The 57,506-nt window shown below is 43.1% G+C and carries 54 protein-coding genes and 2 tRNA genes (2 of these 56 only partly in view); 25 read left to right on the top strand and 31 right to left on the bottom strand.

Features of this window, described 5'->3' with window-relative positions; all coding sequences use genetic code 11:
- Positions 1-665 carry the beginning of a type I DNA topoisomerase gene (gene topA / locus ACFPIK_RS01640; RefSeq protein WP_377911540.1) on the bottom strand. 1,663 nt of this gene lie to the left of the window's left edge, so the window shows 665 of its 2,328 coding nt (coding positions 1-665); it begins with the start codon at positions 663-665; the stop codon falls past the left edge of the window.
- Between the two features lie 152 nt (positions 666-817).
- Here topA and ACFPIK_RS01645 point away from each other — a divergent pair, with 152 nt between their 5' ends.
- On the top strand, positions 818-1,285 hold the full coding sequence (locus tag ACFPIK_RS01645) for a SixA phosphatase family protein (RefSeq protein WP_377911542.1): 468 nt from the start codon (positions 818-820) through the stop codon (positions 1,283-1,285).
- Here ACFPIK_RS01645 and ACFPIK_RS01650 read toward each other — a convergent pair whose 3' ends face one another.
- Together ACFPIK_RS01650 and ACFPIK_RS01655 are read right to left on the bottom strand one after the other, a co-directional pair.
- Positions 1,286-2,164 carry a carbohydrate kinase family protein gene (locus ACFPIK_RS01650; protein ID WP_377911544.1) on the bottom strand — a complete coding sequence of 293 codons (879 nt, stop codon included), beginning with the start codon at positions 2,162-2,164 and terminating at the stop codon, positions 1,286-1,288.
- A complete protein-coding gene (locus ACFPIK_RS01655; RefSeq protein WP_377911546.1) occupies positions 2,157-3,500 on the bottom strand; it encodes a sugar porter family MFS transporter in 1,344 nt (447 codons plus the stop codon). The genes ACFPIK_RS01650 and ACFPIK_RS01655 overlap by 8 nt, the downstream gene beginning before the upstream one ends.
- Positions 3,501-3,755: 255 nt before the next feature.
- On the opposite strand from ACFPIK_RS01655, the gene ACFPIK_RS01660 reads away from it, so the two are divergent.
- The 5 genes from ACFPIK_RS01660 to ACFPIK_RS01680 all read left to right on the top strand — a co-directional run bounded on the left by ACFPIK_RS01660 (position 3,756) and on the right by ACFPIK_RS01680 (position 11,972).
- Complete coding sequence (locus tag ACFPIK_RS01660) at positions 3,756-7,133, top strand: methylmalonyl-CoA mutase family protein (protein WP_377911548.1); 3,378 nt, start codon at positions 3,756-3,758, stop codon at positions 7,131-7,133.
- Between the two features lie 290 nt (positions 7,134-7,423).
- Entirely contained in the window at positions 7,424-7,843 is a 420-nt protein-coding gene (locus ACFPIK_RS01665; protein ID WP_377911550.1) for an OsmC family protein, read from the top strand.
- Positions 7,840-8,079 carry a hypothetical protein gene (locus ACFPIK_RS01670; protein ID WP_377911552.1) on the top strand — a complete coding sequence of 80 codons (240 nt, stop codon included), beginning with the start codon at positions 7,840-7,842 and terminating at the stop codon, positions 8,077-8,079. Before ACFPIK_RS01665 ends, ACFPIK_RS01670 begins: the two co-directional genes overlap by 4 nt.
- A gap of 24 nt (positions 8,080-8,103) precedes the next feature.
- Positions 8,104-9,114, top strand: coding sequence for a hypothetical protein (locus ACFPIK_RS01675; protein ID WP_377911554.1), 1,011 nt, complete (start codon positions 8,104-8,106; stop codon positions 9,112-9,114).
- Positions 9,114-11,972, top strand: a complete 2,859-nt coding sequence (locus tag ACFPIK_RS01680; protein ID WP_377911556.1) for an ATP-binding protein — start codon at positions 9,114-9,116, stop codon at positions 11,970-11,972. The genes ACFPIK_RS01675 and ACFPIK_RS01680 overlap by 1 nt, the downstream gene beginning before the upstream one ends.
- 66 nt (positions 11,973-12,038) lie before the next feature.
- Here ACFPIK_RS01680 and ACFPIK_RS01685 read toward each other — a convergent pair whose 3' ends face one another.
- The 7 genes from ACFPIK_RS01685 to ACFPIK_RS01715 form a co-directional block, all read right to left on the bottom strand.
- Positions 12,039-13,346, bottom strand: a complete 1,308-nt coding sequence (locus ACFPIK_RS01685; RefSeq protein WP_377911558.1) for a dihydrolipoamide acetyltransferase family protein — start codon at positions 13,344-13,346, stop codon at positions 12,039-12,041.
- Between the two features lie 87 nt (positions 13,347-13,433).
- Positions 13,434-14,690, bottom strand: coding sequence for a competence/damage-inducible protein A (locus ACFPIK_RS01690; RefSeq protein WP_377911560.1), 1,257 nt, complete (start codon positions 14,688-14,690; stop codon positions 13,434-13,436).
- Between the two features lie 15 nt (positions 14,691-14,705).
- Positions 14,706-15,491: an SDR family oxidoreductase gene (locus ACFPIK_RS01695; RefSeq protein ID WP_377911562.1), complete on the bottom strand. Its 786-nt coding sequence runs from the start codon at positions 15,489-15,491 to the stop codon at positions 14,706-14,708.
- 3 nt (positions 15,492-15,494) lie between these two features.
- Positions 15,495-15,989, bottom strand: coding sequence for a dihydrofolate reductase (locus tag ACFPIK_RS01700; protein ID WP_377911564.1), 495 nt, complete (start codon positions 15,987-15,989; stop codon positions 15,495-15,497).
- 118 nt (positions 15,990-16,107) lie between these two features.
- Positions 16,108-17,052 (bottom strand): methionyl-tRNA formyltransferase, encoded by a 945-nt coding sequence (fmt, locus tag ACFPIK_RS01705; protein ID WP_377911566.1) that lies wholly within the window; start codon positions 17,050-17,052, stop codon positions 16,108-16,110.
- A gap of 254 nt (positions 17,053-17,306) precedes the next feature.
- Entirely contained in the window at positions 17,307-18,050 is a 744-nt protein-coding gene (locus tag ACFPIK_RS01710) for a Fic/DOC family protein (RefSeq protein ID WP_377911568.1), read from the bottom strand.
- A 50-nt stretch (positions 18,051-18,100) separates the two neighbouring features.
- Complete coding sequence (locus tag ACFPIK_RS01715) at positions 18,101-19,279, bottom strand: exo-beta-N-acetylmuramidase NamZ family protein (protein ID WP_377911570.1); 1,179 nt, start codon at positions 19,277-19,279, stop codon at positions 18,101-18,103.
- 44 nt (positions 19,280-19,323) lie between these two features.
- Here ACFPIK_RS01715 and ACFPIK_RS01720 point away from each other — a divergent pair, with 44 nt between their 5' ends.
- A complete protein-coding gene (locus ACFPIK_RS01720) occupies positions 19,324-20,541 on the top strand; it encodes an ABC transporter permease (protein WP_377911572.1) in 1,218 nt (405 codons plus the stop codon).
- Here the strand turns inward: ACFPIK_RS01720 and ACFPIK_RS01725 are convergent.
- Positions 20,519-21,271, bottom strand: a complete 753-nt coding sequence (locus ACFPIK_RS01725; protein WP_377911574.1) for a polyprenol monophosphomannose synthase — start codon at positions 21,269-21,271, stop codon at positions 20,519-20,521. The genes ACFPIK_RS01720 and ACFPIK_RS01725 overlap by 23 nt on opposite strands.
- A 100-nt stretch (positions 21,272-21,371) precedes the next feature.
- Here ACFPIK_RS01725 and ACFPIK_RS01730 point away from each other — a divergent pair, with 100 nt between their 5' ends.
- Positions 21,372-22,253 (top strand): ATP-grasp domain-containing protein, encoded by an 882-nt coding sequence (locus ACFPIK_RS01730; RefSeq protein WP_377911576.1) that lies wholly within the window; start codon positions 21,372-21,374, stop codon positions 22,251-22,253.
- 231 nt (positions 22,254-22,484) lie between these two features.
- Here ACFPIK_RS01730 and ACFPIK_RS01735 read toward each other — a convergent pair whose 3' ends face one another.
- The 7 genes from ACFPIK_RS01735 to ACFPIK_RS01765 form a co-directional block, all read right to left on the bottom strand.
- The gene (locus tag ACFPIK_RS01735) at positions 22,485-23,285 is read right to left on the bottom strand and encodes a tetratricopeptide repeat protein (protein WP_377911578.1); all 801 of its coding nucleotides are present in this window, start codon (positions 23,283-23,285) and stop codon (positions 22,485-22,487) included.
- A gap of 114 nt (positions 23,286-23,399) precedes the next feature.
- Complete coding sequence (gene hisB, locus ACFPIK_RS01740; protein WP_377911580.1) at positions 23,400-24,497, bottom strand: bifunctional histidinol-phosphatase/imidazoleglycerol-phosphate dehydratase HisB; 1,098 nt, start codon at positions 24,495-24,497, stop codon at positions 23,400-23,402.
- A 104-nt stretch (positions 24,498-24,601) separates the two neighbouring features.
- Positions 24,602-25,654, bottom strand: coding sequence for a histidinol-phosphate transaminase (hisC, locus tag ACFPIK_RS01745; RefSeq protein WP_377911582.1), 1,053 nt, complete (start codon positions 25,652-25,654; stop codon positions 24,602-24,604).
- Positions 25,651-26,946 carry a histidinol dehydrogenase gene (gene hisD / locus ACFPIK_RS01750; RefSeq protein ID WP_377911584.1) on the bottom strand — a complete coding sequence of 432 codons (1,296 nt, stop codon included), beginning with the start codon at positions 26,944-26,946 and terminating at the stop codon, positions 25,651-25,653. The genes hisC and hisD overlap by 4 nt, the downstream gene beginning before the upstream one ends.
- A gap of 193 nt (positions 26,947-27,139) precedes the next feature.
- Complete coding sequence (gene hisG, locus ACFPIK_RS01755) at positions 27,140-28,000, bottom strand: ATP phosphoribosyltransferase (protein ID WP_377911586.1); 861 nt, start codon at positions 27,998-28,000, stop codon at positions 27,140-27,142.
- A gap of 348 nt (positions 28,001-28,348) precedes the next feature.
- Complete coding sequence (locus tag ACFPIK_RS01760; protein WP_377911588.1) at positions 28,349-29,479, bottom strand: 1-acyl-sn-glycerol-3-phosphate acyltransferase; 1,131 nt, start codon at positions 29,477-29,479, stop codon at positions 28,349-28,351.
- Between the two features lie 81 nt (positions 29,480-29,560).
- On the bottom strand, positions 29,561-30,415 hold the full coding sequence (locus tag ACFPIK_RS01765) for an alpha/beta hydrolase (RefSeq protein WP_377911590.1): 855 nt from the start codon (positions 30,413-30,415) through the stop codon (positions 29,561-29,563).
- A 249-nt stretch (positions 30,416-30,664) separates the two neighbouring features.
- Here ACFPIK_RS01765 and ACFPIK_RS01770 point away from each other — a divergent pair, with 249 nt between their 5' ends.
- The 7 genes from ACFPIK_RS01770 to ACFPIK_RS01800 all read left to right on the top strand — a co-directional run bounded on the left by ACFPIK_RS01770 (position 30,665) and on the right by ACFPIK_RS01800 (position 37,761).
- Positions 30,665-31,765, top strand: a complete 1,101-nt coding sequence (locus tag ACFPIK_RS01770) for an AI-2E family transporter (protein WP_377911592.1) — start codon at positions 30,665-30,667, stop codon at positions 31,763-31,765.
- A 970-nt stretch (positions 31,766-32,735) separates the two neighbouring features.
- Positions 32,736-32,809: transfer RNA gene (locus ACFPIK_RS01775), tRNA-Pro, on the top strand.
- A 35-nt stretch (positions 32,810-32,844) separates the two neighbouring features.
- A tRNA-Leu gene (locus ACFPIK_RS01780) sits at positions 32,845-32,928 on the top strand.
- Positions 32,929-33,159: 231 nt separating this feature from the next.
- Entirely contained in the window at positions 33,160-33,567 is a 408-nt protein-coding gene (locus tag ACFPIK_RS01785) for a GNAT family N-acetyltransferase (protein WP_377911594.1), read from the top strand.
- A 46-nt stretch (positions 33,568-33,613) separates the two neighbouring features.
- Positions 33,614-34,891, top strand: coding sequence for a metal-dependent hydrolase family protein (locus ACFPIK_RS01790; protein ID WP_377911596.1), 1,278 nt, complete (start codon positions 33,614-33,616; stop codon positions 34,889-34,891).
- A 242-nt stretch (positions 34,892-35,133) separates the two neighbouring features.
- Complete coding sequence (locus tag ACFPIK_RS01795) at positions 35,134-36,642, top strand: S10 family peptidase (protein ID WP_377911598.1); 1,509 nt, start codon at positions 35,134-35,136, stop codon at positions 36,640-36,642.
- Positions 36,643-36,645: 3 nt separating this feature from the next.
- The gene (locus ACFPIK_RS01800) at positions 36,646-37,761 is read left to right on the top strand and encodes a serine hydrolase domain-containing protein (protein WP_377911600.1); all 1,116 of its coding nucleotides are present in this window, start codon (positions 36,646-36,648) and stop codon (positions 37,759-37,761) included.
- Between the two features lie 2 nt (positions 37,762-37,763).
- Here the strand turns inward: ACFPIK_RS01800 and ACFPIK_RS01805 are convergent, their stop codons facing one another.
- From ACFPIK_RS01805 to ACFPIK_RS01815, 3 genes are all read right to left on the bottom strand, one after another.
- On the bottom strand, positions 37,764-38,147 hold the full coding sequence (locus ACFPIK_RS01805; RefSeq protein ID WP_377911602.1) for a response regulator: 384 nt from the start codon (positions 38,145-38,147) through the stop codon (positions 37,764-37,766).
- A gap of 175 nt (positions 38,148-38,322) precedes the next feature.
- A complete protein-coding gene (groL, locus tag ACFPIK_RS01810) occupies positions 38,323-39,951 on the bottom strand; it encodes a chaperonin GroEL (protein ID WP_377911604.1) in 1,629 nt (542 codons plus the stop codon).
- Positions 39,952-39,986: 35 nt separating this feature from the next.
- On the bottom strand, positions 39,987-40,265 hold the full coding sequence (locus ACFPIK_RS01815; protein ID WP_111391152.1) for a co-chaperone GroES: 279 nt from the start codon (positions 40,263-40,265) through the stop codon (positions 39,987-39,989).
- 223 nt (positions 40,266-40,488) lie between these two features.
- Between ACFPIK_RS01815 and ACFPIK_RS01820 the strand changes: the two genes are divergently transcribed.
- Both ACFPIK_RS01820 and ACFPIK_RS01825 read left to right on the top strand, forming a co-directional pair.
- The gene (locus ACFPIK_RS01820) at positions 40,489-41,199 is read left to right on the top strand and encodes a hypothetical protein (RefSeq protein ID WP_377911606.1); all 711 of its coding nucleotides are present in this window, start codon (positions 40,489-40,491) and stop codon (positions 41,197-41,199) included.
- Positions 41,200-41,397: 198 nt separating this feature from the next.
- The gene (locus ACFPIK_RS01825) at positions 41,398-41,784 is read left to right on the top strand and encodes a hypothetical protein (protein ID WP_377911608.1); all 387 of its coding nucleotides are present in this window, start codon (positions 41,398-41,400) and stop codon (positions 41,782-41,784) included.
- Positions 41,785-41,867: 83 nt separating this feature from the next.
- Here the strand turns inward: ACFPIK_RS01825 and secG are convergent, their stop codons facing one another.
- From secG to ACFPIK_RS01865, 8 genes are all read right to left on the bottom strand, one after another.
- Positions 41,868-42,221: a preprotein translocase subunit SecG gene (gene secG / locus ACFPIK_RS01830; RefSeq protein WP_377911610.1), complete on the bottom strand. Its 354-nt coding sequence runs from the start codon at positions 42,219-42,221 to the stop codon at positions 41,868-41,870.
- A 10-nt stretch (positions 42,222-42,231) separates the two neighbouring features.
- Entirely contained in the window at positions 42,232-42,969 is a 738-nt protein-coding gene (locus ACFPIK_RS01835; RefSeq protein ID WP_377911612.1) for a hypothetical protein, read from the bottom strand.
- Between the two features lie 31 nt (positions 42,970-43,000).
- A complete protein-coding gene (locus ACFPIK_RS01840; RefSeq protein ID WP_377911614.1) occupies positions 43,001-43,537 on the bottom strand; it encodes an LptE family protein in 537 nt (178 codons plus the stop codon).
- Positions 43,524-44,807 carry a sigma-54 interaction domain-containing protein gene (locus ACFPIK_RS01845; protein WP_377911616.1) on the bottom strand — a complete coding sequence of 428 codons (1,284 nt, stop codon included), beginning with the start codon at positions 44,805-44,807 and terminating at the stop codon, positions 43,524-43,526. The genes ACFPIK_RS01840 and ACFPIK_RS01845 overlap by 14 nt, the downstream gene beginning before the upstream one ends.
- Before the next feature lie 82 nt (positions 44,808-44,889).
- Positions 44,890-46,365, bottom strand: coding sequence for a tRNA (N6-isopentenyl adenosine(37)-C2)-methylthiotransferase MiaB (gene miaB, locus ACFPIK_RS01850; RefSeq protein ID WP_377911618.1), 1,476 nt, complete (start codon positions 46,363-46,365; stop codon positions 44,890-44,892).
- Positions 46,366-46,480: 115 nt separating this feature from the next.
- Positions 46,481-47,575, bottom strand: coding sequence for a DNA polymerase IV (gene dinB / locus ACFPIK_RS01855; RefSeq protein ID WP_377911620.1), 1,095 nt, complete (start codon positions 47,573-47,575; stop codon positions 46,481-46,483).
- 19 nt (positions 47,576-47,594) lie between these two features.
- Positions 47,595-48,839, bottom strand: a complete 1,245-nt coding sequence (locus ACFPIK_RS01860) for an anthranilate synthase component I family protein (protein WP_377911622.1) — start codon at positions 48,837-48,839, stop codon at positions 47,595-47,597.
- A 61-nt stretch (positions 48,840-48,900) separates the two neighbouring features.
- On the bottom strand, positions 48,901-49,623 hold the full coding sequence (locus tag ACFPIK_RS01865) for a YceI family protein (protein WP_377911624.1): 723 nt from the start codon (positions 49,621-49,623) through the stop codon (positions 48,901-48,903).
- Between the two features lie 113 nt (positions 49,624-49,736).
- Between ACFPIK_RS01865 and ACFPIK_RS01870 the strand changes: the two genes are divergently transcribed.
- From ACFPIK_RS01870 to ACFPIK_RS01900, 7 genes are all read left to right on the top strand, one after another.
- Positions 49,737-50,252, top strand: coding sequence for a gamma carbonic anhydrase family protein (locus tag ACFPIK_RS01870; RefSeq protein WP_377911626.1), 516 nt, complete (start codon positions 49,737-49,739; stop codon positions 50,250-50,252).
- A gap of 82 nt (positions 50,253-50,334) precedes the next feature.
- A complete protein-coding gene (locus ACFPIK_RS01875; RefSeq protein WP_377911628.1) occupies positions 50,335-50,856 on the top strand; it encodes a hypothetical protein in 522 nt (173 codons plus the stop codon).
- A gap of 98 nt (positions 50,857-50,954) precedes the next feature.
- Positions 50,955-51,665: an esterase family protein gene (locus ACFPIK_RS01880; protein ID WP_377911630.1), complete on the top strand. Its 711-nt coding sequence runs from the start codon at positions 50,955-50,957 to the stop codon at positions 51,663-51,665.
- 48 nt (positions 51,666-51,713) lie between these two features.
- Positions 51,714-52,670: an ATP-grasp domain-containing protein gene (locus tag ACFPIK_RS01885; protein ID WP_377911632.1), complete on the top strand. Its 957-nt coding sequence runs from the start codon at positions 51,714-51,716 to the stop codon at positions 52,668-52,670.
- Positions 52,671-52,681: 11 nt separating this feature from the next.
- On the top strand, positions 52,682-53,800 hold the full coding sequence (locus ACFPIK_RS01890) for a carboxylate-amine ligase (protein WP_377911634.1): 1,119 nt from the start codon (positions 52,682-52,684) through the stop codon (positions 53,798-53,800).
- A gap of 42 nt (positions 53,801-53,842) precedes the next feature.
- Positions 53,843-54,673: a type 1 glutamine amidotransferase gene (locus ACFPIK_RS01895; protein ID WP_377911636.1), complete on the top strand. Its 831-nt coding sequence runs from the start codon at positions 53,843-53,845 to the stop codon at positions 54,671-54,673.
- Positions 54,674-54,725: 52 nt separating this feature from the next.
- Positions 54,726-55,916, top strand: a complete 1,191-nt coding sequence (locus ACFPIK_RS01900; RefSeq protein WP_377911638.1) for a hypothetical protein — start codon at positions 54,726-54,728, stop codon at positions 55,914-55,916.
- A 22-nt stretch (positions 55,917-55,938) separates the two neighbouring features.
- Here ACFPIK_RS01900 and pyrE read toward each other — a convergent pair whose 3' ends face one another.
- On the bottom strand, positions 55,939-56,586 hold the full coding sequence (gene pyrE / locus ACFPIK_RS01905; protein ID WP_377911640.1) for an orotate phosphoribosyltransferase: 648 nt from the start codon (positions 56,584-56,586) through the stop codon (positions 55,939-55,941).
- Positions 56,587-56,681: 95 nt separating this feature from the next.
- Here pyrE and ACFPIK_RS01910 point away from each other — a divergent pair, with 95 nt between their 5' ends.
- Positions 56,682-57,368, top strand: coding sequence for an NUDIX hydrolase (locus tag ACFPIK_RS01910; RefSeq protein WP_377911642.1), 687 nt, complete (start codon positions 56,682-56,684; stop codon positions 57,366-57,368).
- Here ACFPIK_RS01910 and coaD read toward each other — a convergent pair.
- Positions 57,356-57,506, bottom strand: the 3' portion of a protein-coding gene (gene coaD / locus ACFPIK_RS01915) for a pantetheine-phosphate adenylyltransferase (protein WP_377911644.1). 305 nt of this gene lie beyond the right edge of the window; the window shows 151 of its 456 coding nt (coding positions 306-456); its start codon lies off the right edge, out of view; its stop codon occupies positions 57,356-57,358. The two genes, ACFPIK_RS01910 and coaD, sit on opposite strands and share 13 nt — an antisense overlap.

Raw genomic sequence — 57,506 nt, forward strand, 5'->3', positions numbered from 1 at the left:
AGGAACTCCTCTGCTTCTGCCTTGGTCTCAAATTTTTTAGGAAGTTCTGCCTGAAAGGATTTTCCTTCCACTTCGAATATCGCTGTGATGCGGAAGGAAGATTTGGCTTTATGCCCTTCGATCTCACGCTCACGCTCTACAATCAAACGGACTGCTACGGACTGAACACGTCCTGCAGAGAGTCCTGTTTTGATTTTTTTCCAAAGAATCGGGGAAAGCTCAAAACCCACCAATCGATCCAGGATCCGTCGGGCTTGCTGTGCATTGACCAGATCGTAGTCGATTCCACGAGGATTTTCGATGGCTTTGGTGATTGCATTTTTGGTGATTTCCCGGAAGACGATTCGCTTAGTGTGCTGATCATCTAGCTTCAGGACCTCTTTTAAGTGCCAGGAAATGGCTTCTCCTTCGCGGTCATCGTCACTTGCGAGGTAGACCATTTCGGCATCCTTTGCGAGTGACTTTAGATTTTTGATCACTTCCTTTTTATCAGGAGTGACCTCGTAGGTAGGTTTGAAGCGGTTTTTGATATCTATCGCTTTATCGCCTTTGGGTAGGTCCCGCACGTGACCGTAGCTGGATACTACTTTGTAATCCTTGCCGAGGTAACCTTCGATAGTTTTGGCCTTGGCAGGGGATTCGACGATGACAAGATTTTTAGACATAAAAGAGAATTTGCATGCCGAGACGGCTTTCTTGAAAGGCTAAAAATAGACGGCATTGTTTTCTCCTCCAAATATTATAAAATTACGAAGTGAGGTTTTGGTTTGGTTTTTGGGGAATTGCAAGGCTAATTTTTAGTTAAATCGATTGCGTAATGAAACAATTAATTCTTTTAAGACATGGAGAAGCTGGCTTTTCCGATGGGGTGGATTTCCAACGCCAATTGACTGCAAGAGGCAAAACGCAGTTAAATAACCTAGGTCAACATCTTAGCCTCAAGGCATTGGAAGTGGACCGAATGTATTGCTCTTCGGCTACCCGTACACGGGAAACGGCAGAAATTATAAAAAGTCATCTACCGATAAAGGAGGAAATTTACGAGAAGGAAATCTACTCTGCCAATCTTGAAATTCTCCTGAAAATACTGGAAGAAACGCCCAAAGAAGTGGAGACTTGCCTTCTCATCGGACATAATCCAACCATCAGTCTGTTGGTTTCTCACCTTACTTCGGGAGATTACGTGGGGCTTCAGCCGGGTACGATGGCCATCTTGGAGGTAGAAATTACGGATTGGTACATGATCGGAATGCATACCGCCTCTTTGCGGGAGATCCTTTCCTGATCACTCAATTTCTCTCAGGACGTCAGCCTCGGTATATCTTGGTGTGCCTCCTTTTTGCGTAGCTACATAGCCTCCCAGTTTGCAGGCAAAGTCAAGAATTTCTTCAGGAGCCTTTTCTTCGAGGTAGGTTTTTACAAATCCGCTTAAAAAAGCGTCGCCTGCACCGATGGAATCCTGGAATTTCACCTTGTATCCCGGATGCTCAATCAACTTGCCTTTTTGGTAAAGGACCGCACCCTTGGCCCCGCGGGTGATGCAGATGATTTCCATCGGAAAATGCTGATCGAGGTAAGTGCAAAGCCCTTCAATAGTTGGTTCTGTTTTGAAATAATCCGCAAAAACTTCCAGCTCGTCCTCATTGATCTTGAGAATATCGGCAAAGCCCAGTAGGGTTTCGATCACCTCGAAATCATAAAAAGGAGGCCGCAAATTGGCATCGAATATTCGGAGTGTTGGATGATGAAGGAGTTGCAAAAGAGTTTTTAAGCTCTCTTGATTTCTTACCCCTAAGGTACCAAACACAAAAGCATCCGCTTCTTCCACCGCTTTATCCAGTTCGGTGGACCATTCGATATAGTCCCAAGCTACCGGTGACACGATGGTGTATTTGATGTTTTCAGGATCTGCCGTGTCCACCAACACCTTTGAAGTTTCTTTGTCTTTTTTGACCTGAATCAGACCCAAGGGGAGGTTAAAAGATTTGAGGAAATCGAGAAGATTTTGTCCATCCTGATCTGCCCCGACAGCCGAAATTAGCCTGGATTGCAGGCCTAGCTGATGGAGGTTGAGAGCGACATTCATAGGGGCACCGCCTGCCACCGGACCGGTGGGAAGGCAATCCCAAAGCATTTCACCGAAAATAACGACGTGATCACGCATGGTTTTTTTGTAAGTCTTTTTGAATTTCTTCCAGAGTTCTTCCTTTGGTTTCCGGCATTTTAAAGAATACCCAGAGCAATTGGACTACCATCATCAGGCAGAAAAACGAGAAAATATAACCGGGGCCGAAGCTATTGGCAAAGAAAGGAAATACGTTGGCGATGACGGCAGCAAGGATCCAATGGGTAAATGAACCCAAGGATTGGCCGGAAGCACGGAGTTCGTTGGGGAACATTTCGGAAATAAATACCCAAATCACGGATCCCTGACCCACAGCGTGAGAAGCGATAAAGCCGAATACGAAAATGGGAAGCCAAAATGCTGGAATACCCGGTCCGAGGAAATTGTAAGCCATCAAGCTCAGTGAGATGATGTAGCCAACCGAACCGATATACATCAGTTTTTTTCTTCCCAGTCTGTCAATCAGGTACAATCCGAAGAATGTTGCTACCAAGTTGATCAATCCGATGCCAATTGTAGAGATCAAGGCGCTTTCGGTGGAAATACCTGCCATTTCAAAGATCCTTGGAGCGAAATAGATGATCGCATTGATGCCTGAAACTTGGTTGAAAAAGGCAATCAGAATAGCCAGCATGGTGCTGGAAAAAAATCTTGAACTGAAAAGTCCTCCAAAACCAGCGTTTTGCTTCTTGTTTTTTTTCTCTTCGATTGCCAGTTGAATTGCTGCATCTACGCCCTCGGGGTCAGTTTTGGTTAGGATTTCCCGTGCTTTGGTCAAGTCGTTGAATTTGGCAATCAACCAACGTGGACTTTCCGGAATGCTGAAGATCATCACGCTGTAGATCAGTGCAGGAATGGCTTCTACGCCTAGCATCCATCTCCAATCCTCAGGTAATCCCGCTGTGCCGATCAGGTAATTGGATACATAAGCCATCACTATTCCGAACACAATATTAAATTGGTAAAGGGCTACCAAAAGGCCTCGGTTTTTAGCTGGGGCGATTTCCGAGATATACATCGGTGCTACTACAGAGGAAGCGCCGACACCTAAGCCACCCAAAAATCGGAAGAAGGTAAACGAGGTCACGTCCCAAGCAATGCCGGAACCTAAAGCTGAGATGAAGTAGAATAAACCGATCCAGAGTAAGCTTTTCTTCCTTCCCCAACGGTCTGCAGGAATTCCCCCAAAAAGTGCTCCGATCACCGTACCATAGAGCGCCGATGCAATAGCTAATCCATGCGTCCAATCGCTGAGTTGCCAAACTTCCTGAATGGCCCGCTCCGCGCCTGAAATCACAGCGGTATCAAAACCAAACAAAAAGCCGCCCAAAGCGGCCGTCAGAGATACAAAAAAGGCGTAGTTTTTTGAAGACATGGTTGATGGTGGGTCTAATGCCTTACTAAACTAAGGAGAAGGTTTTTATTTCAAAACACAAAAGGATCCTAGCCAGGAGTATCAACCAATATCAATCGATTTCCGACCCAAATTTTTGCATCAAAACCAAATAAAATTCTGTATTTATCTGTTCGGAAAATCCCTCTCAGGTGAAAATCCTTATATTCGCAAGCCTGAAAAGCAAACCCTTTTTCAGTCAAAGGAGTACCCTATTCTGTATAGAAACCCAAAGTCATGACTTTACCAACTGAGATTTACAAACCCAAAAACCACATCCGGATCGTTACCGCCGCCTCGCTTTTTGACGGACACGATGCAGCGATCAATATTATGCGCCGAATCATCCAGTCCACAGGCTGTGAAGTGATTCATCTCGGACATAATCGTTCGGTACAGGAAATTGTTGACTGCGCCATCCAGGAAGACGTACAAGCTATCGCCATCACTTCCTACCAAGGCGGACATGTGGAATTTTTTAAGTACATGTTTGATCTGCTCAAAGAAAAAGGAGCGGGACATATCAAGATCTTTGGCGGAGGAGGGGGAACGATCCTTCCGGAAGAGATCAAAGAATTGCATGGGTACGGGATTACCCGAATCTACTCTCCGGATGACGGTCGTGCCATGGGCTTACAGGGTATGATCAATGACTTGGTTTCTGCCTGTGATTTTCCGGTGGGTGATCAGGTCACGGCTGATTTTGTGTTCGATAAAAATGAAAAAGGCAGTGTGGCAAGAGCAATTTCTGCTTTTGAAAACTTCCCCGAGCAGTCTGCTATACTTTTGGATAAAGTCAGAAAAGCCAGCCAAAGCAGCAAAACACCGGTTTTGGGAATTACCGGAACGGGTGGTGCCGGAAAATCTTCCTTGGTGGATGAATTGGTGAGAAGATTTATCATTGATTTCGAGGATAAAAATCTGGCTATCATCTCCGTGGATCCTTCGAAGAGAAAGACAGGTGGAGCGCTTTTGGGTGACCGGATCCGGATGAACTCCATCAATCACCCTCGTGTGTTCATGCGCTCTTTGGCCACTCGCCAGTCCAATTTGGCTCTTTCCAAATACGTGCAGGATGCCGTGGATACCGTGAAATCAGCAGGGTTTGACTTGGTGATTTTGGAAACATCTGGTATCGGTCAGTCAGACACGGAGATTATCGAGCACTCAGACATTGCGCTTTACGTGATGACTCCTGAGTACGGGGCGGCTTCTCAGCTGGAAAAAATCGACATGCTGGACTTTGCAGACGTGATCGCGCTCAACAAGTTTGACAAGCGTGGCGCACTCGATGCCATCCGGGATGTGAAAAAGCAATACAAGCGAAATCACAACCTATGGGACATTGCCGATGAAGATATTCCGGTATTTGGTACCATCGCTTCTCAGTTTAATGATCCGGGAATGAATCAGCTCTACCGGGCAGTAATAGGCAAGGTGAATGAGAAATTCTCCGGATTGGAGAGTTCCTTTGAACTCACAGCGGGTACTTCTGAGAAAATCTACATCATCCCGCCTGCCCGTACCCGCTACCTCAGTGAGATCACCGAGATCAACCGAAACTATGATAAATGGGTAGAGGACCAAAAGGAAATCGCTCAACAGCTTTATTCGATAAAGAAGTCTATGGAGGCGATTCAATCCACCAACTTGGCCGACAAGGATCGTCTGATCAAGGAACTTCAGGAAGTTTATGCACAAGTAGAACTCAATCTCGACCCGAAAAACAAAAAGTGGCTGGAAGAATGGCCGGCTGAAGCAGCTCGCTATTCCGATGATTTTTATGTGTTCAAAGTCCGTGACAAGGAACTCAAAGTAAAAACCTACAGCACTTCTCTGGCCAATTCCCGAATTCCAAAAGTTGCCCTACCGAAGTATGAGGCTTGGGGAGAATTATTGAAGTGGGGATTAAGAGAAAATGTACCGGGACAGTTTCCCTACACTTCCGGTGTATTTCCATTCAAGCGGGAAGGGGAAGATCCGACCCGGATGTTTGCAGGGGAAGGTGGACCTGAGCGTACCAACAAGCGCTTCCACTACGTGTCCAAAGCCATGCCTGCGAAGCGACTGTCTACAGCTTTTGACTCGGTGACATTATATGGAGAAGACCCTGATTACCGTCCGGATATCTATGGTAAAATCGGTAACTCCGGCGTGAATGTCTGTTGCTTAGACGATGCCAAGAAGCTGTACTCAGGGTTCAACCTGGTCGATCCGATGACCTCTGTGTCCATGACCATCAATGGTCCTGCAGCTACGATGACGGCATTTTTCATGAATGCAGCCATCGATCAGCAGTGTGAGGTATACATCAAAGCCAATGGATTGGAAGGGGAAGTCGAGGCTAAGATTGAAGCCATCTATAAAGAAAAAGGACTTCCAAGACCTCGTTACAATGCTCCGATACCCGAAGGAAACGATGGCTTGGGCTTGATGCTTCTCGGTGTGACCGGAGATCAGGTCCTTCCAAAAGACGTGTATGAAAAGATCAAAGCCGACACGATCTCCAAAGTGAGGGGAACGGTACAGGCAGACATTCTGAAGGAAGATCAGGCACAGAACACCTGCATTTTCTCCACTGAGTTTTCCCTTCGATTGATGGGGGATGTGCAGCAGTATTTTATCGAAAACAAAGTCAGAAACTTCTACTCCGTTTCTATTTCCGGTTACCATATCGCAGAGGCGGGAGCCAACCCGATCACGCAGTTGGCCCTGACGCTTTCCAACGGATTCACCTACGTGGAATACTATGTGTCCCGAGGCATGAATATTAATGACTTTGCACCCAACCTTTCTTTCTTCTTTTCCAACGGGATCGATCCGGAGTATTCGGTCATCGGTCGCGTGGCTCGGAGAGTTTGGGCTAAAGCGATGAAGCTGAAATATGGAGGGAATGAGCGTTCGCAAATGCTCAAATATCATATCCAGACTTCAGGCAGATCCCTGCACGCACAGGAAATCGACTTCAATGATATCCGTACCACGCTTCAGGCCCTGTACGCGATCTATGACAACTGTAATTCGCTACACACCAACGCCTATGACGAAGCGATCACTACGCCTACGGAAGCATCAGTTCGTCGGGCAATGGCGATCCAGTTGATTATTAACAAGGAATTGGGCTTGGCGAAAAATGAGAATCCGCTTCAAGGATCCTTTATTATCGAGGAGTTGACCGACTTGGTGGAAGAGGCGGTTTATGTTGAGTTTGACCGAATCACTGAGCGGGGCGGTGTGCTAGGGGCCATGGAGACCATGTATCAGCGCGGCAAAATTCAGGAGGAAAGCCTTCATTACGAGATGCTCAAGCATACCGGAGAATATCCGATCATCGGGGTGAATACCTTTCTATCTAGCGAAGGTTCGCCAACGGTCACTCCTGGAGAAGTCATCCGTGCTACCATTGAGGAAAAAGAAGCTCAAATCACGACCTTGAGGAACCTACATGCCGCTTATGCAGGTTTGGAAAAGGATCAACTGATGTCACTCCAGAAGGCTGCGATCCATAATGAAAATGTCTTTGAAAAGCTGATGGAAGCCGCGAAGTACTGTTCACTGGGTCAGATTACCCATGCCTTGTATGAGGTAGGAGGGCAGTATCGAAGGAATATGTAATAAGATAGAAGGCTGAAGTCAGAAATCTGAAGAAGAGACAAGAGTCAAAAAGTTGGACTTGAGACGCATGACGTTAGACAAAAGAAACTAGGCACTTGGTGCTCGAAATAATAATGAGTCAGGTATGGGTGCTGCTTCTGGAGAAGCAGAATTTTATCCTTTTAAATATTAAAAAAGTGAACTTAGGGTTTTGAGTTTTTGTCAAATCCGAAATCTGAAATCTGAAATCCGAAATCAAAATTCCGACATCAAAAATGTCGTAAATCGTCATTCGTAAATCGTAAATCCACATGGCTAACAAACGCAACGTCACCGTCCGCATGAAGGCGGATTTGGAATATGAATCCCGCAATCCTCAGGGCAACTTGGTCAATATCGACATGTATGACCCCGAGCATAAGCATGCCCAATCACCTATGGACTTGTTGCTTTCGGCCTTGGGTGGATGTGCATCAGTAGATGCCGTGCTGATGATGAAGAAAAAGCGCAGAGAGATCGTGGATTTCTTTGTGGAGGTAGAGGGTATTCGAAATGATGGAGTGCCTGCATTCTACACCGATATCGAACTCAAGTTTGTCTTGGTTTCTCCCAATGCTACCGAGGATGAATTTGCCAAAGTGGTCGCTTTGTCTGTGGAAAAATATTGCTCTGTGGCTTCTTCACTTAAGTCTAACATCACATTCAAGTCCGAAGTAAGAAAACCTGAATGAGAGTCGTGAAAGAACTGGTCCGGGAAGAAATACGGGTGAGTATTTTTTCCTGGAACAACAAGTACATCCTCAAGTTTGAGTTGGGTCCGATGGAGCAGACCTTCAAGCTGAGCGAGATGGATGTGTTGGAGGAATCTGAGTTGGATGCGTTTATGGAAGGTGATTTTTTTGAGGGGGTAAAAGTTCGTTTTGAAGAAATGGGAAATTCTTTTCGAAGGCAGTTGGAAAATTCCTAACTTCAGATTCAACCACCCTTTTACATGAGTCTTTTTAGAGTTGCCCTTTTTTCTTTCCTTTTCTCTTTTTTTTATTCCTGTGGGAAAAAGAGCGAACCCTTGTCAGAGGGTGGACTCGAGAGGATTCAAGCCTTGATGGCTGATATGGAAAAAGAAGCGCAAGAAATGGCCGCCGAATTAGATAGAGTGGCTCACTTGTATGAATATTTAGTTCAGAAAAGGGACTCGGTTCTTGAAGAGTCAACAGTTCTCAAGTATACCTTTGAGGGACCTTTTTCCACGAATCGCCCCGATCAAGATTCTTCGCTGAGTTCTGTAATCATCCTAAATACCACCTCCGACCGCAAAAAGGCAGAAGAGGAGGTTCGTCTGACAAATAGCCTAGACAGTTTATTTGCTTCATTCATTCGAAAGAATAAAATGGCTGTGCAGATCTATTCCAATTCAGCCATGCAGGTAAGTCGTGTTTACCCATCTTATGATGCAAAAAATATAGTGGACCCGAATATTGATGTGACCACTTTCAATTTTTATTACGAGGCCGATTCTGTTCATAATCCCTCTCGGGGATTAGTTTGGATTCCGGATGCGTATGTTGATCCCGCAGGTAAGGGATGGATTTTGTCATTAGTTCATCCGATATACGAAGGAGATAAACTTTTCTCAGTGCTTGGGGTGGATTTTACGGTTTCGGCTTTGATCCAAAACTACCTGGAATCAGTGGAGGGTAATTTCATTTTGGTCAATGGTAAGGGAGATATAGTCGCCGCTAAAGGAGAAGCTACTGAGTTTTTGGGAATGCCACCTTTAAAAAACCATGTTTATCGAGAATCCATCCAGTCGGATAATTTTAGAATTTCCGATTTTAACCTGTTTCATAGCAAGAGTGCAGAAGTGAGGAAAATGGCACAAGCCCTTCTATTTGAAAAGAAAAACAGGTATGAGTTTGTGGACGAAGCCAATCTAAGGTTAGCGCTAGGTCTTTCATTCAATAAGATTGATTGGTATTTGATCGAATTATTCTCTGAGTATTGATGGAAAAGAAGATTTTTGAAAGATCCAATTACAAGCTTACCGCCGTGGTTGGCGGGATTTTGATTTTGCTTGTAGTATCGATCGGTATCAGTTTTTTCAATGCGCTGTATGAATCGCAGCTCAGCACCAGAAAAGAATTTTTGAATAAGCAGACCGAGTTGGCTGCAAGAGGGATTGAATTTGAACTGATCCGTTTTCAGGAAGAAACCCGAACTTTTTTGAATTACCTGGAAAACACAGATTGGGATCAAAATAAAGTACGCCAGGATCTCCCCCTTGCCGCTCGGAGGACCTTTATTGCCTTTCCAAGTATAATCGATACGATTTGGGTTGATTTGGGAGATTCGGTGATGAGATATACCATTACTTCCAGAAATGATTTCATTCAGTCCACTGTCCAAGGTATACCCGATTCCAAGGCAGGTAAATATCAGGTCATTGAAGGTAATTCAGGCTTAAAGACCGTGTATTCGTATGATCTTCTGGGATTTGCAAGGGAATTTGTGTCTAATTTTTACCAAACACCCGGAGGAAGTAAATACCTGCTTTTCAATAATCAACTGTTTGATATCGGAGCTGCATCCAGCGTTACAGAGCGAAAAATTCAAGATTCAGATCTTCAGCGAATTCGTGAGGATATTTCCTTAGGCCTAAAGGGATTTTATCAAATTACCTGGAATGAAGGCGGTGAAGCAGACATTGACGGGGTCTTGGCTCAGTACCCTTTCCGATTTGGATACGGGGATATTCCTGCGTCTTTGGCTTTTTCCGCTCCGGTTCAGAGCCTCACCTCAGGTCTTTACAGCACTTACTTTTACCTGTTTATTGGAATAGTTTTTTTGCTGATTGGATCGATTTTGTTTTTCGTCATATCCATCAAGAACAGCCTTGAAATCACAAAAAATAAGGAAGCCAGTTTAATCGAGATTTCAGAGCTATTTGAACAGCAAAATCTTCTTTTGAAAGAGCTTCGGGGTTTTGTCTTCTTTCACAATTACAAAGGAGAAATCAGCCGAATCAGTGAAGAGGTAGAAGAAGTGCTTGGCCATCCAAAGAAGAGTTTTGTGACAGCATTTCAAGATGGTTCCCAGCATCCGGCAGCACTCCAAGTCAAAGAGGAAATCCTCAAAGCGATCGCAGAAAAAAAAGAATATGTCAATATTGAGACCGATGTCATTCGGGCAGATAACAAAAAAATCAGGCTCAGAATCTTTGAAAAATTGATGTATGATGAGCTGGGACGCTTCAATGGGGGGATGGGGATCTGCACCGACATCACTGAGCAATACCAATCCGAGAAAGAGATCATTGAAAGTGAAAACCGACTCAGGGCTTTGATCAATAACCTTCCTGATGTGATTTTTATTTATGACAATGAGGGAAAAGTGTTGGATTTTCATATTCAGGGAAGAGAAAATCTACTTGAACCGGCCTCTCACACGTTGGGTAAGAAGTTGGAAGAATTTGTTCCTCAGGATCAGTTGAATGAAATCTTGTCAGCATTTCGACAAGCCAGAAAAACCGGAAAAATCCAGACGATTAATTCGGTTTGGAAAGATGAAAAGGAGGGAGTGCGTCACTATGAAATGAGATTTTTCCCTTTGGACCAGTCTCAGATGATTTCGATAGCCAAAGACATCACCAGTCAGAAAATCTGGGAAAATGGCTTGATGGAAGCGATGAATGCAGCAGATATGGCCAGCAAAGCCAAATCTGAATTTTTGGCCAACATGAGTCACGAGATCAGGACTCCGATGAATGGTCTATTGGGAATCATTGACCTTCTGGAGAGTACTAACCTGAATAAAATTCAAAAACAGTATGTGGATATCATCAAGAATTCCGGCAATTCACTGTTGACAATTATTCGGGATATTTTGGATTACTCCAAAATCGAATCAGGAAAAATTGAGATTCATACTACTGCGTTTAATCCCTTGGATGAACTGAAGGCTCAGGTGGAAATTCTGATCGGAATTGCCAAAAAGAAGTCAATTAGTCTCGACTTAAAGATTGACCCCAAAGCAGACCTTATTCTTGAAGGAGATAGAGGGAAAATTAATCAAGTGTTGCTCAATTTGATCGGAAATGCACTCAAGTTTACTCCTGAAAAAGGGAAAGTGAGTGTTCACATGGATTTGGAGGAATTCAGCGAAGAATTAGTCTATTTACACTATGTGGTGGAAGATACCGGAATCGGAATTTCCGAAGAACATTTGAAGCACTTGACTGAGCCTTTTTATCAAGTAGAAAGTTCAAACACCAGAGCTTATCAAGGCACGGGATTGGGTCTGGCAATAGCCAAAAAAGTAGCCGAATTGCTTGGGGGTGAGTTGGTCATCCGAAGTCAGTTGGGAAAAGGTTCTGTTTTCGGATTTTCTGTATTGCTCAAAAGATCGACCGATGCATTCCTTAAGTCGAGTTCGAGAGACCTCACCTGGAGAGATATCAGGGAAATGGGAGCTGTTTTTCCTTTGAGGATTCTACTTGCGGAGGATAACGAACTCAATCTTCAATTGATGAAATTGATGTTTCAGCAGTTAGGATTCGCCTTTGAGGTAGCCAAGAATGGTCAGGAAGCATTGGACATGGTCAAATCACATGAGTTTGATGTGGTCCTGATGGATGTGCAGATGCCGATCATGAATGGACTAGAAGCGACTGTGGCTATTCGTGAACTTCCGGATCGAAAGGACCTGATCATAATAGGTCTTTCTGCCAATGTGTTTGAAGAGGATCAGCAGAAAGCTTTGGATATGGGTATGGATGATTATTTGACCAAACCCATTCGATTGGCAGTCTTGGCAGATAAGTTGGAATTTTACTTCAGGAAAGTAAGAGGTAAAAGTGTTTCCTGATCGGTAACCAAAGAAAATGCCCCCACGAGATCATATTCTCTGTGGGGGCATTACTTTATAGGGGGATTACAGTGTTGTATTCAGATCAAAAGCCTCTAAGTAATCGGCTACTCTTCTGACAAACATCCCTCCCAAGGAACCATCTACTACTCGGTGGTCATAGGAGTGGGAAAGGAACATCTTGTGTCGAATAGCAATCACATCACCGGTCGGTGTCTCTACCACAGCTGGCTTTTTGACTATCGCTCCAATCGCCAAAATAGCAACTTGTGGTTGAGGAATGATAGGGGTGCCCATCACATTACCAAAAGAGCCCACATTGGATACCGTATAAGTGCCTCCGGCCAAGTCGTCTGCAGTTAATTTATTGTTTCTGGCTCTGTTTGCCAGATCATTCACTTTTTTGGAAATACCCACCAAGTTGAGTTGGTCTGCATTTTTGATGATCGGTACGATCAAGTTTCCTGATGGAAGGGCTACTGCCATACCCACATTGATGTCTTTTTTCTTGATGATTCGATCTCCATCCACTGAAATATTGATCATTGGGAAGTCTCTAATCGCTCTGGCTACAGCGTCAATAAAGAAGGGAGTATAGGTAATGCCCTCACCATATTTTGCGCGATAGGCTTCTTTGTTTTTATCCCGCCAAAGCACAATGTTGGTCATATCGGCCTCAACAAATGAGGTCACGTGTGCGGAAATTCTTCTGGACTCGATCATTCGCTGCGCGATCATTTTGCGCATACGATCCATTTCAATGATTTCATCCGATGCCGATATACTCGCTTGGACTTTCGGTTCTGAGATGGACGGAACTTTTGAAGTAACCTGTGATTGAACCACAGGAGAAGAGGAACGAACCTTCAGGTATTCTAGCATGTCTTGCTTAGTCACTCGGCCTTCCTTGCCGGTTCCTGGGATTCTTGAGAGTTCAGGAAACGCAATTCCTTCTTCTTTGGCTATGCTTTTAACCAAAGGAGAGTAAAACCGTCCATCTTCTGCAGGAGTTTCGTCCGAGATTTCAGGCTGGGAGAGAATTGTAGCGGTATTTGCAGGAGTTACTGAAATTAGTTCCTCTTTGACTGGCGTGTTCTCTTTAATGCTTTCAGTGGAAGCTGGTTTCGAATCTCCGGCAGTTTCAATAATTGCAATTGGAGCTCCGACTGCTACTACATCGCCTTCTTTGGCCAAAATTTTCTTCAAAATACCTCCATGCGTGGCAGGTACTTCAGTGTCTACTTTGTCGGTAGCCACTTCCAGTACGGACTCATCTTGCTCGATCGTGTCTCCTTCTTTCTTCAGCCAGGTAAGGATGGTGCCTTCTATGATACTTTCGCCCATTTTGGGCATCAGCATTTCTACACTTGCCATATCGGTTGAGGTAATTTAATTGGGTTTATATTCAACTTTTAAAATTAAATTTTATTGAATACCTACCCAAACCATCTGGGTAAAATTTTATTTGTTATTTTGATTAAAGCAATTCCTTAGCAAATTCAAAACAGAAACCCCTGTCAGTTGAATATTCAGCATCCGATCTTGGGTTAATTGGAGCTTTCTCGCTTCCAAAAAACCTTCACCTGCACAGGCTATCCAAACTGTGCCTACGGGTTTTTCTTCCGAACCACCATCCGGACCAGCGATTCCGGTGCTTGCCAAACCAAAGTCTGAGCCAAACAGCCTTCGTACACCCAATGCCATTTCCTTCGCCGTTTCCTCACTTACTGCACCCACAGATTGGAGTGTTTCAGCTTTTACACCAAGGATATTTTCCTTGAATTGATTGTGATAAGGAACCACTGAACCTTGGAAGTAGGCAGAGCTGCCTGGAACTGTCGTGACCAAGTGGGAGACGTATCCTCCCGAGCAACTTTCGGCTAAAGCTAGACTTTTCCCCGCGTTCTTCAAAAGTTTGCCTATTGCACTTTCCAGCGTTTCCTCATCATATCCGTAGACAAACTTGTCGATCAAGGGGAGAACCGATGTAATTTGGTTTTCGACTTCATCTGCTAATTTTTGCTGGTCAGTACCAAATGCCGTCAATCTTAGCTTGACATGTCCCAGAGAAGGGAGATAGGCTAAGCGGATATGCTCCGGCAGGTTGTTTTCCCAATCCTTGATCAGATCAGCCAACCAACTTTCGCCGATTCCGGCTGTTTTGATCATTTTGTGATAAATAATAGGGAGCTCAAAAACCTGAGGCAGCTTGGGGAGCACAAAGTCCCGCATGAGCTTTTTCATCTCATGAGGGACTCCCGGCATAGACATCCAGTAAGTTCCATTTTTTTCAAACCACATTCCGGGAGCAGTGCCTACCTCATTGGGCACATAGGTGCAGCAGGCCGGCAGGTGGCCTTGAAGAATGTTCAATTGGGTCATTTCTCTTCCTCTCCTTTTGAAAAAGGAGGTTACTGCTTCCACTGCTTCCGGAACCTCGACGATTTCGCAGCCAAAATATTCTGCCAAAAGCGGTTTGGTAAGGTCATCTTGGGTAGGACCTAGGCCACCCGTGATGAGGATGATATCGGCTCGCTGTTCGGCTTCGGCAAATGCCGAGAGTATGTCATTCCGATTATCACCCACGGTAGTTTTTCGGACTACTTTTACTCCGATCAGATCGAGTTCTTGACTGATCCAATGGGAGTTGGTATCCATAATTTGACCATAGAGTAGCTCGTCTCCAATGGCTATGATTTCAGCTTTGACTAATTGCATATTGGGTTGTGGTAGTTATCTGACTTTCGCTTTTCGGAGGATTTTGGAAAAGATTCCGGGGAAAAATCGCTTGAGGTACACGGCTAGGGTTTCTTTTCCTCCGATATAGACCTCTTCTTTTTTTGAAAGGATGGCATCAAACATCTCTGACGTGCATGCATCAGGACTCATGCCTTTATCTTGAGCTTCATCCATTTCGCCCAAAGGGCTGCCGTCGGCGGTGAGGGCGTTGATGGATACTTGTGTGCGGATAAATCCCGGACAGATCAGGGTTACTGCTATCCCGTCTTGGTAGTGTTCGGCCCTGAGGGTGTCGAAAAAACCGTGAAGCGCATGCTTGGAGGCAGCATAAGAGGATCTATAGGGCGAGGCAAATTTACCTACCAGAGAGGTGACTACAGCAAACTGACCGCTTTTTCTTTGAATAAAATGGGGAAGAATTGCTTTGGTCAAAGCTACCGTGCCAAAATAATTGACCTCCATCAGCTTCCGATCCACTTCCAGCCGGGTGTCCTTGATCAAGGATCGCTGGCTGATTCCTCCATTGTGAAGAACGATGTCTATTTTTCCGAAAAAGGCTATCGCTTCAGCTGCTTTTTTGTCAAAATCTGAGCCATCGGACAAGTCTAGAGGAAGTAGTCTGATGGCATCAGGATGTGCGCACTCATTTTTTACCCGATCGAGTTCATTCAATTTTCTTGAGGAAAGTATCAGTGAATAGCCTTCTTTGGAAAATTTTTTAGCTGCTGCCTCGCCGATTCCTGATGATGCTCCGGTGATCCAGATGACAGATTTGGACATGTTCTAGTTTTTTTCGTAGGTCACAAAGGCGTAAGGAAATTCATTTTTTTCGTCTGCAGGAAATTCCTCCCGAGCTGTTTCCTTCCATTGGGTGAGGTCGATTTCAGGGAAAAAGGTGTCTCCTTCGGGTGCTGCGTCGACTTCGGTGATTTCCAGTTGATCGCAAAAAGGAAGTGACTCCCTGTAGATTTGCCCTCCACCAATGATAAAAAGTTTTTCTACCTCGATTTTGTTACAAAAAATAATGGCTTCTTCCAGTGAAGAAAAGGCATAATGTCCTTCCGGAGCCTGAAAATCAGGGTTTCTGGAGATGATCAGGTGGGTTCGGTTGGGCAAAGGTTTTCCAAGTGAATCGTAGGTTTTCCTGCCCATCAGGATGTAGTTTCCGGTGGTCAGATTTTTAAATCTTTTCAAGTCAGCAGACAATTTCCAGATAAGCTGGTTGTCTTTTCCGATCACTTGATTTTTTGCTTTTGCTACGATTAGGATGATTTTCAAAAGGATCCAAAGTTTGGGTTGAATTTACTTGCTTTATGGGTTCAATTTGTGAAAAAGGGCAGAAAAACTGCCCTCTTTGATTTAGGTATGAACTCCCTTTTTAAGCTATTTTTTGGTTTCAAAGTTTAAGCCCTCTGAGTAATTCATCGATTTTCATTCGTTTTTTTCCTTCGAGTTGAAGTTCCAGAATTTCCAGACTTCCGGAACCGCATTGGAATCTCAGGTAGTTTTTCCCGTCGCTTTCCCATTTTCCGGGTTCCTTTCCCTTGAGCGAAAGCTGTCTTGGTTTGGTCAGGAAGATTTTGCAGGTTTTTCCTTGAAATTCCGTCCAAGCCGCCGGATAAGGAGAAAGTCCTCTGACCAGATTATGGATGGATTCGGCTGACTGATTCCAGTCTATTTTGCAAGTTTCCTTGAAGATTTTTGGCGCGTGGTGAAGGGCTTTGGATTCGTCTTGGGGAAGTGGGTGAACGTCATTGTTGGAAATGGCTTCGACCGTTTTGAGGACAAGTTCTGAACCAATAGCCATCAGTTTTTCATACAAGGTGCCAATGTTGTCCTCCGGTAGGATGGCCACTTTCTCCTGGAAAATAATGCTTCCCGTATCGATCTCATGTTTGAGAAAAAAAGTAGTCACTCCGGTTTCAGTTTCCCCGTTGATGATCGCCCAGTTGATTGGGGCAGCACCACGGTAGTTTGGGAGGAGGGAGGCGTGAAGATTGAAGGTGCCCAAGGGTGGCATATTCCAGACCGACTCAGGGAGCATTCGGAAAGCCACTACGATCTGAAGGTCAGCTTTCAAGTTCCTTAATTCCTGTTGGAATTCCGGGTTCTTCAGATTGGTCGGTTGGAGGATATGAAGCCCGAGTCGCTCGGCAGCTTGCTTGACAGGAGAGCCCTCCAGTTTTTGACCTCTACCCTGAGGCTTGTCTGGTGCAGTGATAACTCCGACTACATTCCAACCGGCTTCGACCAGTTTTTCTAGGGCAGGCACGGCAAACTCTGGGGTGCCCATGTAGATGATTCGTAGGTCTTTTTTTGACTTTACTTCGCTATTCGACATTCGATGTTCGGTGTTCGATCTTGGACTTTGGATTTTCAAAATACCTCAAGCCAAATCGAAGTTAATCTTAAAATTTATCTGTCTGTTTGGATTCAAATTTTCAGGCATACTTTTCAATCAATTTCCTCATAATAATACGAGTAATCAATTCCTTTCCTAAACATCTCTCGGCTGTCAATCTGATCGGTCAGGGCGTTTTCAAGGAGATTTTTTAATGGGTTGGAATCGACAGGACTTAGTACCATGGCGCTTATTTAGTCTGTTTTTCCGATTTTACTCCAGTCTACACATTTTTTCAGACGTTTTTTCAAAATCAAATCCAGCCAAATGCGTGCGCTTCTGCCGTTGCCCTCCATGAAAGGATGGGCTACATTCATTTCTACATATTTGTCTGTGATTTCATCAAAGGTACGCTCCGGCATCTCATCTATTCGCTTCAAAGTGGCCTCCAGAAACTGCGCCATGGCAAATTGGAATCCGCCTTTGGAGATATTCTTTTGTCTGATTTGTCCTGCAAAATCATATAATCCCCCAAACAGGTAGGCGTGGATTTGCTGCAAACCATTTGTAGTGCCTACTTCGATGCCGTGGATGAATGAACTTCCAAAAAGGGCATAGGCTTTTGTTTTGCTCTTGCCATCGATGGTCTCCTCGCTGTAGGTAAACCATTCGATAAAACGATTGGCTTTTGTTCCTGGAAAGGTTTTTCCCAAAGCAATAATGCCTTCGTAGTCAAGCATATCGGAAAGTCGCTTTTTTCCATCAGGTGCTAGTACTTTCAACTGGGTAGTATCACTAACCACTTGACTTCCTTCCTTCTTGAGCTTTGCTTTGAGGTATTTCCAGTAGTTACGGGTTTTGCTGTAATCGTCCTGATTGGTCAGTACCGCAATGATATCCAACACTGAAAACCACCATTTGGCATTCGTTTCATCCCAAAGGGCACGCACTTCCCGGTCGTCAAAAAATCGGATGGATATTTTTTGAGGATTTGTCATGGGGAAATTCGTTTGTTCAAAAATTGGGATTTAGAATTCTGAATTTCAGATCACTTGTAAATGAGATATCTATCTCGTTTCAATTTGTATTCTGCAAGCCCCGCCTTCCAGCTTTCCCGTATTTCGGCCTCACTTTTCCCAGCCAGAATCTGCTTTTTCAGTTCGTCGGTTCCTACCAAGGTGTTGAAGTAGTTGTTGAAAAATTTCTCCTTCATCCCTGATTTTTGGAAGGCCTCGAGCAAGTAGCTGAGCGTAAATTGGTGATCCATGGATTCTCCTCTCAAGTCTCGGCCGTAGCAGAGTTTGTCTTGATGTGGCGGAGTCTTCGACATGCCATCGATGCTCACAGGAGTAAAGGTGAAGTCTCCAAACTTGGGGTCCGGATAGCCATAAACCTGAAATGGAAAATAAGTGCCCCGACCTAATGAGGTTACCGTACCTTCAAAGAGACAAGTGCTTGGATAGAGTTTGATAGAGAGGTCATTTGGTAGGTTTGGAGAAGGTTTGATAGGAAGATTATAAGCTTGCGAATGCGTCCAGTTGGCGACAGGAATCACTTCCAAATCGACGGTCAAGCCTCCCTTGAGCCATTTTTCACCATTGATCATTTGGGCCAATTCTCCTACGGTCAACCCGTGTACAATAGGGATATTGTGCATGCCCACGAAAGATTCAAAACCGGGCTTGAGCATCGGTCCATCGATATAGCCACCGTTTGGATTAGGTCGGTCAAAGATGATGACCTTTTTGCCTTGCTCTGCGCATGCCTCCATGACATAGTGCATGGTACTGATGTAGGTGAAAAATCGGGTTCCCACATCCTGAAGATCAAAAATCACCACATCCAAGTCTTTAATCTGATCGGCTGAAGGCTTTTTGTTATTTCCGTAAAGGGAAATAATCGGCAGACCTGTTTTTTGATCTACACTGTTGTCCACCTTTTCACCTGCATCGGCTGTACCGCGAAAGCCATGTTCCGGGACAAATACTTTTTTCACCTGAACACCTTTTTCCAACAAGAGATCCACGACATGTTTGTTGGCAGATTGAGGAAGGATGGAAGTTTGGTTGCCTACCAGTCCGACTTTTTTGCCCTGAAGAAGAGGAAGGTAAAGTTGCGATTGCTCGGCACCGACGAGCACTTGCTGACCGTGAGCTGATTGGTGACTAATAGCTGTTAGGAAAAAGGCCAAAAAACAAATCAGGAGTGAATATTTCGCTTGCTTCATGCTATTTTGCGGGGAGTAGTGATAAACAAATTTAACCGAGTCCCTTGAACCTTTCCTATTTCATTGCCAAAAGAATCAGTTTTAAGCAGGCCGGTGGTTTTTCGGGTACGATTCACCGGATTGCGGTGGGCAGTTTGGCTATGGGGCTTGGTGTCGCCATTCTGGCAATTATGGTGTTGGGAGGGTTTCAAAAGACTGTTTCGGATCGGGTTTACGGGTTTACGGGTCATTTTCAGGTTCAGAAGTTCCAAATGAGCAATGCCTTTGAAGAGCTTCCTTTTTCGCTTGAATCTGATTTTTACAAGAGTTATTCCAATCTTTCCTTTATCACCAAGGTTCAATCATTTGCTCATAAGGCTGCTCTGCTCAAAGGTGAGGAGGAAGTCGAAGGCATCTTGATGAAAGGTGTGGGGAGCGACTTTGACTCACTCGAATTTGCTAAATACCTCGTAGAAGGGCGAATGCTACATATTCCTGATTCAGGTGTAAGCAATGAGGTGATGCTAAGTCGCTTCATCGCAAATAAGCTTTTGATCGATGTGGGTGATAAGTTGACCGTGTATTTTGTGCAGGAGCCTCCACGATTCCGGAGAGTGGAAGTGGTGGGGATTTTTGAGACCTACTTGGAAAATTTTGATGAAAAGATCGTGATTGGCGAATTGCAGACAATCCGAAACCTGAATGGATGGACCAAAGATCAAGTAGGAGGTTTGGAGGTTTTTGTGGACCAAGCGGAAAACTCAGATGATTACTTTTTGAAAATCGACCAAGCTTTGGATTTTGACCTTCGTCTGATTGATAGCCGAGAGCGGTTTTTGGAGATTTTTGATTGGCTCAAATTGTTGGATACCAATGTGATTGTCTTTATTTCCCTGATCGGTTTTGTGGCGATTTTTAACATGGGTGCCATTTTGTTCATCCTGATTATGGAGCGAACGCAGATGATCGGTTTGTTGAAAGCTTTGGGAGCGAAGGATGCTCAGATTCGGCAAATTTTCTTTTGGAATGGGATCAAAATCCTGGGAAGAGGGCTATTGATTGGCAATACTTTCGGCCTTGGGATAGGATTTCTACAGGATCAATTCAGATTTATACCGCTAGATCCGATAAGTTATTACATGGCTTATGTTCCGATCGATTGGAATTGGCCGGTTTTTATTCTTTTGAATGTCGGGATATCTATCCTGACTTCGATGGTTCTTTTGATTCCGGTTTTGGTGATTTCCAAAGTGGATCCAATCAAATCGATCCGGTTCGATTGAGCCGATAAGGGGAGAAAATGCTTTTGATCTTCATCAAGATTACACCCAAAACAGCTTCTTTGAAGATTTTCGGGCTCATTTTGGATTGACCTCGTGTGCGGTCGGTGAAGATGATTGGAACCTCTATCAGCTTAAATCCGAGTTTCCAAGCAGTAAACTTCATTTCGATCTGAAATGCATAGCCAATGAATTTGATTTCATCCAACCGGATTCCTTGAAGGACACTTTTGTGGTAGCATTTGAATCCTGCCGTCGCATCTTTGATCGGAAGACCCGTGATGAATTTGACGTAGACACTGGCGAAGTAAGACATCAGCACTCTGCCTATTGGCCAGTTGACCACGTTGACCCCGGTAATGTAGCGTGACCCGATAGCCAAATCATAAGCTCGGTCCTTTACAGCATCATACAGCCTGATGAGATCTTTTGGATCATGCGAAAAATCACAGTCCATTTCAAACACAAAATCATACCCTCTTTCTAAAGCCCATTTGAATCCTGCGATGTAGGCAGTGCCCAGTCCCAATTTGCCTTTTCGCTCCATGAGATACAGGCGATCTTGAAAATTAGGCTGAAGGGATTTGACAATGGCTCCTGTGCCGTCGGGGGAACCGTCATCAATGATCAGGAGTTCGAAGTTTCCTTCCAGATTCATCACCGTGTGTACCATGTCGCTGATGTTTTCCAGCTCATTGTAGGTAGGGATGATGACGAGTTTGCGGTGGATCATAGTGCTTTCAATCTTCAAAAGTAAGATTTCAGAGCGATTTTTGAAGAATGGTCAGGATGAAAAAAGCCCAAACTGTAGTTTTGCGCAAATTTTAATTCCCATGTCATTACATATCGCGATAGTCAGTTACTTCTCCACAGGAGCCTACGATACCAATACCATCGATGAGGATAAACTTTTGTCAGAAATTTTGACTGAAATGGGAATATCTCATGAGATCCAAGCTTGGTCGGACCCTAAGGTGGATTGGTCTGTTTTTTCTCATCTTTTGATCAAATCTACCTGGGATTACTTCGATTTTTATCCACAGTTTCTGCAATGGATTGAAAAAATAAAGTCTTTGGATATTCCCGTATTAAATGATTTGGATACCATTCGCTGGAATTCCGCCAAGAACTATTTGCTGGAAATTGAATCCAAAGGATTTCCGACCATTGCCGGTTTGGTGTTGGAAAAAGGTACTAAACCTAAGCTGGAACAAATTCAGGAAAAAGTTAAGTCAGACATCTTGGTCATCAAGCCTTTGGTCAGCGGAGGCGCAAAAAATACGCTGAAAATCCCGGTGTCAGAGTGGTCAAAATTTGAGGTAAACGTCTCTCAATTGGTGGAAAAGGAGGATTTTTTGGCACAGCCTTTTATCAAGGAAGTGGCGGAAGTCGGGGAGTACTCGCTGATTTTCTTTAATCAGCAGTTTTCTCATGCCGTACTCAAGACTCCTGCAAAATCCGATTTTAGAGTTCAGCACTACTTTGGAGGAACTATTCAGGAAATCCAGCCGGATTCCACGCTTTTAGAATCTGCTCAAAAGCTCATTGATACGTTTGGTCAAGGCACACTTTACGGAAGAGTGGATGGTGTCCTGATTGATGGAGTGTTTCACCTGATGGAATTGGAATTGATCGAACCGTATTTGTTTTTGGGGCTTTCGAATCAGGCGATTCCGAATTATACCAAAGCTTTGCGAAGGAGATTAATTGGGTAATGTGAATATCCGTAATCTAACCACTAGGTAGGTCATCGGCTCTAAAGATCGCGGATATTCGTCGACTGACCACAGACGACAGTCCACAGCACCTCTAATCGGACTTCAAACCATATCTTATTTGGTTACTGGTAGAAAAACGGATAATCATATTGGATAATTCAAAGGAATAAAAATTGAAAAAGCTGTGAAGTTCTTTTAGACAATTTCACAGCTTTTGTTTTTTGGGGATTAAGAACAAACCTCTTTTAGCTTATTCTTGGCATAATCGCTCCCTCTTTTAGCTGCTTCTTGGATGAGTTGACAACCTTCGGGATTTCCCATTTTGGCTAAGCAGATACCCTTTTTACCCAAGGCCTCGTAGTGATCTGGGTTATTCTTCAAGACAAATTCAAAATCCTCCAAAGCCCATGGTAAATATCCGATTTTTAGCATGGCAAATCCACGATTATATCTGGCGACCAGATTGTTTGGCTCTTTTTGTAAGTAGATATTAAATGAAGCAGCTGCTCCGAAAATATCACCTCGACTAGCTCTGGCCATACCGGTGTAATAAAAAACTTCTGCAAAGTCAGGGTTCATTTTTTGGGCTTGTTTTAAAAATTCCTCTGCTCTTTCCCAGTTTTTCACCATGAGCTGAGATCTTCCTGCAAGGTAAATGATCTCAAAATTTTCCGGTTCGAGGCTGGCCGCTCTTAAAATGGGCAATTCAGCTTCTCGATAATATTCCTTTTCAAAGAGTATTTTCCCTATTCCTGCATAGGCCTGGGCATAATTGGGATCATAATCCAAGATTCGCTCATATTCCTCTGTGGCTTCTTTGGTATTTCCGAGTTCCTCATAGCATCGTGCTCGGAGGTGGAGCATTTTTATTTCTCCTAGATGAAAAAATTGCCGTTTGTTGATCTCCGAAATAGCCTCTTGGTACCTCTCAGCCTTATAAAGCGCTTCGATTTCTGCAGGGTCAGCGGCGCAGGAAAAAAGAATTAGGATTAATGAAATAATCGTAAATGTATTTTTAAATCGTTTCATACCTAAATAAACAAAATAAAAATCATCAGATAAAAAATCTCCTGTTAAATTTTCTTGAAAAAGAAAAAAGCGATCTCATATTGAAATCGCTTTTTGAAATGGAAGGCCGATTGCTTAAAGGACCCCCTTGGTACTCGGTAGTTGGTTGATATTTCGAGGATCACGCATCACCGCCATTTTGATGGCACGGGCAAGGCCTTTGAAAGTTGCTTCGATCTTGTGATGCTCATTGTCGCCTTCGACTTTGATGTTGAGGTTACATTTGGCCGTGTCGGAGAAGGATTTGAAGAAGTGGTAAAACAGTTCGGTAGGCATATCTCCCACCTTTTCACGGGTATACTTTGCCTCCCACACGATCCAAGGTCTTCCTCCAAAATCAATGGCTACCTGTGCCAAAGCATCGTCCATCGGTAGCATAAATCCATAGCGGTAGATTCCCTTTTTGTCACCCAAAGCCTTCAAATAAGCTTCTCCCAATGCCAAGGCAGTATCCTCGATGGTGTGATGCTCATCGATGTGGAGATCGCCTTTGACCTTGATTTCCAGATCGGTGCTACCATGCTTACCCAATTGCTCAAGCATGTGGTCAAAGAAATGCAAGCCGGTGGAAATGTCGCATTTGCCGCTTCCGTCTAGGTTTAACTTGATGTAAATGTCCGTTTCGGAAGTGGTTCTTTTTACTTCGGCCTGTCGGGGAGGCATTTTGAGGAAATTGTAAATCTCGTCCCAATCTTTGGTAGAAAGGGCTGCATCAGGATTTGGGTCACCGATGAAAATGGCTTTAGAGCCTAGATTTTTTGCCAATTGCACATCGGTAAACCGATCTCCGATCACATAGGAATTGGCCAAATCGTAATCTTCGGAGAAATATTGGGTCAGCAGTCCGATTCTTGGCTTTCGGGTAGGGGCATTTTCGTGCTCAAATGTCTTGTCCACGTGAATGGCCTTGAAAAAGACATTTTCCTGCTCGAGCGTCTTTAGCATTTTGTACTGTGCCGGCCAAAAGTCCTTCTCAGGAAAAGAATCTGTACCCAAGCCGTCCTGATTGGTCACCATGACCAATTCATAGTCCAGTTCTTCTGCGATTTTTCGAAGGTTGGAAATGGCTTTTGGAAGGAATTCCAATTTTTCCAGACTGTCAACCTGAAAATCTGTCGGCGGTTCTTTGATGATCGTGCCGTCGCGATCTATAAATAATACTTTCTTTTTCATCTCACATTTCTGTCAACAGCCCACGGACCACTGTCCATAGCTGGTTTAGTTAAAAGTCTTTTCGTTTTGCTTTTTTCGGTCGACCGTAGTCAGTCGACTGTGGACTATTTTACAACCTTACTCAACGCCTTCAACAGTGCTTCATTTTCCTCCCTTGTCCCTACTGTGATTCGGAGACAATCTGCACAAAGCAGCACTTTTGCCCGGTTTCTGACAATTACCTTTTCCTCAATCAAATCGTCATATACCTGATTGGCGTTTGGGATTTGGACCAAAAGGAAGTTGGCGTGGGAGGGATGAATCCTTTGGACAAATGGCAATTTTTCCAATTCACCTTTCAGAAATTCCCGTTCGGCTAAAATATCCTGAATCATCCGGTCCACTTTGGCTTTGTCCTTGATCGCTGCCAAAACGGTCTCCTGGGTCAAGCCGGAAATATTGTAAGGAGGCTTGATCTTGTTCAAGATCCGAATCAGTTCCTCACTGGCAAAAGCCATCCCAAGTCGGAGGGAAGCCAAGCCCCAAGCCTTCGAAAAGGTCTGCATGACCAGCAAGTTGGGAAATCGATCCAATTCAGTGGTAAAGCTCGGTTCGTCGCTGAAATCGATGTAGGCTTCATCTACGACAAGCAGCCCCTTGAAATTTTCCAAAAGGAAGAGTATGTCTTCCCGCTTGACCTTGTTGGCCGATGGGTTATTCGGCGAGCAGATGAAGAGGATTTTAGAGTTGGCGTCTGCAGCAGCGAGGATTTGATCAGGCTGAAGTTGGAAATCCGGAGTCAAAGCGACTTTGCGGATTTCGACATCATTGATATTGGCGCTCACTTCGTACATCCCGTAGGTGGGAGGAAGGAGAATCACGTTATCTTTTCCCGGATTGCAAAAGGCACGGTAAAGCAAATCGATTGCTTCGTCCGAACCATTGCCCAAGAAAATCTGACTGGGTCTAACACCCTTGATTTTGGCAATTTCTTCCTTCAGCGCACTTTGATAAGGGTCAGGATAGCGGTTGAAATCCTGCTCGGTAATCGAACCGAACGGGTTTTCATTGGCATCCAAAAATACCCCTTCCTTACCGGTGTACTCGTCTCTAGCTGAAGTATAAGGTTGAAGTTTTGCGATATGTGGTCGCAAAAGCGAATTTAAGTCAAAGCTCATTTTTTGTTCTCTTTCAGGTAGTTGAGACGAATCGTGACGGCGTTTTTGTGCGCGTCCAGTTGCTCGTTGGAAGCCATGACTTCCACCACTGGCCCGAGGGTTTTGAGTCCTTCGGGAGTGATTTTTTGATAAGTCATTTTCTTCAAAAAGCTATCCAATGACACGCCACTGTAATTGCGGGCATAGCCGTAAGTCGGCAGGGTGTGGTTGGTGCCAGAAGCATAGTCACCGGCTGATTCAGGGGTGAAGTTTCCGATGAATACCGAACCAGCATTGTAGATCGCTTCCACAGCTTCTTCCTCATTTTCCACCGCAATGATCAAGTGCTCCGGAGCGTAGTCGTTGATGAGTTCCAAAGCAGTTTGTTGATCATCCATCACCACGGCGGTGGAGTTTTGGAGTGCCTTGAAAGCAATGTCCTTTCGGGATAAGTCTTCCAATTGCACATCGATTTCTTTCAAGACCTTTTTGGCAAACTTTTCCGAAGGAGTCACCAAGACTACTTGAGAATCCACGCCATGCTCTGCCTGAGAAAGCAAATCGGAAGCTACGAATGAAGGAACCGCAGTTTCATCTGCGTACACCAAGACCTCGGAAGGTCCGGCAGGCATATCGATGGCGACACCGTATTTGGTGGCAAACTGCTTGGCAGCGGTCACATATTGGTTTCCCGGGCCGAAAATCTTGTCCACCTGAGGCACGCTTTCTGTTCCAAAAGTCAAGGCTGCCACAGCTTGTGCTCCACCCACTTTCACGATTTTGGTGATTCCCACCAAATCGGCCGTGTAAAGAATTGCCGGATGGATTTTTCCTTCCCGATTGGGTGGTGTGCAGAGGACGATTTCTGCGCAACCAGCGATTTTTGCCGGAACTCCGAGCATGAGTACGGTACTGAAAAGTGGGGCTGTACCGCCTGGAATGTAAAGTCCCACTCGCTGGATAGGTACGCTTTTTCTTCTGCAGACCACGCCAGGCATCACTTCTTCGATCAGTTCCGGCGTGGCTTGAGCCGAGTGAAACTTCTCGATGTTAGTTTTGGCGGTTTTGATCGCCTCTTTGAGTTCTTTGCTGATTTGGTCTTTGGCTGCTTTGATTTCTTCAGGAGTGACCAGTAGACTATCCAAGCTCACATGATCGTATTCTTGGGCGAATTTTTTCAGGGCTTTATCCCCGTTTTTTTCCACCTTTTCGAAGATCGGCTTGACGATTTTATTGATTTCCTTGGTTTTCTGCACCGGGCGGGCCAGTTGCTTTTTCCACTTTTCAGGACTTGGATTGACCAGGAGTTTCATGTTGTTGCAATTTTTTTATAAGTACGTTACTCAGCGAGTTTGTAATTTTTATCAAGTCTTTGGGACGGAAGACCGATACTTCGACAAGCTCAGTACAAGCGACCGAAGAATCACAAAATTTGAGCTTAAATTGAACTTCAAACTTTTTTGTTTATTCCTAAAAGGAATCGATTACCTATTCACTGAAAGGGATTTATAACACCATTTTTTCGATAGGGACGACTAGGATTCCCTCTGCACCGGCGGCGCGGAGTTCCTCGATGTTTTCCCAGAATTGATCTTCGCTGAGAACAGAGTGCACGGACGACCAGCCTTCCTGCGCCAAGGGTAAAATCGTAGGGCTACGCATTCCCGGAATCAATTCGATGATTCTTGGAATGGAGGTGTTGGGCACGTTCATCAGCACATACTTATTGCTTTTGCCCGTTTGGACAGCATTGATGCGGAAGAGGAGTTTGTCCAAAATGACTTTTTTCCAGTCGGCCAAATTCTTGTTTCCGATCAGAACTGCCTCGGATTTGAATACCTCTTCAACTTCTTTGAGTCCGTTCATCATCAGGGTTGAGCCCGAACTCACGATATCAAAGATTCCTTCGGCCAGACCTATGCTTGGGGCGATTTCGACCGAACCGCTGATTTCATGGATTTCGGCTTGAATATTTTTGGATTGAAGGAAGTCGCCGAGAATTTTGGGGTAGGAGGTAGCGATGCTTTTTCCCTGAAAATAGTGTACTCCTGGATATTCCTGACCTTTTGGAATGGCTAGAGAAAGTCGGCATTTGGAAAAACCGAGTTTTTTCAGCGTCAGAACCTCTTTATCTTTTTCGACGAGTTCATTTTCACCTACAATTCCCAAATCTGCAACGCCATCTGCTACATAGCCAGGAATATCGTCATCTCGGAGGAAAAGGAATTCGACAGGAAAATTGGTGGAAGTGGACTTAAGTTTGCCTGTTCCGTTGTAAAATTTGATGCCACACTCTTTGATCAAGCTGAGGGAATCATCTGAAAGTCGGCCGCTTTTCTGCACGGCAATACGGATAATCTGTTCCATGGGGACAAGTTACGCTAGGAAAGTTTTGGTTTGGATTAAATTTTGGTGAATGGCCGAATCCCTGTCATCAGCATCACCGGGTGGGTGTGTAAAAGTCTTCCTCTCAAGAGGAATGATGGAAATGATGCAACCTATGCGCATGCTGTGCTGTTGCTAAAAATTCAATATTTCTATTGGTGTTTTCCATTTTCGTTGGCAAAGATAGACTTGGAATAGAAACATCCAAACGGCGGGAGTGTTTTCTTTCGCTAACTAGAACTTTTGCAATCTGCCATTGGGATCAATTCGATAGTTTAATTCCTTTAGATTTATAAGTAAAAATTTAGGTTGTCCAGAAATATAACTCCCTTAAATACTCGGGTTTAATTGATTGATCACCGGATAGGCATACATGGAAAGAAAATTTTCCAGTACCACAGCATTGGTGGTGTCTATTTTGTCTCTAAGTCTTTTTTCAAAGGAAGATTTCTCTTCAGCAGTGTAGTGCGCTGAGAATTTTTCTCCTTTATTCAACAGGTCATATGCGATAAAATTGCTTGGCCAGAGTTTGTATCCTTTCCAGATTTTTTCGTCGATCACCTCGGTCAATTTGCCCAACTTTTCATTTTGAGTGAGATCGGAGGAAGCGATTTCATTTACTTCTGAGTCAAGGATTCCATTGACTTGTATATGAATTCGTTTTTTGGTTCCCATAATCCCCCTGAGGAGGTTTACAAAATCCTCGTTTTCACTTTTTACATACTTTTCGTCCCTTGATTTGGCAAGGAGTTCAGGCATCTTGAGAATATCCGTGGGGTCGTATTCGTAGGAAATTGAAACAGGCACCACTTTGACTTTTTGAAAAAAAGAAAATGAGTCTTGAGACTCCTCTGCAAGGGTTAGCATTTTCAATACCCCTTTGTGGGTCACGTCATTGCCATCCTTGGTACGTCCTTCGCGCTGGGCAGTCCACACGGAGCGGTTTTCGCGGAGTAAAGACTTGGAAATAAACTCAGATACCAGGATTGAACTTTCCAAAAGAGCTCTTCCGGATAATCCTCTCCGAATGACAAAATTGCGATTGAGTTTGGAAAGGGTATGAAGGAAAGGTTTTTTGATCAGATTGTCGCCAATGGCAGAAGTAGTCATTACCAAACCATTTTCATACAAACAGGCATTCAGTAAAGAAGTGTCCAGTATGATGTCTCGGTGATTGGAGATAAAGAGGTAAGCGGTGTTGGGTTCGAGCTGATCAAATCCACCTGAGGAAAGGCCCTCAGAGCTTTTCTCCAGCACCTTTTTTAATGCTGGATAGATAAAGTTGATCTGGAAATCTCTCAACGAATGCGTGTGTAGCATCAGATTTTTCCAATTCCCAACCGAATCATTTGGAAAGGCAAAATTCATCATCGCTTCCAGCATCGGGTCATGAATGATTTGCCTGATGGCAGCATTCACTTCCGCATCATAAAAAGGACGTATCTGGTCAAACTTTGACATAGTAGGGTGAAGATTGGGGTGCAAAAAGCAAAAATTACCTGAAAGATTGAAGCAAATCAGCTAATGGATAATAGGGATGCTTCAATCTCTTTTGAGGTACTTGTTCATAAAAAACAAGTGCACAGGTAGTGCTTCTGTCCAATACTGCCAAGTGTGTGCACCGGGACGCTCGATGTATTCGTGCGCTACTCCATTGGCAACCAGTAGCTCATGCATTTGTCTGTTGGTTTCGATCAGAAAGTCATCCACACCACAGTCTATGATCAGGGCCAGTTTATTTTCTTTGATTCTGTCCACCAATCCTACTGCCGTGTAGGGATTAAATGTGGGTGCGTCATAGTTGATGTTTCCCAGCATGGCTTTTTGTCCTTCCAATCGCGTATTTCGGAAATCTTCAGGCACTTTCCACATGCGGGTATCGATGTTCATTACCCCACTCATACTCCCTGCAGTGACAAAAAGCTCCGGATGCTTGGCAGAAAGGGTGATGGCTCCATGACCACCCATAGACAGTCCAGAAATGGCTCGTGATTCTTTTTGTGCAAGGGTTCGGTAGGTTTTATCGATATGGGGGATCAACTCTTCAGTAATATAGGTCTCGTATTTGACTGAATCCATGATCGGGCTGTCGTAGTAATAACTCGCCGGTCCTACTCCTGGAGTGACGATGATGAGATTGTATGCTTCAGCCATTTTATTGACCAGTCCTTTTTCAGTTACTTTTTGATGCCAGTCATTGAAGGCGCCTGATCCTCCATGCAAAAGGTAAAGTACAGGTAATCGTTGATCGCTTTTGGAATAGGAAGATGGGAACGTGACAGCCGCCTTGAGGTTTTTCTTCATGGAAGGGCTGTAGACAGAAATGGTATCCACTTTTGCTTGTGAGAAAGCAAGTACAGGAACCAATAAAAGCCAAAATAGGAATAGGTTTTTCATAGGGGTGAATGGGTTGTAGGATGAGCAAATACTAGCATGATTTGGGTGAATCAAACTGTAAGGAGATAAGTTGTCCGGTAGCTTTGCCTTTTCAAAACCAAAAGAGACCTGTTTTCGAGAAGTAAGCGTTGCTAATCAGTTTCGAAAATACGGAATCAAACAAAGTATTCCTTCACCTCTCAGCAAAGAATCCATCTTTTGGATGTGTGGTATTTTGTATATTCCAATCAAATTCGTTTCCACACAGGTATGAAGACGTTGCAAAGTACAGCCTATTTTCTGGTGATCTTGGTTTTTGGAGCCATAGTCATGAAAGAAGGGGCTTTTATTCTTGTCCCCTTGATCTGGGGGGTATTTTTTGCTTTCGCACTCTATCCTATGACAGATTGGTTTGAGCGGAAAAGGTTTCCGAGAGGATTGGCAATTTTTACCAGTATTTTATTGGTATCGATCATTGGGTTTGGGATTTTTTATGTCTTACTCAATCAAATGGTAGGGTTGATTCGTGAAATCCCCGAGATCGGAGAAAACATCAAAGGAAAACTTCATCGCTACTATGATGAATTGAGTTTGATTTTAGGGGAGGGCTTTTTGGATCCAGATCACAAGACAGACTTATTGGCCTATTTTAGGAGCGAAAACCTAAATGAGACCTTGTTTTCGACAGGTAAGTCATTGACCCTGATAGGAATCATTCCTCTATACACTTTTTTACTGTTGTATTACAAAGACTTCTTTGCTGAGTTTTTGATTCGATTTTCATCCAAAAATAAAGAGGCGGTTATTCACTGGGTGAGCGACTCGAGTAAAGTAATTCAATCCTATCTCATTGGGATCATCCGAGTCACTGCGATTGTAGCCATCTTGGCAGGCTTATTTTTCTATCTTATTGGGGTAAAGTTCTTTATCCTTTTTGCCGCATTTATCGCTATCATGAACTTGATTCCCTATGTAGGTGTATTCATTTCGTCCTTGTTTGCAATCCTCTATGTATTTCTGACTACTGACACCTTGTTTTATCCTTTACTTACTTTTGCGACACTTTGGGGGATTCAACTCTTTGAAAACAATGTCATTACCCCATTGGTGGTAGGCTCCAAAGTCAAAGTCAATGCCCTTGCGGTGATTTTTGCGATTTTGATAGGAGGATGGCTTTGGGGTGTTTCTGGAATGGTATTGTTTATTCCATTGATTGGAGTATTGAAAATTACCCTTGAAAGAAAAGATAACCTAAAGCCTTTTGGATATCTGCTTAGTGACGATGTTACCGTGACAGAAGCATCCGAAAATTTTTGGAAATTACTTCAAAGGAAGATTTCATCCGGGAAGGATGGAAATAGAACTCCCTAAAGAAATGAAGCCCTATTCTGGAATAAATAGGTCGTTTTTTCTTTCCTAATCTTGATCAATTTGATATTGATAATCTTCAATTGAAATGGGATTATTCAAAAAAAACTAATCCATTTCTATCAGTTCCTTTGGAGAAGGTTTTGATTTCGTTTCGAAAAATAAATTCTGAAAGTAAATACCAGAAAATCAAAAACTTAATCGCTTCGGCTAAAATAAAAGTGAAGGATCTCTGTTTTTTTGTCTCTTCTGGTAACCTAGGAATCTTTTTTTTTCTAAGTTTGCACCACTCTAAGGCAAATGGTCTTAGAAAAAGTTTCGGGGTGTAGCGTAGCCCGGTATCTCGTCCCGATTGCGATCGGGAAGGTCTCAGGTTCGAATCCCTCAATCAGTAAATGGGATTCATTAAATATTGAAAAAAGTTTCGGGGTGTAGCGTAGCCCGGTATCTAGTCCCGATTGCGATCGGGAAGGTCTCAGGTTCGAATCCCTCAAATAGCAAATGGCTGTTTGAAAAAAATAAAAGAAAAAAGTTTCGGGGTGTAGCGTAGCCCGGTATCTAGTCCCGATTGCGATCGGGAAGGTCTCAGGTTCGAATCCCTCAAATAGCAAATGGCTGATTCATTAAATATTGAAAAAAGTTTCGGGGTGTAGCGTAGCCCGGTATTTAGTCCCGATTGCGATCGGGAAGGTCTCAGGTTCGAATCCCTCAAATAGCAAATGGCTGTTTGAAAAAAATAAAAGAAAAAAGTTTCGGGGTGTAGCGTAGCCCGGTATCTAGTCCCGATTGCGATCGGGAAGGTCTCAGGTTCGAATCCCTCAAATAGCAAATGGCTGTTTGAAAAAAATAAAAGAAAAAAGTTTCGGGGTGTAGCGTAGCCCGGTATCTAGTCCCGATTGCGATCGGGAAGGTCTCAGGTTCGAATCCCTCAAATAGCAAATGGCTGTTTGAAAAAAATAAAAGAAAAAAGTTTCGGGGTGTAGCGTAGCCCGGTATCGCGCCACATTTGGGATGTGGAGGTCGTAGGTTCGAATCCTGCCACCCCGACTTATAATACTAATCCAGATTCAAAATAAGCCTTTGCGGACGTGGCGAAATTGGTAGACGCACTGTCTTCAGGCGGCAGCGCCTTCACTGGCATGAAAGTTCGAATCTTTTCGTCCGCACAAAAAAGCCTCTCAGATCATCTGAGAGGCTTTTTTGTTTCACTATCTATGTCTTATAGAGTCATTTAAATCATTCAAATCGGCATTTTCACCCGTGCAGCATTGATCCGAGAACTTGAGTTTTTTTCTGATTTTTCCAAGGGCATGATTGTCTTTGAGAGATTGTTCGGCTTGTTTGCTAAATCCTGCGCCTCCTGTCATAAATTAGAGTACTAATCACTTGTGGCTTCTATGATCACTTTTCAACAAGAAGATACTATTCTACTGGAAGAATACATTGCAATCCTGACAGATTCTGGATTGGCAGCAAGAAGACCCATGGAGGACTTGGAGTTGCTTAATGCTATGATCCTAGGATCAAATGTCTTGGTTACGGCAAGGTCAAATGGCAGATTGATTGGGTTGCTTCGAGGACTGTCTGATTATTGTTACCGATGTTTTGTCGCAGATTTGGCAGTTGCCAAGGATAACCAGGGAAGAGGTATTGGACGAGAAATCATTTCCTTTACCAGAGATCTGGCACCTGGAGCTAGGATCTTCCTCTTTTCTGCGGAAGATGCAGAGGGTTTTTACCAAAAATTAGGCTTTCAATTACATGAGCGTTGCTATCAGCTGAAGCCTGGCGAGGCCCTTTTGTGATTATTCTTTTAACTTACTCCCTAAAACCACCCAATCCTTATTACCTATGAAGAAACTTGGCTTCACGTGTCTCGCACTGCTGCTTTCCCTAGGAGTTTTTGCCCAAAAAACTATCATCCATTCCGGCCGACTGATCGATGTCAAATCGCAAAAAGTACTCACCGAGCAAACCATTGTGGTAGAAGGCGATCGAATAGTCTCTGTAACTGCAGGCTATCAGAATCCTGCCAAAGGAGATAAAGTAGTCGATTTGAAAAAATCTACTGTGATGCCTGGCTTGATGGACATGCATGTGCACATTGAGAATCAGACGAGTCCTACCCGATATGTGGATGGATTCAGAGATAATGAGGCAGATGTGGCTTATAAGGCACTTCCTTATGCCCAAGTTACCTTGATGTCAGGATTTACGACGGTTCGGGACATGGGAGGATCAGGAGTAAATATTGCCCTTAGAAATGCCATCAACAACGGTCTAGTCGTAGGTCCACGTATCTATACCGCAGGTAAATCGATTGCCCCAACGGGAGGTCACGCAGATCCAACCAATGGAGTCAAGCGCGAACTGATGGGTGACCCGGGACCGGATCAGGGAGTGATCAATGGGCCTTATGATGCCAGAAAGGCTGTGAGACAAGCTGTTAAATATGGTTCCGATGTGATCAAAGTGACTGCTACAGGTGGTGTGCTTTCTGTCGCACGGGATGGTTCCGCACCACAATTCCAGCAGGATGAGTTGGAGGCAGTGGTGGAGACGGCCAAGGATTTTGGAATCCATGTGGCAGCCCATGCCCATGGAGATGAAGGGATGAAGCGTGCGGTAAAGGCAGGTATTCATTCCATTGAGCACGGTACCCTCATGACTGAAGAAACGATGGATATGATGGTGGAGGCAGGTACTTGGCTTGTTCCCACAGTGACAGCAGGTATGTCTGCGGCGGAGTATGCCAAAATTCCGGGATATTATCCTCCTGTAGTGAGAGACAAAGCCATGCGGATCGGTGCTCAGATCCAACAGACCTTTGCCAAAGCTTATAAGAAGGGAGTTAAAATTGCCTTTGGAACGGACGCAGGAGTTTTTCCTCATGGGGAAAATTACCGCGAGTTTGTCTATATGACGGAGGTCGGTATGCCAAATCTGGAAGCGATCCAATCTGCCACACTGAATGCAGCAGTGATGATGGGAATAGAAGATAAGTTGGGGACCATTGAAGTGGGAAAACTTGCTGATATCATTGCGGTGAATGGCAATCCCGACCAAGATATCAACGTGATGAAGGACGTGATCTTTGTGATGAAAGACGGGAAGATATTTAAGCAGTGAGGTCAGTAGTCAGTTTGAAGTGATCAGAGTTCAGTGATCAGTAATCAGGGGGTAGTAGTCAGTGATCATTGTTAAGTAGTTTTTGTGTATTTAGTCATTAAATAGGTTTAAAGTGAAATACTTAAGAAATCCTACCAACACTGTAATTCGACAACCAGACAACAGGACAACCCGACAACTGAATAACTCTGACAACAGGACTATATCCATAAACCTAAACTTTAACATAAAAAACTAACTATATGAAAATAAGACTTCTACTCGTATTCCTATTCGTATCCAGCTTTGTTTTAGCTCAGGAAAAAAAAGAAACTACAAGCACTCTATTACCGAAAGCTCAGGTTTTTGAATCTAAGCAATCCGTGACCATCGATGGCAAAGTGATCAATCTCAACGCCAAAGCTGGTACACTGGAGCTCAAGGATGAGAATAATCGTCCGATTGCGCTCTATGGATTTACAGCTTATTTCAAGGAGAATCCTGAGAAAAACAGGCCGATCGTTTTTGCTTACAACGGTGGTCCGGGGTCTTCCTCGTATTGGTTACATATGGGAATCATGGGGCCAAAGCGGATTGTCGTTAATGACCCAAATTATAACCAGGCAGCTCCTTATGAATTGGCAAACAATGAGTTTTCCATATTGGATGTAGCTGACGTGGTCATGATGGACCCTGTGGGAACGGGATTGAGTATCCCAATAGGGGAGGCCAAAGGGTCTGACTTCTGGGGTGTGGATCAGGATATCCGCAGCACCAGCTTGTTTATCATGCAGTTTTTGAAAGAACATAACCGGCTGAATTCCCCGAAATACATCTTGGGAGAAAGCTATGGTACTTTTCGAAATGCCGGAGTCATGAATTACCTGTTGGATAAAGGATATGCGCTGAATGGTGTCATCATGGTGTCTGCCGTGTTTGACCTTCGCACGCTTTTCTTCGCGCCCAATGAAGACTTGCCATACATCGTTTATTTGCCGACTGTAGCGGCTACTAGTTGGTATCATGGAAAAGTAGCCGACAAGGGGGCCGACCTCCCTTCATTTGTTCAAAAGGTGAGAGAGTTTACCGAAAATGAATACGCTCCGGCACTTTTCAAGGGTAACCGTATTACCGCCTCTGAAAAATCAACAGTAGCTAAAAAATTGGAGGGATTTACCGGCATATCCAGCGAGGTATGGGAAAGAGCGGATCTCAAAATCACTGCCAATGAGTACTATCAAGAATTGCTGAGAAAAGATGGGATGACTGTCGGTCGTTTGGATTCGCGTTACAAGGGAATCAACCTTGACCCCATGTCCATGTCTGCATTTACAGACCCTCAAAGTGATGCTATTTCTCCTGCCTATACCATGGGATTTTTGGATTATTACCATGGCAGCCTAGGGGTGAGTAAGGACTTGCTTTATGCTACTTCGGCTTATTCCAAAGAAGGATTCAAGTGGGACTGGAAACATCAGGGGAATAATTTCTGGGGTGCTGATGCTGCGGTAACTACTCTGCCAGACATGGCTGAAGCACTCAGCAAGGATCCACATACAAAGGTCTTGATCATGAATGGATATTACGACCTCGCTACCGTATTCAACGGCGTAGAGCATTCTATCTCTCATATCGGCTTGCCAAAATCTGCCACCGACCGAATTATCATGACCTATTATGAAGCGGGCCACATGATGTACACCCACCTACCTTCGGCCAAATTATTCCGTGAGGATTTGAAGAAATTTATTCAAGATACACTTAGAAAGTAACTCATGAATCCCAGCATCTCAAGATTCCGCCTAGTTCCTGGAGTACTCTTCTTCTTGGGATGCTGGCTATTTTTTAACCAACCAAGTACCAAGGCACAATCTGCCTTAGGTTTGTATTTCCCTCCTCATCCAACAGCCTCGACAGATTGGGAAAAGCTGAAGGCCAGTGATTTGAACTGGGATCAAGCCGCTCTTCAAGAATTGCTGGAATGGTTGCCTACTCAGGATACACGAGCATTCCTCGTGCTGAAAGACGGTAAGATTGTAGTAGAGGAATATTGGGGGGCTAAACTCACCGGTACAGGCGGTATGGATCAAAATTCTTATTGGTATTGGGATGCAGCAGGAAATGCGATTACAGCAGGATTAATGGGGATCGCTCAGCAGGAGAAGTTACTCAGCATCAAAGATCGCACACAAAAACACCTTGATGGGGGATGGACTTCTATGCCTATTGCCAAGGAAAAAAATATCCGTTTGGTTCACCATCTGTCCTACACCACTGGGATCAATGATCAGGTTAAAAATCTCTATGATGTTTCTCCTAAAAGCCTTACTTACAAGACTGATGCGGGTCAGCAATGGGCCTACCATCCCGCCACTTTTTCACTGCTGGAGCAAGTCATTCAGAAAGTAACCGGAAAAGATCAAGAAGCCTATTTCAAAGAAAAAATAGGAGATCCAATTGGTATGAAAGGCTTTTGGCAAAAAGTAGGTCAGACGCAAAGTTTTTATTCCGACGCAAGGTCATTTGGGAGATTTGGACTGCTTTTGTTAGCAAAGGGAAATTGGGCAGGCAAGCAGCTTTGGAATAGTTCTTATAATTCCGAAATGATACAATCCACTCAAAAGTCCAATGAAAGCTTTGGTTATCAGTTATGGATCAACGGTCAGGAGAGTTATCAATTACCAGGTAATCCAAGAGTTTACTCCGGTTCGCTTATTCCTTCTGGTCCTTCGGATATGTATATGGCTGTTGGTAAAAATGGCCAACTTCTAATGGTGGTACCCTCTCAAAACCTGGTAATTGTGAGGATGGGTGGAGCACCAGGGGACTTACCTGTGCCTTATCTGCTGATCAGGCAATTTTGGGATAGGATGTCTTTGGTTATTAAATAAAGTCAGATTGGCCCGAGCTGACTGGCGATTTTTTCGAGCGTGAGAGGCTTTTCTAAAAATCCTGACACAATATGGTATTCTTGAGCCCTTTGTCTGTCTTGAAAATCTATCGAGCTAGATAGAATGATAATCCTATCTCTTCTCTTAGGAAAATATTCTAAATATTTATTTAAAAATTCCCATCCATTTAATACAGGCATATTGATGTCCAAAAAGATCAAAAGCTGGTGAGCGTCCGGAACATCCTTTAATAAATTAAGGGCATCTTCTCCACCAAGGAACTCCTTTATGTGATGACTGATCCCGGTTTTGGATAGCAACCTTTTATTTATCAGGTTATTGATTGGATCGTCGTCCACCAAAAAAATAGCGTCAAATTGCGTCATTAAATTTCAAACAGGCATTACAAAGAGTTAGTGTGACAAAATACGATTATTCCTTTTCTGAGAAAAAAGTTTGATCACCTTTTTATTTTGCCTGGCTAGCAAATCCTTATTTCATAAGATAAAAAAAAGGGGGGACTGATTGATCCCCCCTGTTTGGATTGAAAGCAAATGGAAATTACATCATTCCACCCATTCCTCCGCCGCCCATTGGAGGCATTGCAGGAGCATCTTCCTTCACGTCTGCTACCACACACTCTGTAGTGAGAAGTAGAGCTGCGATTGAAGCGGCATTTTCAAGAGCAAGTCTTGTTACCTTGGTTGGATCGATTACACCAGCTTCGAAAAGATCCATGTATTCGTCTGTTCTAGCATTGTAACCGAAGTTGCCTTTGTTCTCTCTAATCTTGTTGATCACTACAGAAGGCTCGCCACCGGCATTGCTTACAATCGTTCTCAATGGAGCTTCGATTGCTGTTCTGATGATGTTGATACCTGTGTCCTGATCGTCGTTTGAACCTTTAAGGCTGTCCAACGCAGAAGCAGCTCTTACCAAAGCTACACCACCACCAACTACTACACCTTCTTGTACAGCAGCTCTGGTAGCATGCAAGGCATCATCTACTCGGTCTTTCTTTTCCTTCATTTCTACTTCGGTAGCAGCACCGATGTAAAGGATAGCTACACCTCCGGAAAGTTTAGCAAGTCTTTCCTGAAGTTTTTCTCTATCGTAGTCTGAAGTAGTTTTTTCGATTTGAGCTTTGATCTCAGCGATTCTACCTTTGATTGCACCGGCATCACCGGCACCGTTCACGATGGTGGTGTTGTCTTTATCGATGTTGATCTTCTCAGCTCTACCGAGCATGTCAGGAGTGGCATTCTCCAATTTGAAACCTCTTTCTTCAGAGATTACAGTACCACCTGTCAAGATGGCGATGTCTTCCAACATAGCCTTTCTTCTGTCACCAAATCCAGGAGCTTTTACAGCTGCTACTTTCAAAGCACCTCTGATTTTGTTTACTACCAAGGTAGCCAAAGCTTCTCCGTCCACATCTTCAGCGATGATCAACAATGGCTTGCCTGCCTGAGCTACTGGCTCAAGTACAGGAAGCAATTCCTTCATGGAAGAAATCTTCTTGTCGTAGATCAGAATAAACGGATGATCCAATTCTGCCTCCATTTTTTCTGTATTGGTCACGAAGTAAGGAGAAAGGTAACCTCTGTCAAACTGCATACCTTCTACAGTTTTTACTTCAGTCTCTGTTCCTTTAGCTTCTTCCACCGTGATGACGCCGTCTTTACCTACTTTGTCCATGGCATCGGCGATCATGTTACCGATTTCTTCATCGTTGTTAGCAGATACGGTAGCTACCTGAGCGATTTCTTTGGAAGTAGAGATTTGCTTGGAGTTTTCTTTAAGTTGGTTAACAACGGCGGCGACAGCCTTGTCAATACCTCTTTTAAGATCCATTGGGTTTGCACCAGCGGCTACGTTTTTAATACCCACAGCAAAGATTGCCTGAGCCAAAACAGTAGCGGTAGTAGTTCCGTCACCTGCATTGTCAGCAGTTTTGGAAGCTACTTCTTTTACTAGCTGAGCGCCCATGTTTTCGATTGGTTCTTTCAGCTCGATTTCTTTTGCTACAGATACACCGTCTTTGGTGATCGTAGGAGCTCCGAATTTTTTGTCAATGATGACATTTCGACCTTTAGGGCCCAATGTAACTTTTACTGCATCTGCCAATGCATCGACGCCTTTCTTCAATTGATCACGGGCGTTTGTATCGAAAAACAGTTGTTTAGCCATATTATTTTGATTTTTTCAGTTATTGATTAAACTAATTAAAGGATTGCGAAAATGTCGGATTCTCTCATGATGAGGTAGTCGCTGCCATCTACGCTGAGCTCAGTGCCGGAATACTTTCCGTACAAAACAGTGTCTCCAACTTTTACAGTCAATGGCTCATCTTTTTTGCCGTTACCCACTGCTACGACAGTTCCTCTTTGTGGCTTTTCTTTGGCTGTGTCCGGAATGTAAAGACCGGAAGCAGTTTTCTCTTCAGCTGCAGCTGGCTGTACCAACACTCGATCTGCGAGAGGTTTGATGTTCACGTTTGACATAGATATGTATTGTTTAAGGTTAGATTAAAATGCTACAGCCCTTTGATCACTTCTTGTGCCAAGGACTTTAGAATTGAGAATTCTGACAATTCGGCCGTAAAAGTGTGATTTTTCATGGAAATGGCGGCCGGTCCATGGCATATTTTACTGTCAAAATTTCTCTTGTGTCAGCAAAAAATGTCAGAATTTAGTAATTTATGTGGAAGCAACTTAGAAGAAGCAGATGAAGACATTACCAAAAAACTGGATAACTCAAGGTTGGATTGATTTTGAGTACAAAAAGTACCAATTGCTATCTTATCTCCAAGAAGCAGAAAAGGAGTTTAGATCTGTCAAAGTTTATCCCACGCTTGGCGACCTTATAGATCATCATCGCATTTTGAAAGAACTTGACTCCGGAAAGACAGAATTGAAAAACTTGTTTCCTAAGGCGCTCAATGGAATTGATTTAAAAAATGCTCAACTTCAGTATTTACCCAAGATTCAAGAGGATCAGGTGATGGAAGAAATCACTCAAATAACTGCATTTGCGCTTCCCAAATTAAACAAGAGAATTGAGGAGGGTAGAAGTATTTTGGATTATGTGGAATCAAATGTGACTTTTGAACCTGTTGGTATTCAGCCTCTTTATACTAAGGAAGGATATTTAATGATCACACAAGAAAGTGATGAAAACATTCATGCCTTTCGGTATAAAAGCAACTTGGTTCACTTGGCTGGAGAAAAATTCAAAAATATCTCAATCTGGATGATTGGTGTCTTTAGGAAATCCTTGACTTTGACCCTTGAAAAAATCAAACTGCAATTGATCAGGGATTTCAAAGATCTGCCTAATCCGGCTACCTGGCGGCTTCACAGTCGACAAAATTTCCCTATACAAGAGACCATATTGCCAATAGGGCAGCGACTGTTATTACCCCATGTACAAGTTTGAGTTAATGGTCAGGAAAAAGATTTATTTGTAAGCAAAACTTTAGGTGCTCACTTTATTTTTAATTTTTACTGTTGGTTTACTTATTTACTTGTTTTCGAGGAGTTTAATTATGATTTCCTATTTTCTTGTTTATCTTTTCCTCCGTAAAGTATGTCAGAGCAAAAGTTTCAGATTAAAATTTTTCCCGAATTGGGGTTTATGACCGTAAAATTCTTTGGTCATGTGGGGTTGACGGATATGGTTCAGTTTACAAGGGCAATAACCCAAATGCCTGATTATTCTCCTTATTTCCCGTTAATCTGTGATTTTAGGGCAAGCAGAGCTGTAGCTTATCGGATAGACATCAATGAGTTTTTGAAAAAATTCACTTCTATCGTTTCAATTCCACACAAAAAGAAATATGGATTGATTTATTCTACCCTCAATCAAAAGTTTTTGTTGTCCATTTTCAAGCTCTCAGGGCCTTTGTTGAATCTTGAAATTGAGCTGTTCAGTAATCTAGATGATTGTATCACCTGGATGACCTCCGAAGAAGGAGTAAAAAAAGAACTTACAGAGCACCTTTCTAATCATAGCAATGTCTAGTGAAAATCACTAGGAATTAGCTGAAAAATCAAAAGGCCTGCTTGAATTCCAAGCAGGCCTTTTAAGTAATATTAAGAGGAAGATTAGTTTGCTGCTGAATCAGCTGTAGCTGGCTGGGCAGGAATTGCAGTGCTCGTAGAATCACCAAAAGCTGGCGTCACTACCTGCTGCTTTGCAGTTTCAATATTTGGTGATGAAAATTGATTTGGCTGGCTAGAGGTGTAAAACGCTGAGGATGCCAAGGCAAGGACCATGATTGAAACGGCAAGGATCCAAGTTGCTTTTTCCAAAACATTACCGGTACGTGTCACTCCCATGATTTGGGAAGCACTACCTCCGAAAGCCGCTCCGGCTCCACCTTTTGAGTTTTGACCTAGGATAACTAGGATAAGCAAAACGGCCAAAATCAAAATTACGGTGATTAATACAGTAAACATATGGTAAGGATTATTCTTTCAGTTTTTCAATTAAGTTCGCAAAGTAAGTCCTTTTATCGGGAAACTTCAAAGCGAGCTTCTCATAAATTTCCTTCGCCATTTCTTTTTTGCCCTGTTTGATCAAAATTTTGGCAAAAGTCTCAGAAACTAGATTGTCATTGAGTTTGGTGCTTGAGTCAGCCAGATTTTCTGTATTCTGATTGGCTTCAATTTCTTTGATAGTTGCCAGTTTGATGTCTTTTTTGCTAAAAGCTTTGATCAAATCGATCTGCTCTCGCTTTTTCGAATCAACAATTTCTCTTTTTTCCTTCCGCTTGATGGTTTCAATTAGATCATCTTGTGGTGGCTTTCTCTTTTTTGGTTTGGGTTTGGAAGGTTCTTCTTCGTTGGGGGTGATGCCTTTCAGTTGTTCCCCAAGCTTTTTCAAAGAGGCTGTTCTTTTTTGCGGATCCTGCTCCTGGAAATCATCCTCAGGCATGAGGTCCACTTTTTCTGTATGGGAAAGTGTCTCCTCTGTAGACTGCTCCATCCATTTCCTTAACCAAATCCTATCTGGACTGGTCAAAGCTGCCATGGCAAGGGATTGACCGGGTTTTCCGTCATTTTTGGTGAACTCATATTTGGCGGCCAATCCATGGGCCAAATGAAAATAGGGGAAGTTTTCCTGAATTTTTTTCAGATGGATGTAATCTGCTTTTTCAAGCGGATCAGTTCTTTTGATGAGTTCCAAAAATTGATTTGAGTTCACAAGCAGGGATTTTGATATCAATATAAGGAATTTACCAGTTGGCTACAGTGGCAGTAAAGATATCCTGAATGATCGTTTCAAATATGTCCTCAACCAATTCACTTTCTACGTCCAAGAGGGTTACCGTGCGTGGATCATAATCCTTGAAGAAAGCAAAAGTCTGTTTTTTGTTTTCTTCCTCATTGGTCATATTGATGTATTCTACAGACACGGTGATGGTTAGACGCATCTGTCCTGCTCGATCAGGCAGATTTGGGTCTCCACTGGATACTACTGCCTGAGGTGTGAGGGTATAGCTCACAATCGAACCGGAAAATTGAAGGTCACCATTGCTCCGGACTAGCTCAAGTTGTGTATTTCGCTGATAATATTCTTTCAAGGCTTCCGTAAACCGCTGTTCCATGTTGGCGGGGCCACCTCCGGAGTCATTGAAGAAGTTTTCTACCGAAAATGTCTTGACGAGCTCGTAGTTGATATTGGTTCCGGTGAAACTATACTTAACCGCACAGCCTTGAAGTCCCAAAATAGTGACCCAAACCAAAAGGAATTTTATCCTATTCAATTTCATACTGCTTGATTTTTCGGTAAAGCGTACGTTCTGAAATCCCCAAATCGCTTGCCGCATACTTGCGTTTATTATTGTGCTTACGGAGTGCTTTGAGGATCATTTCTTTTTCCTTCCTTTCCAAAGAAAGCGAACTGTCATCTTCTTCGTGAACAATGTCTTCGATTACATCATCTTCGTATTCCTCTTCGAGAGAGGATGTTGGTTTTTTTGAATCAATGACAAAAGGCATGGGCAAAGAGCTTGATTTTTCACCATTATCCTGTGATATAAGTTCAGAATCAATCCCCTCAAAAAGCCCATGATGCTTTTGCATGAGCGAAGGGTTGAGGCCACCATTTTGGAAGGATTCCAATACCAATTTTTTGAGATCATTCATGTCCTTTTTCATGTCAAAAAGGACTTTGTAGAGAATATCTCTTTCGGAAAAATCCGAGTTTTCAGAGGACGATAGACCTACTGCCATCGGGAGTTTGGTGCTTTCCTGAGGAAGGTATCTTGCAAGCGTCTGAGCACTGACTTCACGCGTCTCTTCCAGAAGGGAAATCTGTTCGGCTATATTTTTGAGCTGTCGGATGTTTCCAGGGAATGCATACCGCATCAATAGCTGTTGGGCATCGGGATCTAGACTGATCGGACGGACGTGGTATTTTTCTGAAAAATCTCCTGTAAATTTTCTGAAAAGTAAGACCATATCTTCTCCTCGCTCCCGGAGTGGTGGCACAAAGATCGGTACGGTATTCAGTCGGTAGTAAAGGTCTTCTCTGAATTTGCCTTTCTCCACGGCTTTGATCAGGTTCACATTGGTAGCTGTGATGACTCGCACATTGGTCTTTTGGACCTTGGACGAACCTACTTTGATGAACTCTCCATTTTCCAATACCCTCAGCAGTCTGGCCTGGGTTCCGAGCGGCATTTCGCCGATTTCATCAAGGAAAATTGAACCCCCATCTGTGACCTCAAAGTATCCTTTTCGCGCTTCATGTGCACCTGTAAACGAGCCTTTTTCATGCCCAAAAAGCTCAGAATCGATCGTCCCTTCGGGAATAGCTCCGCAGTTGATGGCTATGAATTTGCCATGCTTTCGTAGCGAAAGGGAATGAATGATTTTGGAAAAGCTTTCTTTACCACTGCCGCTTTCTCCCGTGATGAGCACGGTCATATCGGTAGGAGAGGCCTGCATGGCTACCTGAATGGCATGGTTAAGCAATGGACTGTTTCCAATGATCCCAAATCGCTGCTTGACACTTTGGATTTCCTGCGCTGTGATCATTTTATTGAGTTTTTCGCTAATGAAAATGCGACTTTAAACTTGTCTAAGTGACTTTTCATCTCCTGAATAAGCAAGCCTATTCTCATGTCAAAGCAGGATTGATTTCCAAGATTTCTCCAAACAGCGTTGCGGGAGAGCATTCGGTGATTTTTACTTTTACATAATCTCCCTTTTTTGCCTCACCAGCCGGGATAATTACCACCTTGTTGGCAGAGTTTCTACCTTTTAGCTGTTGGTCTGATTTTTTTGCTGTGCCCTCGATCAAAATCAACTGTTCTTTTCCCAAATCCAGTTTGTTTCTCTCGTGGGAAAGTTGACTTTGTTTTTCGATGATTTCTGCCAATCTTCTTTTCTTGACTTCTAATGGAATGTCATCTTCAAACTTCTTTGCTGCCAGCGTACCGGGTCTTTCTGAATAATAAAACATGTACGAGAAGTCGTATTGCACAATATCCATCAATGATAACGTGTCCTGATGCTCTTCTTCGGTTTCGGTACAGAAGCCTGCAATCATGTCGGAAGATATTCCGCATTCATCTCCAAGAATTGTCCGGATAGCCTGAACTCGGTTGAGGTACCATTCACGGTCGTAGGTTCTGTTCATCATCTCAAGTACTCGACTATTTCCGGACTGGACAGGCAAGTGAATGTATTTGCAGATGTTGTCGTACTTCTTCATGGTATGAAGTACTTCATCGGTAATGTCTTTGGGATGGGATGTGGAGAATCTGATTCGCAAAAGCGGGCTAACTTGTGCCACGAGTTCCAATAGGTTGGCAAAGTTGACCACTTGACTTACTTCTTCCTCCTTTTTATTGAGTCGGGCCTTATTGTTTTCTTCCGGTGACCATTTGTAGCTATCTACGTTTTGGCCCAAAAGAGTCACTTCGCGGTAGCCTTTCTCAAAAAGATCTTTGGCTTCTGATACGATAGAATGTGGATCTCTGCTTCTTTCTCTACCTCTGGTAAACGGTACCACGCAAAACGAGCACATGTTATCACATCCTCTCATGATCGAGATAAAAGCTGTGACTCCATTGGAGTTAAGTCTCACAGGAGCGATATCTGCGTAGGTCTCTTCCCTGGACAAGAACGTGTTGACCGCTTTTTGACCTTCCTCCGCTACTGCTACCAGATTTGGAAGATCTCTGTATGCATCCGGACCTACGACCACGTCTACGATTTTTTCTTCGGAAAGAAGATTTTCTTTGAGACGCTCAGCCATGCAGCCCAACACTCCGATGGTGAGGTTTGGATTTTCTTTTTTGATCTGATTAAACTGGCTGAGACGCTTGCGAACGGTTTGTTCGGCTTTTTCACGAATCGAGCAAGTGTTCAAAAAGATCACGTCGGCCTTTTCAAAGTCTGAGGTGGTGTCAAATCCATTTTCTTTCATGATGGATGCGACAATCTCAGAGTCTGAGAAATTCATCTGACATCCATAACTCTCGATATACAGCTTCTTGGTTTTGCCCGTATTTTCATCGGGAGTAATTTTGTAGTCACAAGCCTGCGCTTCTTCTGCGGAAATGATATCTATGTCTTTGATCAGATTCATGGTAGAATAGAACTTCTAAATCTTGGTTTTGGTAAAAAGTCAATAGGACTTAAAACCCTGTTTTGTACGAACGAGTTGCGAAATTACTAAAATGCGGACAAAATGGCAGAAGTCCCTAGCTTTTATTCTGTTCGTTTCCTTCCCGGAGAAAAGGGATTTTCAATTGAGTATCCAAAAATTCCTGCTCTTCCACCACATTTAAATTTGATAAACCTAAGCCAAATAGTCTTACGGGTTTTGGTAAGCCCTCCTGTCTGAGGAGTTCAAGTCCAATGTCCCAAATGGTTTCATTTTCAGGGTATTGATCAAGTGTTTTGCTGCGAGTTTGTAGGGTAAAGTCAGCATACTTGATCTTAAGCGTGATGGTTCGACCTTTGATTCCTGACCTTTTTATTCTTCCCATAAGCTCCTCATAAATTGGATAGAGATTCTCTTCAAATTCAGCGGATGTGATCAGGTCTTTTTCAAACGTGTTTTCAGCACTGAGCGATTTTCTGACGCGATGTGGTTGAACTTCAGATAGGTGGATTCCTCTGACGATATTGAAATAATGAAGACCTGATTTTCCGAATTTTTTGATGAGAAACTGGAGGGAAAATTCCTTGAGCTCCTTTCCGGAATGGATGCCTAATTGTTGCATTTTTTCAGCGGTCACTTTGCCTATACCGAAAAACTTGTGGATGGGAAGTTTTTCCAAAAAAATTGCCGCATCCTCAGGCAGGATGTGTGCCTGGCCGTTTGGCTTATTGAGGTCGGAAGCTGTTTTGGCCAAGAATTTATTGTAGGAAATACCTGCGGAAGCTGTAAGTCCTGTTTGGTCTTTGATTTTTTGGCGAATTTGCTTTGCTATGAGAATGGCGGATTTGATTCCCAGTTTATTTTCTGTCACGTCCAAAAAAGCCTCATCAAATGCCAATGGCTCCACCAAATCAGTGTATTCATAAAAAATCTCCCGGATTTGAAGAGAGATTTCTTTGTATCGTTCAAATCTGGGTTTGGCAAAAATGAGGTTTGGACATTTTTTGGCGGCAAGCGCCGAGGCCATAGCCGAGTGTATTCCATATTTCCTGGCTTCGTAACTGGCTGCTGCGACCACTCCTCTGGCTTCATTTCCACCTACCACCAAAGGCTTACCTCTCCACTCCGGATGATCAAGCTGTTCGACTGAGGCGTAAAAGGCATCCATATCCACATGGATAATTTTTCGCATCGGGTGGGTTTGTTCCTGTTTAGTTTCCACGGAGGAGCTCAAAGATGGCTTGGGCCTTTAGTGCGCATTCTTCGTGTTCATGACTTGCCGAAGCATCGATGGTGATGGCACTGCCCACTCCAAAATACATTTTTTTTTCTTCAAGGTCCGCGATAATGGAGCGTATCACTACGGAAAAGTCAAAATCACCCTGATCATCGATCCAACCAAAGGCTCCGGAAAACCAGCCTCGCTTAAAGCTTTCAAGTTGGTCTAAAATCTCCATGGTACTGATTTTGGGAGCGCCGGTCATACTGCCCATCGGAAAAGTGGCTTCAATAATTTCTTTGAAATTAACCCCGGGAATGAGTTCTGATCTAACGGTAGAAATCATTTGAAATACTCTTGGAAGTGCATAAATGCCAAACAATTCCTCCACTTCCACGCTGCCCGTTTGGGAAACTTTTGAAAGATCATTTCGCATCAGGTCGGTAATCATCAGATTTTCGGCTCGTTCTTTTTCACTTGAGAGGAGGCTATTTTTGTTCTTTTGATCTTCCGTTGGATCTGTATGTCTGGTGATGGTTCCTTTGATCGGTTGTGCAATCAGTTGATTGCCGGATTTTTTCAGAAATCTTTCAGGAGAAGCTGATACCAGCCATGTTGTTTTTGCTTTGAAAAGGGCGGCAAAGGGCATTTTTGACAGTTGGTTGAGCCTTAAAAATGCACTGATTGGATCCCAAGATTCAAATTCACCTGAATAGGCTTGGCAGAAATTGGCTTCATAGGTATTTCCTTCGAGGATTTGCTGTTGAATGGCGGCGACTTTTTCCAGGTATTCTTCTTCGGAGAGTTGGGGAAGGATCTGGCAGGTAATTTTTTTTTCAACAGGAATTTCTTGCCGGTCAATAGCTGCAATCCAACTTTCAGGGATTGGATTTTGTGAAACGATGCCTTCGGGATAGATGGTAAAGATCCAATTGGGTGAGAAAAAGCAAAAATCAGGCAATGGGAAGAAAGCAGGATTTTGGCTCGTTAAATTTTCAAATCTGTTTTTGAGGTCATACCCCAAAATTCCGACTTTCCAAGAAACCTGATTCCAAAGCTCATCCTCATTGAGTTTTTCTTTCCCTAGGAAAAGAAAATCACCAAATGTTCCATGCCTGTAGCTGTGAGCATTACCTGTGGTCCAAGCTAAAAATGGGAAATTCTTATCTGCCCAATAGAGGAGTTTTTCCTTCCAATCAGAGGAATTGAAGGAGTAAAAATTTGAGTTGTAATCCATCTTGACACAAAAAAAGGGGGAATTTTTGAATTCCCCCTCAGTCCTTGTGGTAGTTGGTTAATTACTTCGCATTTACGTCCAATACCAATGAAACAGTATTGTAGATAAACTGATCTTTAGCTTTATTGGTCGCAGCAGCCTCGTCACCGTACATAAGACCCCACTGGGTTCTGTCGATGTTAAATCCTGCTTTGGCAGCTACAGTTCCGTTTGCAATAGTTACTGCAGCTGGGAATTTGATGTTTTTTGTAGTACCTCTCATGGTCAAGTTACCGCTGATCCAATGGGTAGGATTTGCAGGAGTCAATGAACTGTCTGAGGAAGGTGTGTTTTCAGATGCGAATTCAGTTTTGTCAGCTACTGCGTCTGTTGCAGCATAAGGTGTTACACCGGTGATTTCAAAAGTAGCTGTTGGGAAGTTGGCAGCATCAAAGAAGTCAGGAGACTGCAAGTGACCGTAAAGCTTGCCATGAAACTCGGAACCTGCTTCCATATCTTCGATTGTGAGTCCAGCGATATCAAAAGTGAAGGAACCTCCTGTGATTTGATCACCTGCTACAGTTAAGGTACCACCGGTTGAAGGGATTTTTCCAAAATGCTTACCGGTAGGCTTGTACCCTGTCCATCCGATGGTGGAAGTTGTCAGGTCAAGAGAAAGTGTTTGACCTTCTCCTGCAGCTACTTCTTGAGCATCAGTGGTCTCTACAGTGTCTCCAGGTTTGCCACAAGCAAAAGCAATCATTGAAGCGGCTACGAATAAGCCAATTTGTCTTGTAATTTTCATAGGTAATAAGTGTGTTGGATTGGTTACTACAATTAATGTATAGACATGTAAAACCAAGACAGATTCAAAAAGTTCAATCCTCTTCAATTTTTTTTACTTTCGGGAAAAAAAATATGGCTTTGTTGATGGATGTCCAGGGGAAATCCCCTGAGTTTGGATCCGAATGTTGGTTGGCTCCAAATGCTACTGTGGTGGGTGATGTGAAAATGGGTGACAACTGTACCGTTTGGTTTAATGCAGTCATCAGAGGAGATGTACATGAGATCAGGATTGGGAATGATACCAACATTCAGGATGGAGCAGTAATACATTGCACTTATCAAAAAGCTCCCACCCATATTGGAAATCAAGTGTCCATAGCCCATAATGCTATTGTCCATGGTTGTACGATACATGACCGAGTTTTGGTAGGAATGGGTGCTATCGTGATGGATGGGGCAGTGATTCATTCTGATTCGGTGATTGCTGCGGGTGCAGTAGTCCTTTCTGGTACTGTGGTGGAATCAGGTTCCATTTATGCCGGTATGCCGGCCAAAAAAGTAAAAGAAATCGGGCCTGAAATGAGGGAAGTAATTCTGCGTACCGCTAGGAATTATCCGATGTACGCTCGGTGGTTCGAAAATAAATAGTCTCTTAAAATTTCTTGCCTAAAAGCAGATTTCAATACACTTTGTTTTGATTTTTTGTAGTTTAGTCACAATCTTTTGTGATATGAATACACTTTTTGAATTTTTAGGAAATAAGAGGTCGCTTTATGTCCTATTGATCCTGTTTGCGATCCTTAATTTCTCTTTGACCTACTTTATGCCTAAAGATCAGGCATTAGATCTGAAGTTTGCCTATTCTGTGGAAGAAGCCTACTTGTTGCTGGGCCAGCTAAATCAAAGCCAAAGGGAGTTTTATTGCTTTGGAGCTTGGGCTTTGGATCTGCCTTACATGATCGTGTATACTTTGTTTTTCTCCGGAATTCTCTACAGACTTTGGAATAAAAAAAGAATAGCTTGGATTGCCTTTTTCATACTGCTCGCAGATTTTTTTGAAAATATCTTTATTCTTCAAGTTTTGAAAAATTATCCAAGTCATCTTTCTGATACAGTGATGTATGCTTCCATTTTTACTACCTCTAAATGGATTTTTGTGGGAGTAGTTTTATTGTCTATTGTTGGAGGATTGGTCAATCGCTATTTTCAATTTTCTTTTTCAGTTGCAGATTCCAAAGGAGTGAGGGCATAGGAGGCTTTTTTGCCAGAGATTTTCTTTTTTCTTTCCCCGATTTTTGACTAGTATTTGAGGCTGGAAACTTTTTTCCGGTGGATTTTTAAAGCATTAAAATGAAAGAAGAATATTTTAAATGGTACTCCCCCCATTTGCATCGTGATGTAGAGATGTTGGTTTTTGGTCATGCCGGTTATCCGGTGGTGGTTTTTCCTACCTCGAAGGGATCTTTCCATGAGAACAAAGACATGGGCTTAATCGGATCTGCCCAATGGTATATTGATCAGGGGTTGATCCAAATCTATTGTCCCGAAAGCAATGATGCCCAGAGCTTTTATAATAAGTCCATTCATCCACATGATCGCATCCAAAATCATGTAGCTTATGACAAAATGATTTGTCACGAGTTGATAGAGCGAATTCGGCTAAATACTTCCTCAGCCAAGGTGGCCCTTGCGGGTTGTAGCTTTGGAGGGTATCATGCAGCCAATTTTGCCTTTAGGCATCCTGGGTATGTCAGCCATCTATTTAGTATGAGTGGTGCCTATGATATCAGGGACTTTATGGAGGGGTATCAGCATGATGATATTTACTACAATTGCCCTCTTGAATATTTGCCTGGGCTTAACGATGGGGAGCTCTGGAAAATGGGAATCGTTTTGGGTACCTCCAACTGGGACATCTGCTTTGATTCTAATTTGAAATTGCATGAAGTGCTGAAGTCCAAAAATATTTCGCATTGGCTTGATGTAAGGCAAGATAGACAGCACGATTGGCCCCTCTGGAGAGAAATGTTCCCTCATTACCTATCACTTCTCAAATTTTAATCACCTTCAATTCAATTAACTAGAACATAACGTTTTACTTGAATCATTATGAAAAAAATCGGTATACTTTTCGGAATGGAGGATACCTTTCCCCATGCATTTGTAGAAAGAGTTAATCAAAAAGCAGAAAAAGGCATCATGGCTGAACCAGTGCGGATCGATAAGGTCATGCAAAATCAGCTAACCGAGTATGCTGTAATTATTGACAGGATTTCACAGGATGTTCCTTTTTACAGAGCTTATTTAAAAAACGCAGCACTTACAGGTACTGCTGTCATCAACAATCCTTTTTGGTGGAGTGCGGATGATAAATTTTTTAACAATTGCCTTGCGGATACTTTGGGCGTTCCGCTTCCAAAAACGGTTATTTTGCCTTCAGCTCAGCATCCTGACGACACTACAGCTAAGTCCTTCCGAAATTTGGTGGCTCCGTTGGATTGGGAGGGAATCTTCAATTATGTTGGTTTTCCGGCCTATATGAAGCCTTATGCCGGAGGTGGATGGAAGAATGTGTATCGTCTGGAAAATAAAGAGGAGTTTTTCCAAAAACATCCGGAAACCGGTCAATTGGTGATGCTGCTTCAGGAAGAAATCGTATTTGATGAATACTTCAGAGTGTATTGTCTTGGAGGTAAAGCAGTGCGAATCATGGAGTATGAGCCTCGAAATCCTCACCATTTGAGATATGTGGTAGATCGTGCTCCTGCCTCCAAAAAGCTGCTGGCCACCGTCAAGGACTATACTCAAAAGCTGTGTACCGGATTGGGATATGATTTCAACACAGTTGAGTTTGCCGTGAGAGATGGGATACCATATGCTATCGATTTTGGAAATCCTGCTCCGGATGCTGATGTCAATTCAGTAGGACAGGAGAATTTTGAATGGGTGGTGGAAGAAGCCGCAAAAATGGCCATAGCCTATGCAAAAGCCCAAAAACCAGGTCAAATGAATCTCACCTGGGGCACATTCGTCAAAAACTCAGTTGAAGTAGCTAAACGGTTTTAATCTAGCGTACTATGCCGATTGCATTGAAAAACCTGCCAAAATTCACCCTAGGGGTAGAGGAGGAGTACATGATTATCGATCCAAAGACAAGAGATTTAAGATCTCATATGTCCAAAATCGTGGAGGGCGGTAAGATCCAATTACGTGAGCAGGTGAAGGCAGAAATGCATCAATCTGTGGTGGAAGTCGGAACCAACATTTGCCAAAATGTGGCTGAGGCCCGAAGTGAAGTGTCTCATTTGAGAAAGAAAATTGCTGAGCTTGCTGCTGCCCAGGGCCTTACAGTCGGTGCTTCCAGTACGCATCCTTTTGCAAAATGGCAAGATCAGGAGATTACTGATGATCCTAGGTACCACAACATTGTCAATGAGCTAAAGGATATTGCAAGGTCTAATTTGATTTTTGGTCTTCATGTCCATGTGGGGATAGAAAGTCGGGATGTCGCGCTTCAGCTGATGAATCAGGCCTGTTATTTCCTCCCTCACATCTATGCCCTTACGACCAATTCTCCATTTTGGGAAGGCAGAAATACAGGGTTCAAAGCGTTTAGAGCCAAAGTTTTTGCCAAGTTTCCTCGGACTGGCCTTCCGGAATATTTCGACTCAGTTCAGTCTTATGACAATTTCCTGGAGATTTTGGTAAAAACGAACTGCATCGACAACCCTAAAAAAATCTGGTGGGATCTTAGAATGCACCCGTTCTTCAGCACAATCGAATTTAGAATCTGTGATATGTGTCTGACAGTGGATGAGACGATCTGTATCGTGGCAATTATTCAAGCCGTGGTTGCCAAGCTATATAAGCTTCACATGAGCAATACCAGCTTTAACATATATAGAATTGCTCTCATCCGGGAAAACAAGTTTAGAGCAGCACGCAATGGAATTGAAGGCTTATTGATTGATTTTGGGAAAAAGGAAGAAGTGCCTACCAAGGATTTGATTATGGAGCTACTCGAATTTATCGATGACGTAGTCGATGAGTTGGGGAGCAGAAATGAAATCAACTACGTCCATGAAATTCTCAAAAAGGGAACCGGTGCGGATCAACAACTGGCAGTTTTTGAAAAGACAGGAAGTTTGGAGGCTGTTGTCGATTTTATAACCGGCAAGTTTACCGAAGGCTTGTGAGGTATTCCTTACCTTTGGGCCGAATATCAAACCCAACATAAAGTGCCAAAAAGAAAAGTAAATCTTGCCATTCTGGATATGTATGATGGAGAACCCAATCAAGGGATGAGGTGTATCCATGATCTGTTGAGCAAGTTTTCCGATCAAATCAATTTCAGAGAATTTGATGTCAGAGGTAAAAACGAACTGCCTGATGTTGCTGATTTTGATGTGTTTATTTCCACAGGTGGACCCGGAAATCCCTTAGAGGGCGATGGAAATTGGGATTTACGCTACTTTGATTTCTTGGACCAGGTATGGATTTGGAATCAAAATCATAGTCAAAAAAAACACCTGCTCCTAATTTGCCATTCCTTTCAGATGGCGTGCAAGCATTTTGGTTTGGGAGAAGTGACCAAAAGGAAATCGCAGTCATTTGGGGTAATGACAGTGCATAAGACTCCGGAAGGACTTAATGATCCCATCTTCCAAAATCTGGAGAATCCTTTTTGGGCGGTGGATTCCCGTGATTATCAGGTTGTACAACCCAATCCCAGGAAATTTAAGATGTTGGGAGCAAAAGTCATTGCACTTGAAAAGATCCGAAATCACGTCGAATACGAGCGGGCAATTATGGCTATCCGCTTTTCTGATGAAATCATCGGCACACAGTTTCATCCCGAGGCAGATCCCTCCAGCTTTTTACAGCATTTAAAAAAGCCAGTGGTTCGTGAAAAAATCATCGAACTAAAAGGCAAAGCTAAATATCGGACCATGCTTGAAAATCTGGTTGATGAGGATAAAATCTATCGCACTAATGAAACCTTTATCCCAAATTTTTTAGAACATGCCCTCCGCAAAATTCGCTTGGCTCAAGCACCGACCCTGATTTAAATTTAAAAAGAAGATTTATTCTAAATCTGGATATCAATATTTTCAATAGCATATGAAAGAATCAATCAGAGAAAAATTTAACCAAGAATTTTCTCAGGAGAAGTACCTGGCTTTCTTGGAGGATATAGCTTCTGATTTTGATTTTAAACCTACGTTTAGGATTGCCGAGACACCTTTTTTTATTCCAAAAGACCTAGAGAATCAGCTTATTGAAGCTTGCAATCAGGTAATAACTTTTATTCAAAGAACTGATTTCAAAGCCTTAACCCAACGTGCCATTGAGTTGAATACCGATGTTCCAAACGAGGATGCCCATACTCAATTTTTGGCGATTGACTTTGGGATTTGCGAAGAAAACGGAAATGTTATTCCCAAACTAATAGAGGTTCAAGGCTTTCCTTCCATTTTCAATTTTCAGTTTAACCTCTTTAGGAAAATCCAGAAGTATTATCCTTTTCTGTCTGAAATGACACCGTATCCACTAGGGATCACTGATGATCGCTATCTGGGGCTGTTGAAAAAAGTGGTTTTAGGAAAATGGCAAGAGGAGGAAGTTGTACTTTTGGAAATTGAACCTGAAAAACAAAACACCAAAATTGATTTTTACTATGCACAAAGAGATTTGGGAATTAAAATTCTTTGTGTCACATCAGTGATCAAAGAGGATAAAAAACTTTTTTATCTCAATTCGGAAGGTCAAAAGATCCAGATCAAACGAATCTACAACAGGGTAATTTTTGATGAGTTGTTTTCCAGACAAGATCTAAAGCTTCAGTTTAGCTTCGAAGAAGAGCTTGATGTCGAATGGGCTGGTCATCCCAATTGGTATACCCGTATTTCTAAATTTATTCTTCCCTACCTCAAAGGGTCTTATTTTATCGAGACTACCTTGCTGAGCGAGTTAAAGGAAATTCCGGAAGACCTTGAAAACTACGTGCTAAAGCCCTTATTTTCTTTTTCAGGATCAGGGGTGATTTTTCATGTGAAAAGGGAAGATATCGAAAATGTAAAAGAACGAGATCTTTATATTCTTCAGAAAAAGGTGAATTATTTGCCAGTCATCCAGGCTCCCGAGGGAAAAGTAAAAGTGGAGGTGAGAATGTTGTGCCTATGGCCAGAAGAAGAAAATCGCCCAACTATTGTAGGAAACTTGGTTCGTTTGAGCCGAGGTGAAATGATCGGCGTGAAATTTAACAAAGACAAAGATTGGGTCGGTGGCTCAATAGGACTCTTTGAAAAATAAAAAAACCGGTGTTACCGGCTTTCTATTCTTGCATCCAAACAGCTGGGTTTTTACGCCATTCTTCCAGAGATTTCAAGGTGGATTCATCCACGTAATTATTTCCTACAGCCTGTGGCAATAGGGCGTCATAGTGGCTTAGACAGACGAGTGAAATACCTGCTTCATCGAAGTTTTTGTCTGCCACATCAAATCCATAGCTGAAAATTGCCACCATTCCCAATACTTCAAATCCTGCATTTCTCAAGTCTTGGGCGGCCTTAAGGGAACTTCCTCCTGTAGAAACCAAGTCTTCTACTACCACGACTTTTTGACCTGGCGTTACTTTACCTTCGATCATGTTTTCCATCCCATGTCCTTTGGGTTTGGAGCGCACATAAACAAATGGAAGGTTTAATTCATCTGATATCAGTGCCCCTTGAGGTATTCCCGCGGTAGCTACACCGGCAATGGCCTCTACAGTTGGAAAAAAGTGCTGTACAGATTTCACCAAGTTGGCTTTGATCAGTTTTCTTACCTCGGGAAAGGAAAGAGAAAGTCTGTTGTCACAATAAATCGGGGATTTCCATCCGGAGGCCCAAGTAAAGGGTTTGGAAGGCTGAAGCCGAATGGCTTGAATTTCAAGCAGCTTGTTTGCTACTTCTGCTGCAATGCTGGGATCAAGGATTTTCATGGAATCAAAATTAATGGATTAACCAGCTTTGAGATTGTGTCCGCTGATTTTTTTGTGCATTTTTGACCACACCACCATCTTTTTACATTGATAGCATGAAGATCTTTGTGAATGACAAGCCTTTAGAGATTCTCAATTTTGAGGAATTGGACCCTTCCAAGGCATTTGAGCACAGTTATAAAAATCTGGATGAAATTCCTGAAGATGTGGAATGGGAGGAGGATGTGGTATTTTATGAACCGAGTCAAGATGCTGTGATCCGTATTCTCTATTTAATGCGGACCCGAAAGATGAAGAAATTGGACTCGGTGACTTTGGTGACGGTCGATAAAAAAGCCCTTAAAGAGTTTGTTAAAAGTAGATTTTTGATCATAAAAGCTGCAGGAGGAATAGTTGCTAAAAAAGATAAAATCCTCATGATTTACCGATTGGGTAAATGGGATTTTCCAAAAGGGAAGTTTGATAAAGGTGAGACTCCTGAAGAATGTGCAAAACGGGAAGTAGAGGAAGAATGTAATGTTAAAGTCAAATTAGGAGCACACATTTGCAATACGTGGCATACCTATACCCAAAATAGAAGAAGTATCCTCAAAAAGACCTATTGGTATGCTATGGAAAGTGTAAATGATCATGGTATGAAACCTCAGGTTGAAGAGGGGATAGACGAAATTAGATGGCTTTCAGAATCAGATGCTAAAACTGCCTTGATCAATTCGTATCCTTCTATGAGATACCTCTTTAAGCAATATTTAAAAAATCACATGAAGATTCAGATGCTGTAAGGCAGAAATTCTGAAACATCACCACCGTATCTGTGTACTTCTCGGATTACTGTCGAACTGATGGCGGCAAATTGAGGTGAGGTTATCAAAAAAACCGTTTCCAAATCTTTATTTAAATACCTATTCATCTGACTGATG

It is taken from the genome of Algoriphagus aquatilis (assembly GCF_042657405.1).
Classification (GTDB): domain Bacteria; phylum Bacteroidota; class Bacteroidia; order Cytophagales; family Cyclobacteriaceae; genus Algoriphagus; species Algoriphagus aquatilis.

Excerpts from the sequence above, each read along its gene's own strand:
- miaB (WP_377911618.1), bottom strand. The coding sequence starts at position 46,365 with ATGAATCTGATCAAAGACATAGATATCATTTCCGCAGAAGAAGCGCAG.
- ACFPIK_RS01770 (WP_377911592.1), top strand. The coding sequence starts at position 30,665 with ATGAAGACGTTGCAAAGTACAGCCTATTTTCTGGTGATCTTGGTTTTT.
- ACFPIK_RS01800 (WP_377911600.1), top strand. The coding sequence starts at position 36,646 with ATGAATCCCAGCATCTCAAGATTCCGCCTAGTTCCTGGAGTACTCTTC.
- ACFPIK_RS01645 (WP_377911542.1), top strand. The coding sequence starts at position 818 with ATGAAACAATTAATTCTTTTAAGACATGGAGAAGCTGGCTTTTCCGAT.
- ACFPIK_RS01680 (WP_377911556.1), top strand. The coding sequence starts at position 9,114 with ATGGAAAAGAAGATTTTTGAAAGATCCAATTACAAGCTTACCGCCGTG.
- ACFPIK_RS01875 (WP_377911628.1), top strand. The coding sequence starts at position 50,335 with ATGAATACACTTTTTGAATTTTTAGGAAATAAGAGGTCGCTTTATGTC.
- ACFPIK_RS01865 (WP_377911624.1), bottom strand. The coding sequence starts at position 49,623 with ATGAAAATTACAAGACAAATTGGCTTATTCGTAGCCGCTTCAATGATT.
- ACFPIK_RS01670 (WP_377911552.1), top strand. The coding sequence starts at position 7,840 with ATGAGAGTCGTGAAAGAACTGGTCCGGGAAGAAATACGGGTGAGTATT.
- hisB (WP_377911580.1), bottom strand. The coding sequence starts at position 24,497 with ATGAAAAAGAAAGTATTATTTATAGATCGCGACGGCACGATCATCAAA.
- ACFPIK_RS01845 (WP_377911616.1), bottom strand. The coding sequence starts at position 44,807 with ATGATCACAGCGCAGGAAATCCAAAGTGTCAAGCAGCGATTTGGGATC.
- pyrE (WP_377911640.1), bottom strand. The coding sequence starts at position 56,586 with ATGAAAATCCTTGATCCCAGCATTGCAGCAGAAGTAGCAAACAAGCTG.
- ACFPIK_RS01725 (WP_377911574.1), bottom strand. The coding sequence starts at position 21,271 with ATGATCCACCGCAAACTCGTCATCATCCCTACCTACAATGAGCTGGAA.
- fmt (WP_377911566.1), bottom strand. The coding sequence starts at position 17,052 with ATGTCGAATAGCGAAGTAAAGTCAAAAAAAGACCTACGAATCATCTAC.
- ACFPIK_RS01685 (WP_377911558.1), bottom strand. The coding sequence starts at position 13,346 with ATGGCAAGTGTAGAAATGCTGATGCCCAAAATGGGCGAAAGTATCATA.
- ACFPIK_RS01825 (WP_377911608.1), top strand. The coding sequence starts at position 41,398 with ATGACCGTAAAATTCTTTGGTCATGTGGGGTTGACGGATATGGTTCAG.
- ACFPIK_RS01665 (WP_377911550.1), top strand. The coding sequence starts at position 7,424 with ATGGCTAACAAACGCAACGTCACCGTCCGCATGAAGGCGGATTTGGAA.
- ACFPIK_RS01880 (WP_377911630.1), top strand. The coding sequence starts at position 50,955 with ATGAAAGAAGAATATTTTAAATGGTACTCCCCCCATTTGCATCGTGAT.
- ACFPIK_RS01650 (WP_377911544.1), bottom strand. The coding sequence starts at position 2,164 with ATGCGTGATCACGTCGTTATTTTCGGTGAAATGCTTTGGGATTGCCTT.
- ACFPIK_RS01805 (WP_377911602.1), bottom strand. The coding sequence starts at position 38,147 with ATGACGCAATTTGACGCTATTTTTTTGGTGGACGACGATCCAATCAAT.
- ACFPIK_RS01760 (WP_377911588.1), bottom strand. The coding sequence starts at position 29,479 with ATGTCAAAGTTTGACCAGATACGTCCTTTTTATGATGCGGAAGTGAAT.
- ACFPIK_RS01860 (WP_377911622.1), bottom strand. The coding sequence starts at position 48,839 with ATGGATTACAACTCAAATTTTTACTCCTTCAATTCCTCTGATTGGAAG.
- ACFPIK_RS01785 (WP_377911594.1), top strand. The coding sequence starts at position 33,160 with ATGATCACTTTTCAACAAGAAGATACTATTCTACTGGAAGAATACATT.
- ACFPIK_RS01710 (WP_377911568.1), bottom strand. The coding sequence starts at position 18,050 with ATGACAAATCCTCAAAAAATATCCATCCGATTTTTTGACGACCGGGAA.
- ACFPIK_RS01790 (WP_377911596.1), top strand. The coding sequence starts at position 33,614 with ATGAAGAAACTTGGCTTCACGTGTCTCGCACTGCTGCTTTCCCTAGGA.
- ACFPIK_RS01735 (WP_377911578.1), bottom strand. The coding sequence starts at position 23,285 with ATGAAACGATTTAAAAATACATTTACGATTATTTCATTAATCCTAATT.
- ACFPIK_RS01715 (WP_377911570.1), bottom strand. The coding sequence starts at position 19,279 with ATGAAGCAAGCGAAATATTCACTCCTGATTTGTTTTTTGGCCTTTTTC.
- ACFPIK_RS01910 (WP_377911642.1), top strand. The coding sequence starts at position 56,682 with ATGAAGATCTTTGTGAATGACAAGCCTTTAGAGATTCTCAATTTTGAG.
- ACFPIK_RS01690 (WP_377911560.1), bottom strand. The coding sequence starts at position 14,690 with ATGCAATTAGTCAAAGCTGAAATCATAGCCATTGGAGACGAGCTACTC.
- ACFPIK_RS01820 (WP_377911606.1), top strand. The coding sequence starts at position 40,489 with ATGAAGACATTACCAAAAAACTGGATAACTCAAGGTTGGATTGATTTT.
- ACFPIK_RS01675 (WP_377911554.1), top strand. The coding sequence starts at position 8,104 with ATGAGTCTTTTTAGAGTTGCCCTTTTTTCTTTCCTTTTCTCTTTTTTT.
- ACFPIK_RS01695 (WP_377911562.1), bottom strand. The coding sequence starts at position 15,491 with ATGTCCAAATCTGTCATCTGGATCACCGGAGCATCATCAGGAATCGGC.
- ACFPIK_RS01840 (WP_377911614.1), bottom strand. The coding sequence starts at position 43,537 with ATGAAATTGAATAGGATAAAATTCCTTTTGGTTTGGGTCACTATTTTG.
- ACFPIK_RS01815 (WP_111391152.1), bottom strand. The coding sequence starts at position 40,265 with ATGTCAAACGTGAACATCAAACCTCTCGCAGATCGAGTGTTGGTACAG.
- ACFPIK_RS01730 (WP_377911576.1), top strand. The coding sequence starts at position 21,372 with ATGTCATTACATATCGCGATAGTCAGTTACTTCTCCACAGGAGCCTAC.
- groL (WP_377911604.1), bottom strand. The coding sequence starts at position 39,951 with ATGGCTAAACAACTGTTTTTCGATACAAACGCCCGTGATCAATTGAAG.
- ACFPIK_RS01885 (WP_377911632.1), top strand. The coding sequence starts at position 51,714 with ATGAAAAAAATCGGTATACTTTTCGGAATGGAGGATACCTTTCCCCAT.
- secG (WP_377911610.1), bottom strand. The coding sequence starts at position 42,221 with ATGTTTACTGTATTAATCACCGTAATTTTGATTTTGGCCGTTTTGCTT.
- hisD (WP_377911584.1), bottom strand. The coding sequence starts at position 26,946 with ATGAAACTCCTGGTCAATCCAAGTCCTGAAAAGTGGAAAAAGCAACTG.
- ACFPIK_RS01660 (WP_377911548.1), top strand. The coding sequence starts at position 3,756 with ATGACTTTACCAACTGAGATTTACAAACCCAAAAACCACATCCGGATC.
- hisG (WP_377911586.1), bottom strand. The coding sequence starts at position 28,000 with ATGGAACAGATTATCCGTATTGCCGTGCAGAAAAGCGGCCGACTTTCA.
- ACFPIK_RS01655 (WP_377911546.1), bottom strand. The coding sequence starts at position 3,500 with ATGTCTTCAAAAAACTACGCCTTTTTTGTATCTCTGACGGCCGCTTTG.
- ACFPIK_RS01795 (WP_377911598.1), top strand. The coding sequence starts at position 35,134 with ATGAAAATAAGACTTCTACTCGTATTCCTATTCGTATCCAGCTTTGTT.
- ACFPIK_RS01765 (WP_377911590.1), bottom strand. The coding sequence starts at position 30,415 with ATGAAAAACCTATTCCTATTTTGGCTTTTATTGGTTCCTGTACTTGCT.
- dinB (WP_377911620.1), bottom strand. The coding sequence starts at position 47,575 with ATGCGAAAAATTATCCATGTGGATATGGATGCCTTTTACGCCTCAGTC.
- ACFPIK_RS01900 (WP_377911638.1), top strand. The coding sequence starts at position 54,726 with ATGAAAGAATCAATCAGAGAAAAATTTAACCAAGAATTTTCTCAGGAG.
- hisC (WP_377911582.1), bottom strand. The coding sequence starts at position 25,654 with ATGAGCTTTGACTTAAATTCGCTTTTGCGACCACATATCGCAAAACTT.
- ACFPIK_RS01870 (WP_377911626.1), top strand. The coding sequence starts at position 49,737 with ATGGCTTTGTTGATGGATGTCCAGGGGAAATCCCCTGAGTTTGGATCC.
- ACFPIK_RS01890 (WP_377911634.1), top strand. The coding sequence starts at position 52,682 with ATGCCGATTGCATTGAAAAACCTGCCAAAATTCACCCTAGGGGTAGAG.